Source organism: Streptomyces bambusae (assembly GCF_020532645.1).
Classification (GTDB): Bacteria; Actinomycetota; Actinomycetes; order Streptomycetales; family Streptomycetaceae; genus Streptomyces; species Streptomyces bambusae.
Genome location: NZ_JAJAUZ010000043.1, coordinates 1 through 57,671 on the forward strand (window position 1 = coordinate 1; position 57,671 = coordinate 57,671).

Below are 57,671 nucleotides of genomic sequence, written 5' to 3' on the forward strand. Positions count from 1 at the left end.
GGCCGCCGGCGGCCGGGTCTCGGTCTCCTTCACCCCCACGCTGGCACCGATGCCCCGCGGGATCCTCGCCACCTGTTCCGCGAAGGCCGTCCCCGGCACCACGGCGGAGAGCGTGCGCGCCGCGTACGAGAAGGCGTACGCCGACGAGCCGTTCGTCCACCTGCTGCCCGAGGGCCAGTGGCCCGCCACGGCGGCCGTGTACGGCTCCAACGCGGTGCAGGTGCAGGTCGCGTACGACGCCGCCGCCGGACGGATCATCGCCATCAGCGCGATCGACAACCTCACCAAGGGCACCGCCGGCGGCGCGGTGCAGAGCATGAACATCGCCCTCGGTCTCGACGAGACCCTCGGCCTTTCCACGATCGGAGTCGCACCGTGAGTGTCACGGCCGCACAGGGATTCACCGCCGCGGGCATCGCCGCGGGCATCAAGGCGAACGGCAACCCGGACCTGGCCCTCGTGGTCAACCACGGGCCCAGCCGGGCCGCGGCGGGGGTCTTCACCTCCAACCGGGTGCAGGCCGCGCCCGTCCGGTGGTCCCGGGAGGTCCTGGCCGGCGGCACCGTCGGCGCGGTCGTCCTCAACTCCGGCGGCGCCAACGCCTGCACCGGCCCCCAGGGCTTCCAGGACACGACGGCCACCGCCGAGAAGGCGGCCGCCGTCCTCGGCGACGGGCACACGGCCGACCGGATCGCGGTGGCCTCCACCGGCCTGATCGGCGTACCGCTGCCGATGGACCGGCTGCTGCCCGGCATCGAGCAGGCCGCCGCGGCGCTGTCCGACGACGGCGGCGAGGCGGCCGCCATCGCCATCAAGACCACCGACAGCGTCCACAAGACGGCGGTCACCACCCGCGCGGGCTGGACCGTCGGCGGCATGGCCAAGGGCGCCGGCATGCTCGCTCCCGGCCTCGCCACCATGCTCGTGGTCCTCACCACGGACGCCGACGTCGACATCGTGGACCTCGACCGGGCCCTGCGCGCCGCGACCCGCAAGACCTTCGACCGCGTCGACTCCGACGGCTGCATGTCGACCAACGACACCGTGCTGCTGCTCGCCTCCGGCGCCGCCCGGGTCACCCCGCAGTACGAGGAGTTCGCCGACGCCGTACGGGCCGTCTGCGACGACCTCGCCCGGCAGCTCATCGGCGACGCCGAGGGCTCCAGCAAGGACATCCGCATCGAGGTGATCGGCGCCGCCACCGAGGAGGACGCCGTCGAGGTCGGCCGCTCGATCGCCCGCAACAACCTGCTCAAGTGCGCCATCCACGGCGAGGACCCCAACTGGGGCCGCGTCCTGTCCGCCATCGGCACCACCAAGGCCGCGTTCGAGGCCGACCGCCTCAACGTCGCCATCAACGGCGTCTGGGTCTGCAAGGACGGCTCCGTCGGTGAACCCCGCGAGCTGGTCGGCATGGCCGGCCGCGAGGTCCGCATCACCGCCGACCTCGCCGCCGGCACCGAGTCCGCCGTCATCTGGGCCAACGACCTGACCGCCGAATACGTCCACGAGAACAGCGAGTACGCCTCATGAGCGCTTCTCCGACTGCTCAACAAGCCGATCCCGTCCCTGCCGGCCCCACCGGCACCCGCCTCGGCCCGTCCGGCCGCCTCGCCGCGCTCCCCAAGGCGCACGCCCTCATCGAGGCGCTCCCCTGGATCGCCCGCAACCAGGGCAAGACCGTCGTCATCAAGTTCGGCGGCAACGCCATGGTCGACGACGACCTGAAGGCCGCCTTCGCCCAGGACGTCCTCTTCCTGCGGCACGCCGGCCTCAACCCGGTGGTGGTGCACGGCGGCGGCCCGCAGATCAGCGCCCAGCTGCGCCGCCTGGGCCTGGAGTCCCGCTTCAAGGGCGGCCTGCGGGTCACCTGCGACGAGACCATGGACGTCGTACGGATGGTGCTCGCCGGACAGGTCCAGCGCGAACTCGTCGGACTGCTCAACCAGCACGGCCCGCACGCCGTCGGCATGACCGGCGAGGACGCCCGCCTCATGACCGCCGTCAAGCACTACGCCGAGATCGACGGCGAGCCCGTCGACATCGGCCGCGTCGGCGAGGTCTCCGACGTCGACGCGGGGGTCGTCCAGGCCCTCATCGACGACGGCCGGATCCCCGTCATCTCCTCCATCGCCCGGCCCGAGGACGACAAGGACGCCGCCGGCGGCGGCGTGCTCAACGTCAACGCCGACACCGCCGCCGCGGCCCTCGCCGCCGCCCTCGGCGCCGAAGCGCTGCTGATCCTCACCGACGTCGAAGGCCTGTACGCGAACTGGCCGCACAGCGACGAAGTGATCCCCCGGCTCACCGCCGGCGAACTGGCCGCGCTGCTCCCCGGGCTGGCCTCCGGGATGATCCCCAAGATGGAAGGCTGCCTGCACGCCGTCACCAACGGGGTGCGCAGCGCCCGCGTCATCGACGGCCGGATCAGGCACTCCATCCTCCTCCAGATCTTCACCGACGAAGGCGCCGGCACGGTGGTCGTGCCGGACGACGAGCCGAGCTTTGAAGGAGTCACGGCATGAGCGAGGGCACGGACGTCACGGCAGCCGGCAACACGGCGCTGACCCGCCGCTGGCAGGGCGTCATGGCGGACAACTTCGGCACCCCCCGGCTGCCGCTGGTCCGCGGCGAAGGCACCCGCGTCTGGGACGCCGAGGGCAACGAATACCTCGACTTCCTCGGCGGCATCGCCGTCAACTCCCTCGGCCACGCGCACCCCGCCGTCGTCCGGGCCGTCTCCGGGCAGGTCGCCTCCCTCGGCCACGTCTCCAACCTCTTCATGGCCGAGCCGACCGTGCACCTCGCCGAACGCCTGGTGCAGCTCACCGGCCGCCCCGGCCGCGTCTACTTCTCCAACTCCGGCGCCGAGGCCAACGAAGCCGCCTTCAAGATCGGCCGGCTCACCGGCCGCCCCCACACGGTCTCCGCCGTCGGCGGCTTCCACGGCCGCACCATGGGCGCCCTCGCCCTCACCGGCCAGCCCGCCAAGCAGCGCCCCTTCCACCCGCTGCCGGCCGGCGTCACCCACGTCCCGTACGGGGACACCGACGCGCTGCGCGCCGCCGTCACCGAGGACACCGCGCTGCTCGTGCTGGAACCCGTACAGGGCGAGAACGGCGTGATCGTGCCGCCGCCCGGCTACCTGCGGGCCGCCCGCGAGATCACCGCGGCCACCGGCACCCTGCTCGTCCTCGACGAGATCCAGACGGGCATCGGCCGCACCGGCCACTGGTTCGCCGGCCAGGCCGAGGGCGTCGACGCCGACGTGATCACCCTCGCCAAGGGCCTCGGCGGCGGCCTGCCGATCGGCGCCACCCTGGTGTTCGGCCCGGCCGCCGACCTGCTCACGCCCGGCAGCCACGGCTCCACGTTCAGCGGCAACCCGGTGGTCTGCGCGGCCGCCCTCGCCGTCCTCGACACCATCGAGCAGGCCGGCCTCCTCGACCACGTCACCTGGACCGGGGAGCGGCTGCGCCGCGGCGTCACGGGCCTCGACCACCCGCTGGTCCGCGAGGTCCGCGGCACCGGCCTGCTGCTGGGCATCGCCCTCGCCGCCCCGTTCGCCGCCGAGGTCCAGCAGGCCGCCCAGAACCACGGCCTGCTGGTCAACGCGGTCACGGCCGACACCATCCGCCTCGCCCCGCCGCTGACCGTCTCCGACCGCGAGGTGAGCGCCTTCCTCACCCGCTTCGCGGCCGCCCTGGAAGAGGTCCACACCGCCCAGCTCGTCGCGGCCTGACCCCCGCACGCACGACACCGCCGCCGGGATCCCCGAGGATCCCGGCGGCGGTGTGCATCGTCCCGCCCCGTCCCGCCCCGTTCCGTCCGTCTCCGGACCCGGCGGACGGGATGCGGGTCAGACGGCGGAGGAGCCGGCCGCCACCCGGCCCTCGCCGGCGGCCGTGAGCTGCTCGAAGCGGGCCAGGAGACGGCTCTGCTCCTGCTGGAGGACCTCGATGCGGCGGTGCAGGCGGGCCATCTCGTCCGCGAGGGGCAGCGGGGACACGGGCAGCGGACGGGGGGTCAGCGAGGGGTCGTGGTGGAGGACGGCCTCCATCAGGCCGCGGAGGGCCGGACCCGGTTCCACGCCCAGGTCCCGGACCATGCGGGTGCGGGCCCGCTCGTAGACGCCGAGGGCCTCCGCCTGCCGGCCCGAGCGGTAGAACGCGACCATCAGCAGGTCGTAGAACCGCTCCCGCACCGGGTGGTCGCAGGTCAGCTCCACCAGCTCGCCGATGATCTCGCCGTGCCGCCCGGTGCGCAGGTACGCGTCGTACAGCATCTCCAGGGCCGTCAGCCGGAGTTCCTCCAGCTGGGCCGCCCGGCCGCCGCAGATGTCCCCGAGCACGCTGCCCTCCAGCGCCGCGCCGCGCCACAGCGACAGCCCCCGGCGCAGCAGTTCGCCCGCGTGCTCCGGGTCGCGCGGCAGGACCCGCCGGGCCTCCTCGGCCAGCGCCTGGAAGCGCGCCGCGTCCGTCTCCACGGTCGCCGGCCGCAGGCTGTAGCCGTGCGAGGTCGTCGTGATCCACGGGTGCGGCTTCGCCGGCTCCGGACCCTCCCCGGCGGGCTCCGCGCCCGCCAGCAGCCGGCGCAGCCGGGCCACGTGCACCTGGAGCGCGTTGTCCGCGTTCGCCGGCGGGTGCTCGCCCCACAGCTCGTCGATGAGCCGGGGCACGGACACGTGCTGCCCGGCCTTCACCACCAGCGCGCCCAGCAGCGCCCGCTGCTTCGCCCCGGTGGGCAGGATCCGCAGACCCGTCCGTTCGTCCTGGACCTCCACGAGACCGAGAATGCGGAACTGCATCTCATCCCCTCACAGGCTGGCTCTGCCGTCGGTCGGTTGCGGGAATCGGGGCGGCCGGGCGGCGCGCCGCAGGGTCAGGAGGACCGCGTCGCGGCGAGCGCGTCGAGGGCGGCGGCGACGTCCTGCTCGATCTGCCGCAGCACCGGCGGGGTGTCCTCCACGAAGTAGAAGTGGCCGCCGGCGAAGACCCGCAGGCCCAGGAAGTGCTCGGTCTGCTCCGCCCAGCCCGCCAGCCGGGCCGGCGTGGCCGCGTGGTCCCCGGCGCCCGCGAACGCGGACAGCGGCACCGGCAGCGGGCCGGCGTCCGGATCCGGGCGCCAGTTCTCCACCAGGCCGAGGTCCGCCCGGATCACCGGCTCGAACACCGCCCACAGGTCGGGGTCGTCGAAGACCTCGTCGGGCGTGCCGCCGAGCAGCTTCAGCCGCGTGCGCAGCTGCGCCTCGGGCAGCGAGTGGTACGGGCTGGCCGGCCCCGCCGGCTGCGGCGGGGTGCGGGCGGAGACCCCGAGCCACACCGGCAGCGGCAGGCCCCGGTCCACGATGCGACGGGTGATCTCGTAGGCGACCAGTGCTCCCATGCTGTGCCCGAAGAACGCGTACGGGCAGGTCAGATCGGGCTCGATGGTGCGCAGCAGGTGGTCGGCGAGGCGGCCCGCTTCGGGGATCTGCGGCTGGTCGAGGAGGAGGCCGTGGCCCGGGGCGTCCAGCAGCCGTACGTCCCACGCGGCCGGCAGTTCCTGCGGCCAGCCGCGGTACGGCAGGTGGGAGCCGCCCGCGTGGTGCAGGACGAACAGGCGCAGGGCGGGCCGGGTGCTGTCCATCTCTCTCCCTCGGATCGGGTCGCGCATCCCCGGACCATAGAACGGGCCGCGGCCGCCCGGGACCGTCCCCCAGGCCGGCTCCACCGCGCCTGTGGCGGTTCTCGAGCGGCGCTCGTGCGGGCCGCCGGCCGGGTCCGGCCCCGGGCCGCCCGGCGGGGCCGCGCACCGCCGGGAGCAGGGCGCGGGCGGGCCCGCGGGCATGGCCGAAACCTTGCGTCCGGGACCGGACCGCGGCCCGAGCGCCCTTCGAGCGGTCCTCCACCGCCAGGTGCCCGGACCCCGCCCGCGGCCGCCCCGAGGCACCCCGGAGCGCAGCTGGAGCCCGGCCGTCCGGCCGCCGCATTCCCGATGGACGGCGGGTGTGCGACGGCCGCATTCCCGATGGACACCGCTGGTCGGGCGGCCGGGCCGGCGGCCGCGCCGCATGCCGGATTCCGCCCGTCGTCCGCCGGTTCGAGTGGATCTTGACCGTGTCTCAAAAGGGGCCTGCCTACAGTGGGCGGCGGGTCGGCCACCAGCACAGCGGTCAGCCAAGCCCGTACGACGCCAGGCCCGGCCCAGAAGGCCAGGGTCCCCCGCGGACGCTCACATCCGGAGCGGCCGCGGACGGGCCGGTCGGCTGCCGTTCGTCCGCATCCCAAGGACGCGGGGCAGCCGATCACCCAGGACCCGGGGGTACGGAGGGACCCGGCGGGGTGCAGGTCCGGAAGGGGGCGCACGGGAGCGCGTCCCGCCACCGGACGGCCCCGGCCGACCGTCCCCGCCGCACCGCGGTGCCTGCCCGGCGTCATTCCCATCCCGAGTCACCCCGTAGCTAAGGACGGTGCCCGTGAGCACGAACCCCTTCGACGACCAGGACGGCCGCTTCTACGTGGTGGTCAACGACGAGGACCAGCACTCGCTGTGGCCGGTCTTCGTCGAGGTCCCCGCCGGCTGGCGCGTCGTCTTCGGCGAGGCGGCCCGGGCCGAGTGCCTGGAGTACGTCGAGGCCAACTGGACGGACCTGCGTCCCAAGACCCTGCGCGAGGCCATGGCCGCGCAGTGACCGTACGACAGTGACCGCCGCCCGGGCGCCCGGTCGTCACGACCGGTGCGCGGCCGGGCAGACACTCTGAGTTGGGGGATGAAGATTGTGAGCGGCGCTGTCAGGACCGCGAGCAGGCACAGGGCGCGGCCGTCGGGCACCGGCGGGCCCGCGCAACACGACATGGTCCAGTCATTCGTGGGCGCGCAGGCCACCGTGCAGAAGTCGGGGATGATCCTCCCCGACAACCTGCCCGAGCGGTCCTGGGAGCAGATCGGCTGCAACCTGCGCGAGCTCGTCAACTCCTCGGCGTGGTGGATCGCCGACTGGGTGAAGTACGGGGAGACCACCTACGGGTGGCGCCGCTACAAGGAGGCCATCGAGCGCACCGGCCTCGACTACCAGACCCTGCGCAACTACGCGTGGGTGGCCCGCCGGTTCGAGCACCACCGCAGGCGGGACGCCCTCAGCTTCGCCCACCACGCCGAGGTGGCCCGCCTCTCGCCCCCCGAGCAGGACTACTGGCTGCGCAAGGCCGAGCAGCAGAAGTGGTCGCGCAACGAACTCCGCAGGTCGGTCCGTGCCAGCCTGGCGGTCCAGAGCGACACGGCCGAACCGCCCGCCGGCGGCGAAGAGCCGGGCGTGACCGGCATGGCCGGCTCGGCGGCCGCCGAGAAGCGCCGCCAGAAGGTCACCAAGCTCACGATCGAGCTGTCCGCCGGCCAGCTGGAGCACCTCTCGAAGGCGGCTGCCGCGCACGGCCTGTCCGTCGACGCATGGGTGGCCCAGGTCCTCGAGACCGCCGACCGGCAGTCCGCCGAGCAGCCCGCCGACCGTCCGGCCGCCGACCGGCAGCCCGCCGCCCAGGCCGTGAGCTAGCCCCGGCAGCCTCTGCAGGCCCGGCAGCCCCGCGGCACGGTCCCGGGCCCGGGCCCCTCCGGCGCGCACCGCCCGTACGCCCCGGCCGGCACCGGCATGCCCGGTGCCCGCCGGCGGCCCGTCCGACCGGACACCTCTTACATCGGAGTCAGTTGATGATCCTTCAGGGAAAGCGGGTCGACCTGCCCGCGGCACCCGTCGTCCACCAGCGGTTCGAGGCGCACGCCGCGGCCACCCCCGACGCCGTCGCCGTCTTCTGGGCCGGCCAGGAGGTGACGTACGCGGAGCTGAACGCGAAGGCGAACCGTTTCGCCCAGTTCCTCTTCGCCCGCGGAATCGGCCGGGGCGCGAAGGTCGGCGTCTGCCTCGACTACTCGACCGACATGCTCGTCGCGATCCTCGGCACGCTGAAGGCCGGCGCGGCGTACGTGCCGTTCGACCCGGCGTACCCGTCGGCCCGCCTCCAGCTGCTGCTGGGCCAGGTGCCCGACCTCGCCCTGATCGTGGCCTCCCCGGCCACCGCCGGCATGGTCGAGACGGCGGACGCCGAGATCGTCGACCTCCAGGAGATGGCCGGGCAGCTGGAGAACCTGCCGGCGACCGCCCCCGACGTCACCGTCACCGGCGACGACATCTGCTACGCGGTCTTCACGTCCGGCTCGACCGGCACGCCGAAGCTCACCGCCGTGCGCCACGAGGGCTGGTTCAACCTCATGAACTGGCTGACCCTCGAATACGGCCTGCACAGCGGCTCGAACCACCTCGTGGTCAGCGCGTTCGGCTTCGACCTCTCGCAGCGCAGCCTGATGACGCCGCTGTTCTGCGGCGCCACCCAGAACCTGATGGCCAGCCGCAACTTCGACGCGATGATGGCCTACCGGATGCTGACCGAGCGCGGCATCCGCGTGGTGCACTGCGCCTCCAGCACCCTCTACCTGCTGATCGACTGGGAGAACGCCCGCCGCGGCGACGCGCTCACCCGCCTCGACTACGTCCTCTTCGGCGGCGAGGCCCTCAAGGTCGAGCGGCTCCTCGAGTGGCAGGCCCGCGAGGGCAACACCTGCACCCTGCTGCACCAGTACGGCGTCGCCGAGTGCACCGACGTCGCCACCTCGTACGACCTCGGCGCCTACCGCACCGGCGAGCACCCGGTGCCGCCGGTCGGCACCCCGGCGTACAACACCGACATCCACCTCCTCGACGAGGAGCTGCGCCACGTCGCGGCCGGCGAGCAGGGCGAGATCTGCATCGCGGGCGCCAGCGTCGGCAAGGGCTACCTCAACAACGGCCCCGAGAACGCCAAGTTCACGACCATCGAGGTCGACGGGCAGCCGCTGCGCGTCTACCGCACCGGCGACCGCGGCCACGTCAACGAGGCCGGCGAGCTGGTCGTCCTCGGCCGCATCGACGCCCAGGTGAAGGTGCGCGGCATGCGCATCGACCCCACCGACATCGAGCGCGCGCTGGCCCGCCTCGACGGAGTCCGCGAGGCCGCCGTGGCCATCGCGTACACCGAGGCCGGCGAGGCCGAGCTGATCGCGTTCACCGTCCCGGCCGGGGCCGACCTGGCCGCGGACGCCCTGCGCAGCGGCCTCCTGGAGACCCTGCCGCGGAACATGGTGCCCGCCCACTTCGTGAACGTGCCGCGGCTCCCGCTGAGCCCGCACGGGAAGGTCGACCGCGTCGCGCTGGTCGACGCCCACCGGAAGCAGAACGCCGCCGGCGGCCTCGCCGCCTGACCCGGGCGCATTCCGGAAACCGGCGCATCCCCAAAACCCGGCGAATTCACCGGACAAACGAGAGAGCTGTGATGACGACTGTCGAGAGCGTGCGCGCCATTTGGTGCCGGGAACTCCAGGCCGAGGACATTTCCGTCGACGACGACTTCTTCGCCCTGGGCGGCCAGTCCCTGATCATGGTCAAGATCCAGGGGGCCTTCCTGGACGAGCTGGGCGTCGAGGTCCCGATGGACCAGATGTTCCTCAACTCCACGGTGGCGTCGATCTCGGCGTACATCGACTCCCAGGCCGTCCGGGCCGCCTGACCCGGTCCGGCCCCGGCCGTCCCCGCCGGCGGACGCGTCGCCGTGTCTCGCCGGCGGGACACGGCGCGGCGGAGGGTTTCCGCTGTCGCCGGTCCTGTTCATCCCGCAATTGCGGGTCGCTAGCATCGAATTCATGCCGGTTCGCGGAATGTGATTCCGCGTCGCAGGCCCTCCCCGAAATACCCCTGGCTCATCCGGTTGCGGCTGCGCTGAGGCAAAAACATCAACTGTCAAGAAAGGCGTAGGCGCCATGTACGACGTGATTGTCATCGGTGCCCGTTGTGCGGGTTCGCCGACGGCCATGCTCTTCGCGCGGCAGGGATACCGCGTCCTCCTCCTGGAGAAGGCGCGCTTCCCGCAGGACACCCTGTCCTCGCACTACCTGCACATGCAGGGCGTGTCGCTGCTCAACCGCTGGGGTCTGCTGGACAAGATCCGCAACGCCGGCTGCAAGCCCATCACCAAGCAGGTCTACGAGGGTCCCGGCGTCCGCATCGAGGGCTTCTCGCTGCCGATGGACGGCCTCACCGAGACGTACGCCCCGCGGCGCTACGTCCTGGACCCGCTGCTCGCCGAGGGCGCGGTCGAGGCCGGCGTGGACTTCCAGCAGGGCTGCGCCGTCAACGACCTGCTGTGGGAGGACGACCGCGTGGTCGGCGTCCGCTACACGACCCCCGGCGGCGGCGAGGCGACCGAGCGCGCCCGCCTGGTCGTCGGCGCCGACGGCATGCGCTCGCTGGTCGCCCGCAAGGCCGGCGCCGAGTACACCATCGAGCACGCCCGCCAGACCTGCACGTACTACAGCTACTGGTCCGGCGTCCCGTCGGACTTCGAGCTGTACGAGCGGCCGGGCCGCTGGATCGGCGTGCTGCCGACCAACAACGACCTCACCCTGCTCATGGCCTACTTCCCGCAGGCCGACTTCGGCGCCGTCCGCAAGGCCGTCGAGCCCGCCTACCTCGACGCGTTCCGCACCACCGCGCCCGAGCTGTGGGAGCGCATGCAGGAAGGCGAGCGCGTCGAGCAGCTCTACGGCACCGGCCACCAGGACAACTACTTCCGCAAGGCCTACGGCCCCGGCTGGGCGCTCGTCGGCGACGCGGTCAACCACAAGGACTCCATCACCGCCCGCGGCATCACGGAGGCCTTCGTCCAGGCGCAGAACCTCACCGAGTACATCGGCCAGGACCTGCACGACGACGACAAGCTCAAGTCGGCCCTGCGCCGCTACGAGAACGAGCTGGGCAACGAGGCGCTGCACCACTACCAGGGCGCCCTCAACGTGGCCGAGCTCAAGCCCGAGGGCCGCGTCGACATGCTCAAGAAGCTGGTCGGCCACCAGGAGCACATCGACCGCTACTTCTCGACGCTGTCGGGCGCCTGCTCCATCGACGACTTCTACAACGACGAACTCCTGACCCTGCTCGACCAGAGCTGAGTCCGACCCCCCTGCCGCTCACTGGTTTTGCCGATTTTGGAGAGAAAATGATCCCGTTGTCGTTCGCGCAGCGCCGGCTGTGGTTCGTGGACCGGTTCGAAGGCCCTTCGCCGACCTACAACGGCGCTTTTTCCCTGCGGCTGACCGGTGAGCTGAACACGGGGGCGCTGGAAGCGGCGCTCCGCGACGTCACCGAGCGGCACGAGGTGCTCCGCACGGTGATCGTCGAGGACGAGACCGGCGTCCCGCACCAGGTGGTGCGGGAGCCGGGCGAGCACCCGATCACGCTGCCGCTGCACGAGGTCACCCCCGAGGACCGGGCCGCGGCCGTCGACCGGGCCGCCAAGGACACCTTCGACCTGGCCAACGACGCGCCGATCCGCGCCACGCTGCTGCGCTCCGGCGACCTCGACCACACCCTCGTGCTCGTGGTCCACCACATCGCGCTCGACGGCGAGTCCCTGGGCCCGCTGCTGCGCGACCTCACCGAGGCGTACACCGCGCGCCTCGCCGGCAACGCCCCCGTGTGGGAGCCGCTGCCGGTCCAGTACGCCGACTACACCCTGTGGCAGCAGGACGTGCTCGGCGACGAGTCCGACCCGGACAGCCTCGCCGCCCGCCAGCTGGCGTACTGGCGCGAGGCCCTGGCCGACATGGCGCAGCCGCTGGCGCTGCCCACGGACCGGCCGCGCCCGCAGCGCACCAGCCCCGACGGCGGCCTGGTCAAGTTCCCGATCGAGCCGGAGCTGCTGGCCGCGGTCGAGAAGCTGGCCGCCGAGCGGGACATCACCGTCTCCATGGTCATGCAGTCGGCGCTGGCGGTGCTGCTGCACCACCTCGGCTGCGGCGACGACGTGCCGCTCGGCGCGCCGATCGCGGGCCGCACCGACGAGGAACTGCGCGACCTCGTCGGCTTCTTCGTCAACACCTGGGTGCTGCGCGTCGACCTGTCCGGCAACCCGACCTTCCTGCAGCTGCTGGACCGGGTCCGGGACCGCGCACTGGCCGCGTACGACAACCAGGACATGCCGTTCGAGCGGCTCGTCGAGCTGCTCAACCCGGACCGGTCCATCGCCTACCACCCGTTCTTCCAGGTGATGCTGGCCTGGCAGGAGCCGCTGGGGCACCTGGAGTTCGCGGGCCTGGGCGTCGAGTCCGAGACGCTGGAGACCGGCACCGCCAAGTTCGACCTGTTCTTCAACATGATCCCGGACGCCACCGGCGGCGCCGGCGTCCGCCTGGAGTACGCCACCGACCTGTTCGACCAGGGCACCGTCGAGACCCTGGCCGCCCGGTTCGTGCGCGTCCTGGACCAGCTCGTCGCCGACTCCGGCCGCGCGATCGGCGGCCTCGACGTCCTCGACGACGCCGAGCGCACCCTGCTGCTCGACACCTTCAACGACAGCGCCGCCGAGGCGGCCGAGCTGACCGTCCCCGAGCTGTTCGAGGCCCAGGCGGCCCGCACCCCGGACGCCCCGGCCCTGCTCTGCGACGGCCGCACCCTGACCTACCGCGAGCTGGACGAGCGCGCCGACGCCGTCGCCTGGGAGCTGATCCGCCGCGGCGCCGGCCCCGAGGACCTCGTCGTCCTCGCGCTGCCGCGCACCGAGCAGCTCGTCGCGAGCCTGCTGGGCATCCTCAAGTCCGGCGCCGGCTACGTGCCGATGGACCCGCAGTACCTCGCGGGCCGCGCCGAGACCGTGCTGGCCGAGGCCCGCCCGCGGTTCGTCGTCACCGACACCGCCACGGCCGCCGAGCTCCCGGCGCACGACATGACCGTCGTCGACACCGACCTGCGCGCCGACTGGCAGCCCGCCGCCGGCACCCCGGACGACGCCGCCCGCACCGCCCCGCTCCGCCCGGACAACCTCGCGTACGTCATGTACACCTCGGGCTCCACCGGCAAGCCGAAGGGCGCCGCGATCAGCCACCGCAACGTCGTCAACGGCGTGCAGCAGCTGGTCGGCGTCCTCGACGCCGAGCCCGGCTGGAAGATGCTCGCGGGCACCTCCGTCAACTTCGACGTCTCCGTCTTCGAGCTGCTGACCACCCTGTCCACCGGCGGCACCGCCGAGCTCGTTCCCAACGCGCTGGCGCTCGCCGAGCGCGACGCCTGGGACGGCCAGGTCGTCAGCGGCGTCCCGTCGGTCCTCGGCGAGCTGGTCGCGCACCTCGACAAGGCGCCCGCCGTCCGCACCGTCGTCTTCGCCGGCGACGTCCTCCCCGCCCGCCTGGTCCGCCAGGTCCGCGAGGCGCTGCCGGACGCGCAGATCGTCAACTCGTACGGCCAGAGCGAGAGCTTCTACGCCACCACCTTCTCCCTCGGCGCCGGCCAGGAGTGGACCGACGCAGAGGTCGCGCCCATCGGCACCCCGCTCGGCAACATGCGCGCCTACGTGCTCGGCCCGGGCCTCGCCCCGGTGCCGCAGGGCGTCATCGGCGAGCTGTATGTCGTCGGCACCTGCCTCGGCCGCGGCTACCACGGCCGCCCCGGCCTCACCGCCGAGCGCTACGTCGCCAGCCCGTTCGCCGCCGGCGAGCGCATGTACCGCACCGGCGACCTGGCGCGCTGGAACGCCGACGGCCGCCTGGAGTGCGTCGGCCGCGGCGACGGCCAGGTCAAGGTCCGCGGCTTCCGCATCGAGACCGCCGAGGTCGAGGCGGCCTGCACCGCCCACCCCGGCATCAGCGAGGCCGTCGTCATCGGCCGCGAGGTCGCGGGCTCCGGCAAGAAGCTCATCGCCTACGTCGTCCACACCGGCGAAGGGGCCGTCGGCGACGACGGCGCCGGCGGCATCGGCGACGTCGACGTGCAGGCCGGCGCCTCGGCCGCCGAGCTCCGCAAGTTCGTCGCGGCCCGGCTGCCCGACTACATGGTCCCGTCGGCCTTCGTGGCCGTCAGCAAGCTGCCGCTCGGCCCGACCGGCAAGCTGGACCGCGCCGCGCTGCCCGAGCCCGAGTTCCTCGGCGAGGCCTACCGCGAGCCCCGCACCGAGGCCGAGAAGATCATCACGGCGGCCTACGCGGACGTCCTCGGCGTCGACCGGGTCGGCATCGACGACGACTTCTTCGCCGTCGGCGGCGACAGCCTCCGCTCGATCCAGGTCGTGGCCCGCACCCGCAGCCGCGGTCTAAACGTCACCACCCGCGAGATCTTCGAGTGCCGCACCGCGGCCCGGCTGGCCGAGGTGGCCGCCGACCGCCGCGACCAGGTGCCCGCCCTCGAGGAGCTCGACGGCGGCGGCGTCGGCCCGATGGCCCTCCAGCCGGTCGCCCAGCACGTCTTCGAGCACGGCGGCGGCATCGACCGCTTCGCCATGTCGATCGTGCTGGAACTCCCGCAGGGCATCGACGAGACCGGCCTGGCCGCCACCCTCGACGCCGTCCTCGACCGCCACGACCTGCTCCGCGCCCAGCTGGTGCGCGGCGCCGAGTCCTCCCTCGTCGTGCACCCGCAGGGCACCGTGCGGGCCGCGGAGCTGATCCGCCGGGTGCCCGTCGCCGGCTTCGACGAGGCTGCCCTCGAGACGGCGAAGACCGAACTCGACGCCGCGGCCGGCCGCCTCGACCCCGAGGCCGGCGCCCTCGCCCAGTTCGTCTGGTTCACCACCGGGTCCGGCGAGAGCCGCCTGCTGGTGGTCCTGCACCACCTCGCGATCGACGGCGTCTCCTGGCGCATCCTGATGTCGGACTTCGCCGAGGCCTGGCAGGACGTCCGCGCCGGCCGCACCCCGGAGCTGCCCGAGGTCGGCACCTCCGCCCGCCGCTGGGCCGCCGCCCTGGAGTCCGAGGCGCTGTCCCCGGAGCGCGAGGACGAGCTCGACTACTGGCGCGACGTCCTGGAGTCCCCGAACCTCCCGCTCGGCGAGCGGGCGTTCGACCCGGCCGTGGACGTCATGGCCACCCTCGACACCGTGCGCGTCCAGCTGCCCGCCGACGTCACCGAGGCCGTCCTCACCACGCTCCCGGCCGCGTTCAAGGGCACCGGCACCGACGTGCTGCTCTCCGCCCTCGCCCTCGCGGTCAACCGCTGGCGCGGCGACGAGCGCTCCACCCTGGTCCGCCTGGAGGGCCACGGCCGCGAGGAAGAGGTCGTGCCCGGCGCCGACCTGTCCCGCACCGTGGGCTGGTTCACCAGCATGTACCCGGCCAAGGTCGACGTGCAGGGCGTGGACCTCGCCGACGTCCTCGCGGGCGGCGCCGCCGCCGGCAAGGCCGTCAAGCGGGTCAAGGAGCAGCTGCGCGGCGTCCCCGACAAGGGCCTCGGCTACGGCCTGCTGCGCTGGCTGAACCCGGAGACCTCGGTCCAGCTGGAGGAGTACGCGGCCCCGCAGATCGGCTTCAACTACCTCGGCCGGATCTCCGACTCGGACGTCCCCGAGCACCTGCGCGGCCAGGGCTGGGTGCCCTCCGACTGGTCCTCCGAGCTCATCCCGATGCCCGACCCCGACCTGCCCGCGCTGTCCGCGCTGGAGGTCAACTCGGTCGTCACCGACACCGCCGAAGGCGCCCGCCTGCAGGCCGTGTTCATGTTCCCGACCGGTGTCCTCAGCCGCGAGCGGACCGCCGAACTGGCCGACCTGTGGGTCGAGGTGCTGCACGGCATGGCCGCGTACGCCGCCCGCCCGCAGATCGGCGGGCTCACCCCCTCCGACGCCCCGCTGGTCAACGTCAAGCAGGACGAGATCGACGAGTGGGAGGAGCGCTACGGCCGCCTCGTCGAGGTGTGGCCGCAGGCCCCCGGCCAGTCCGGCATCCAGTTCCAGGCCGCGCTCGCCGACGGCACCTTCGACGTCTACCACATGCAGTTCCTGCTGCACCTGACCGGCCGCGTCGAGCCGGCCCGCATGCGGGCCGCCGGGCAGGCGCTCATCGAGCGCTACCCGAACCTGCGCTCCGCGTTCGTCTCCGGTCTGGAGGGCGACCCCGTCCAGGTCGTCGCCGAGAACGTGCCCATCCCGTGGCAGCACCTCGACCTCACCGGCCTGCCCGAGGCCGAGCAGATCGCCGCCGTCGACAAGGCCCTCGCCGACGACCGCGCCGAGCAGCTCGACCCGTCCCGGCCGCCGCTGATCCGCCTGGCGCTCATCACCTGCGGGCCGCAGCAGTCGAAGCTCATCCTCACCGCCCACCACACCCTCTTCGACGGCTGGTCGTCGCCGCTGGTCATCAAGGACCTGGTGCGCCTGTACGCCGGCGACGAGGAGCTGCCGCAGGTCCGCAGCTACGGCGACTACCTGGGCTGGCTGTCCAGGCAGGACCGGGACGCCTCGGCCGCCCGCTGGAAGGACGAGCTCGCCGAGTTCGAGCAGCCGACCCTGATGGCCGCCGGCCTCACCGCGCAGGGCGAGGCCAAGGCCCTCGGCCGCGTCGAGGTCCCGCTCTCCATCGACAAGGGCCGCGAGCTGGCCCGCCGCGCCGCCGAACTCGGCGTCACCCTCAACACGCTGCTCCAGGGCGCCTGGGCGGTGCTGCTGACCAAGCTGACCGGCCAGAGCGACGTGGTGTTCGGTGCCGCCGTCAACGGCCGCCCCGCGGACCTCGTCGGCTCCGACGAGATGGTCGGCCTGTTCATCAACACCCTGCCGACCCGGGTGCGGGCCCGCGCCACCGACACCGTCGGCGCGGTCATCACCGACCTCCAGGACCGGCAGATCTCCCTGCTGGACCACCACTACTACGGGCTGGCCGACATCCAGCGCGGCGTCGGGCTCCCCTCGCTGTTCGACACCATCGTCGTCTTCGAGAACTACCCGATCGACCGCGAGGGCATCGTCGAGGCCAACGACGCCGCCGGCTTCACCATCGACGCCATCCGGCCGTTCGCCGGCTCGCACTACCCGCTCACCCTCAACTCGTCCGACCCGTACCTGCGGCTCTCCCTCGACTACCAGACCACCCTCTTCGACCGCCCCGCGGCCGAGGAGATCGCGGCCCGGCTGGTCCGGGTGCTCGACCAGGTGCTGATCGACCCGCACACCCCGGTCGGCGCCCTGGAGGTGCTCGGCGAGGAGGAGCGGACCTGGCTGCTGAAGGGCATCAACGCCACGGAGCAGCCGCTGGAGGCCGAGACCCTGCCGGGCGCCTTCGAGGCCCAGGCCGCCCGCGAGCCCGACCGCATCGCGCTCATCGGCGAGGACGAGACCCTCACCTACGGCGAGTTCAACAAGCGCGCCAACCGGCTCGCCCACTGGCTCGTCGAGCAGGGAGCCGGCCCCGAGAAGCTGGTCGCCGTGAAGATCCCGCGCTCCGTGGACCTCATGGTCGCGATCTACGCGGTGGTCAAGGCCGGCGCGGCCTACGTGCCGATCGACACCGAGCTGCCCGAGGACCGGGTCCGCCTCGTCCTCGACAGCGCCAACCCGCTGCTCGTGCTCGACGCCGGCCTCCCCGACGTCTCCGCCTACCCGGAGACGGACCCGCAGCGCGCGCTGACCCCGGACCACGCCGCGTACGCCATCTTCACCTCCGGCTCCACCGGCCGCCCCAAGGGCGTCCAGGTGGCCCACGGGGCAATCATGAACCGGCTGAAGTGGGGCCTGTCCCACTTCTCCGTCGGCACCGAGGACCGCGTCCTGCTCAGCACCACCGCCAGCTTCGACGTGTCGGTCCCCGAGATCTTCGCGCCGCTCCAGGTCGGTGCCGCCGTGGTCATCGCCCGTCCCGACGGCCGCCGCGACCCCGCGTACCTCGCCGACCTGATCCAGCGCGAGAACGTCACCGGCGCCGACTTCGTGCCCTCCCTGCTGGAGGCCTTCGTCAACGAGCCGGGCGCCAAGGAGTGCAGCAGCCTCCGCTGGATCGAGGTCGCCGGCGAGGCCTTCCCGCCCGCCCTCGCCAACCGGGTCTCCGAACTCCTGCCCGAGCTCGGCGTGCACAACCTGTACGGCCCGACCGAGGCCTCCGTCGAGGTCACCGCGTACCGGCACGTGCCGGGCGCGGACCGGGTGCCGATCGGCGCCCCGGTCTGGAACACCCAGGTGTACGTCCTCGACGCGGCGCTCCGCCCGGTCGCCCCCGGCGTCTCCGGCGAGCTGTACCTGGCCGGCACCGGCCTCGCCCGCGGCTACCTCGGCCAGACCGGACTCACCTCGACCCGGTTCGTCGCCTGCCCGTTCGGCGAGCCCGGCAGCCGGATGTACCGCACCGGCGACGTCGTCCGCTGGAACGCCGAAGGCCAGGTCGAGTACATCGGCCGGTCCGACTTCCAGGTCAAGCTCCGCGGCTTCCGCATCGAGCTCGGCGACATCGAGCAGGCCATCGCCGCCCACCCGGACGTCGAGTCCACCGTCGCCCTGGTCCGCGAGGACCGCCCCGGCGACCAGCGCCTCGTCGCCTACGTGGTGCCCGCCGCCGGCAAGGTCCCCGCCCAGCTGGACCCGGCCGCCCTGACGGACCTCGCCCGGGAGAGCCTGCCCGAGTACATGGTCCCGTCGGCGATCGTGCCGCTCGCCGAACTGCCCTCGACCCCGAGCGGCAAGCTCGACCGCAAGGCGCTGCCCGTCCCGGACCTCACCACCGAGGCCGTGGCCGGACGGGGCCCGCGCAACCAGACCGAGGAAGTCCTCTGCCGGCTGTTCGCCGAGCTGCTGGGGCTGCCGGAGATCGGCATCGACGCCGACTTCTTCGACAACGGCGGGCACTCCCTGCTCGCCACCCGGCTGACCGGCCGCATCCGCAACGAGCTCAAGGTCGACGTCAAGGTCACCACCGTCTTCCGCAGCCCGACCGTCGCCCAGCTCGCGGAAAAGCTGGCCGAGACCGGCACGTCGAACCGCCCCAGCCTGCGCCCGATGCTGCGCCCGATGAACGTGTAGTCAGGAGTCACCTCGATGATCCCGTTGTCCTTCGCACAGCGCCGGCTGTGGTTCCTCCACCGACTGGAAGGCCCGTCTGCGACCTACAACATCCCGTTCGTCCTGCGCCTGGAAGGGCCGCTGGACACGGCGGCCCTGGCGGCGGCCGTGACGGATGTCGTCACCCGGCACGAGAGTCTGCGGACCCTCGTCGTCGAGAACGCGGACGGCACTCCGGAGCAGAGAATCCTGCCCCCGGAGGAGGCCCCCCTCCAGTTCCGGGTGGTCGACGTGGCCCCGGACGCGGTGGAGTCCACCGCCAACGAGGCCGCGTGCGAAGGCTTCGACCTGGACACCGAGCTCCCCCTGCGCACCACCGTCCTGCGCGTCTCCGAGCAGGAGCACGTGCTGGTGTTCGTGTTCCACCACATCGCCGCGGACGGGGCGTCCATGGCGCCCTTCATGCGGGACTTCCTGTCGGCGTACGCGGCCCGCACCGAGGGCCGCGCCCCCGGCTGGGAGCCGCTGCCCATCCAGTACAAGGACTACACGCTGTGGCAGCGGGAGGTCCTCGGCGACGAGGACGACCCGCAGAGCGTCGCCGCGGCCCAGCTCGACTACTGGCGCAGGGAACTCGCGGACGTCCCGCAGCCGGTCCAGCTCCCGCTGGACCGGCCGCGGCCGACCTCCGCGAGCCACCAGGGCGGCCACGTCGACTTCACCCTGGACGCCGACCTGCTGGCCGGCGTGCAGAAGCTCGCCGGCGGCCGCGGCGCCACCGCGCCCATGGTCGCCCAGGCCGTCCTCGCCGTCCTCCTGCACCACCTGGGCGCCGGCAACGACCTGACCATCGGCAGCCCCATCGAGGGCCGCGCCGACGAGCAGCTCGACGACCTCATCGGCTTCTTCGCCAACACCTGGGTGCTGCGCGTCGACCTGTCCGGCAACCCGTCCTTCGGCGACCTGCTGGAGCAGGTCCGGGACCGGGCGCTGGCCGCCTACGACAACCAGGACGTGCCCTTCGAGCGGCTCGTCGAACTGCTCAGCCCCGACCGCACCACCGCGTACCAGCCGCTCTTCCAGACCATGCTGGCCTGGCAGTTCGAGTGGTCGCAGATCGAGATCCCGGGCCTCAAGCTCACGCCCGTCCCGGCGGGCACCGGCACCGCCAAGTTCGACCTGTTCTTCAACATCGTCCCGGCCCCCGGCGGCGGCGCCATCGGCCGCCTGGAGTACGCCACCGAGCTGTTCGACCACGGCACCGCCGAGGGCCTCGTCGACCGCTACGTCCGCGTGCTGCGCCAGGTCGTCGCCGACTCCACGACCCGCCTGGGCGCCGTGGACGTCCTCACCGACGCCGAGCACAACTGGCTCACCAAGCTCAACGAGACGACCGCCCCCGTTCCGGCCGGCACCGTCCACGGACAGGTCGCCGCACAGGCCGCCCTGACCCCGGACGCCACCGCCGTCGTCGCCGGGCCGACCGAGCTGACCTACCGCGAGCTCGACGAGCGCGCCGCCCGGCTCGCCGCCGTGCTCCGCGAGCACGGCGTCGGCCCCGACGTGCTCACCGCCGTCGCGCTGCCGCGCACCGCCGACCTGGCGGTCGCCCTGCTGGCCGTGCTCAAGGCCGGCGGCGCGTACCTGCCGATCGACCCCAACTACCCGTCCTCGCGCATCGGCCTCCTGCTGGAGACCGCCGCGCCCGCGCTGGTGCTCACCGACGCCGTGGCCGCCGCCACCGTCGAGGCGAGCCGGGCCCCCGTGCTGCGCCTGGACACGCTGGACCTCACGGGTCCGGCCGCCCCGCTGCCCGAGGCCGCCACCGCGCCCGACCACCTCGCGTACGTGATGTTCACGTCGGGCTCGACTGGCACCCCCAAGGGCGTCGCCATCACCCACGCCGGCGTCGTCAACGGCGTCCGCGACCTGCGCCGCACCGTGCAGGCCGAGGCCGGCTCCCGGATGCTCGCCGCGACCTCCGTCAACTTCGACGTCTCCGTCTTCGAGATCTTCACCGCGCTCACCACCGGCGCGACCGTCGAGATCGTCCGCGACGTCCTCGAACTCGCCGAGCGCGACAACTGGACGGGCACCACCGTGTCCGCCGTTCCCTCGGTGTTCTCCGCCCTGCTCGACCAGGTCGCCGCCGGCGGCCCGCGCCTGGACATCGGCACCGTCGTGTTCGCCGGCGAAGCCCTCTCCGCCGACCTCGTCGGCAAGGTCCGCACCGTGCTGCCCGGCACCCGCGTCGTCAACGCGTACGGCCAGACGGAGAGCTTCTACGCCACCACCCACACCGTCCCCGAGGCCGCCGACGGCACCGGAGCGGTCCCGGTCGGCCAGCCGCTCGCCAACATGCGCGCGTACGTCCTGGGCCCCGAGCTGACCCCCGTCGCCCCCGGCGTCATCGGCGAGCTGTACGTCGCCGGCCTGGTGGCCCGCGGCTACCACGGCAACGGCGCCGTCACCGCAGAGCGGTTCGTCGCCTGCCCGTTCGGCGAGCCCGGCACCCGCATGTACCGCACCGGCGACCTCGCCCAGTGGGACGCCGACGGACAGCTGAAGTACGCCGGCCGCGCCGACGGCCAGGTCAAGGTCAACGGCATCCGCGTCGAGCCCACCGAGATCGAGACCGTCATCGGCCGTCACCCGGCCGTCGGCCAGATCGCCGTCACCGTCCGCCCGGACCACCACGGCACCGCCCGCCTCGTCGGCTACGTGGCACCCGCCGGCCCCGACACCGCCGTCTCCGAGTCCGACCTGCGCAAGTTCGCCGCCCAGGGCCTGCCGGACTACATGGTGCCCGCCGTGTTCGTCGTCCTCGACCGGCTGCCGCTCAACGCGAACGGCAAGCTGGACCGGGCCGCCCTCCCCGAGCCGGAGTTCACCGGCGCCCAGTACCGGGCGCCGCGCACCGAGGCCGAGCGGATCCTCGCCGAGGTGTACGCCGACGTCCTCGGCACCGAGCAGGTCGGCATCGACGACGACTTCTTCACCAGCGGCGGCGACAGCATCCGCTCCATCCAGGTCGTCGCCCGCGCCAAGACCCGCGGCGTCCTCGTCAGCACCCGCGAGATCTTCGAGCAGCGCACCGTCGCCCGCCTCGCCGAACTCGTCGAGGGCCGCGAGGAGGAGGAGCGGATCGTCCTCGCCGAGCTGCCCGGCGGCGGCGTGGGCCCGGCCCCGCTGCCCCCGACCGCGGCACACGTCCTCTCACTGGGCGGAGGCATCGGCCGGTTCTGCATGTCCGCGCTGCTCACCCTGCCCGCGGACATCGACCGCACCGGCCTGGTCGCCACCCTCCAGGCCGTCCTCGACCGGCACGACGTGCTGCGCTCCCGCCTCGACCGGGCCGGCGACAGCCTGCTCATGCAGCCCGCCGGCAGCGTCGACGCCGCGGCCCTCGTCCACGAGGTCCGCTACGACGGCGCCGACGTGCAGGCCGAACTCGACGCGGCTGCCGACCGGCTCGACCCGGACGCCGGCGTCATGGCCCAGTTCGTGTGGCTGACCTCCGACGCGGAGGCCGACCGCCTGCTCGTCGTCCTGCACCACCTGGTCGTCGACGGCGTGTCCTGGCGCATCCTGGTGCCCGACTTCGCCGCCGCCTGGCAGCGCGTCCGCGACGGCCTCGCCCCCGCGGCCGCACCCGAGAGCACCTCGCTGCGCCGCTGGATGCACGCCCTCGCCGACGAGGCCGCCACCCCCGCGCGGGTCGCCGAACTGGACCGGTGGCAGGAGATCCTCGGCGGCGACGAGCCCGTGCTCGGCGCCCGCGACGTGGACCCCGCCACCGACGTCACCGCCACCGTCGACACCCTGCGCATCCAGGTGCCCGCCGACGTCACCGCCGCCCTCCTCGACACGGTGCCCGCCGTGTTCCGCAGCGGCGTCGACGACGGCCTGCTCACCGGCCTCGCACTGGCGCTCGCCCAGTGGCGCCGCAGCCGCGGCACCGCCGGCGACTCCACCCTGGTCCGGCTGGAGGGCCACGGCCGCGAGGACCACCTCGTGCCCGGCGCCGACCTGTCCGGCACCGTCGGCTGGTTCACCGCCATGTACCCGGTCAAGCTCGACCTCGCCGGCATCGACCTCGCCGACGCGTTCGCCGGCGGCGCCGCCGCCGGCCGGGCCGTCAAGGCCGTCAAGGAGCAGCTGCGCGCCGTCCCCGACAACGGCATGGGCTACGGCCTGCTGCGCCGGCTCAACCCGGAGACCGCAGGCGCGCTCGCCGGCCTGCCGGAGCCCCGGATCGGCTTCAACTACCTGGGCCGGGCGTCCGCCGCCGACATCCCCGAGGAGCTCCGCGGCCTCGGCTGGGCCCCGGACACCACCCACCAGGACCTGATCGCCGCAGCCGACGCCGACATGCCCGTGCTGTCCGCGCTGGAGATCAACGCGGTCGCCACCGGCACCCCCGCCGGCGAGGAACTGACCGCCTACTTCGGCTTCCCGACCGGCGTCCTCACCCGCGACGAGGTCACCGAGCTGGCCGCCCTGTGGGTCGAGGCGCTGACCGCCCTGGCGCGGCACGCCGCCACCCCCGAGGCCGGCGGCCTCACCCCGAGCGACGCCCCGCTGGTCCAGGTCGGCCAGCAGGAGATCGACGGCTGGGAGGCGCAGTTCGGCAAGCTGTCCCGGATCTGGCCGACCACCCCGGTCCAGTCCGGCATGCTCTTCCACACCATGCTGGGCGCCGCGTCCTCGTACGACGCGTACCACATGCAGCTGGTCTTCCACCTGGCCGGCGAGGTCGAGCCCGGCCGGATGCAGCGCGCCGCCCAGGCCCTGATCGCCCGGCACGGCATCCTGCGCGCCGCGTTCGTCAACCGGGCCGACGGCGACGTCGTCCAGGTCGTGCCCGAGTCGGTCACGCTGCCCTGGCAGCACCTCGACCTGACCGGCCTCGACGAGGAGACCCGCACCGAGCAGTTCGAGGCGTTCCTCGCCGAGGACCAGGCCGCCCACTTCGACGTGGCGAACCCGCCGCTGATCCGGATGGCCCTGGTCTTCCTGGAGTCCGGCCGCGCCGAACTCGTCATGACCGCCCACCACGTCCTGATCGACGGCTGGTCCATGCCGCTGCTCATGCAGGACCTGCTGCTGCTCTACGCGGCCGACGGCGACCGCTCCGGCCTGGCCGCGACCCGCGACTTCGGCGAGTTCCTCACCTGGCGCGCCCGCCAGGACCAGGAGGAGACCGCCCGCGTCTGGTCGCAGGAGCTGGCCGGCGTCGAGGAGCCGACGCTGCTCGCACCCGGCTCCGAGGGCAAGGGCGAAGGCGTCGCACAGATCGAGCTGGCCCTCCCCGAGGAGCAGGCCCGCACCCTGGGCCGCCGCGCCACCGAACTGGGCGTCACCATCAACACCCTCGTGCAGGGCGCCTGGGCGCTGCTGCTCGGCCAGCTCGCCGGCCGCGGCGACGTGGTGTTCGGCGCCACCGTCTCCGGCCGCCCGCCGGCCGTCACCGACATCGACTCCATCGTCGGCATGTTCATCAACACGCTGCCGGTGCGCGTCGAGTACGGACCCGGCGACACCCTCGCCGAGGTCCTGACCCGCCTGCAGAGCCGGCAGGCCGGCCTGCTGGACCACCACTACTACGGCCTGACGGAGATCCAGCAGTCGGTGGGGCTCAAGTCCCTCTTCGACACGCTGGTCGTCTTCGAGTCGTACCCGGTCGACGAGGAGGGCATCAGCGCCGCCTCCGACGCCGCCGACGGCATCACCTTCACCGGGCTGCGCGCCGCCACCGGCACCAACTACCCGGTGACCCTGATGGCCGCCGCCGCACCGCACCTCCAGCTCATCCTCCAGTACACGCAGGGCGTCTTCGGCGAGGACTCCGTGCAGGCGCTCGGGGACCGCCTCCTGCGGATCCTCGCGCACCTCGCGGCCGACCCGAAGACCCTGGTCGCGCAGGTCGACATCCTCGACCCGGCGGAACGCGACCTGCTGCTCGGCGCGTACAACGCGACCGCCGTCGACGTCCCGGACACCGGCATCCACGGCCTGTTCGAGGCCCAGGCGGCCCGCACCCCGGACGAGAGCGCCGTCGTCGCCGACGGCACCTCCCTCACGTACCGCGAGCTGAACGCCCGGGCCGACCGCCTGGCGCGCGCCCTCGCCGGCCGCGGGGTGGGCGCCGAGTCGGTGGTCGCGGTGTCGCTGCCGCGGTCGGCGGACCTGGTGGTCGCCCTGCTCGCCGTCCTCAAGGCGGGCGGCGCGTACCTGCCGGTCGACCCGAAGTACCCCAGCCACCGCCTCGCGGCGATCCTCGAGGAGGCGCAGCCGCGCCTGGTCCTCACGGACTCCGCGACGGTCGGCGTGCTGCCGGAGCACACCGCCCCGGACCTGTTCCTCGACCGGCTCGACCTGCCCGCGGACGACTCCCCGCTCGGCCTGCCGACCGGCGCGGACCAGCTGGCGTACGTCATCTACACGTCCGGCTCCACCGGCAAGCCCAAGGGCGTCGCCATCACCCACGGGAACGTCGTCAACGGCGTCCTCGAACTGGCGGCCAGGGTCGGCATGGCGCCCGGCAAGCGGCTGCTCGCCGGCACCTCCGTCAACTTCGACGTCTCCGCGTTCGAGATCTTCACGACCCTCGCCCACGGCGGTGTCGTCGAGGTCGTCCGCGACGTCCTGGTGCTGGGGGAGCGTACGGAGGGCTGGCGCGGCAGCGTCATCTCCACCGTGCCCTCCGCGTTCGCCGAACTGGTCGACCAGATCGCCGGCCGCACCTCCGTGGAGACGGTCGTCTTCGCCGGCGAGGCCCTGCCGCCGTCGCTCGTGGAGAAGACGCGGGCCGCCTTCCCGGGCGTCCGGGTCGTCAACGCCTACGGCCAGAGCGAGTCGTTCTACGCGACCACGTTCACCGTGGCCGGCGACGCGCCGAACCCGGCGGGCAGCGCGCCCGTCGGCACCCCCCTCGGCAACATGCGCGCCTACGTGCTCGGCCCCGGCCTCGCGCCGGTGCCGCCCGGCACGGTCGGCGAGCTGTACGTCGGCGGGAACGTCGGCCGCGGCTACCACGGCCGCGCCGAGCTGACCGCCGAGCGGTTCGTCGCCGACCCGTTCGGCCCCGCCGGCACCCGCATGTACCGCACCGGCGACCTGGCCAAGTGGAACTCCGACGGGGCCCTCGAGTACGCGGGCCGCGGCGACTCCCAGGTCAAGGTGCGCGGGTTCCGTGTGGAGCCCGGCGAGGTGGAGGCCGCGGTCACCGCCCACCCGGGCGTCGCCCAGGCCGCCGTCGTCGCCCGCGAGGGCCGCGGCGCCGGCACGTCCAAGCTCCTCGTCGCGTACGTCGTGCCCACGGCCGGCGACATCGCGGGCGGCGAGGCCTCGGCTCTGACCACCAAGGAGCTGAACGGATTCGTCGCGGAACGGCTGCCCGACTTCATGGTGCCGTCCGCGTTCATGGTTCTCGACCGGCTGCCGCTCACCCCGAACGGCAAGCTCAACCGGGCAGAACTGCCCGAGCCGGAGTTCAACGGCGCCGAGTACCGCGCGCCGCGCAACACCCGCGAGGAGACCCTTGCCACGCTGTTCGCCGAAGTGCTCGGCGTGGAACGGGTCGGCATCGACGACGGCTTCTTCGAGCTCGGCGGGCACTCCCTGCTCGCCACCCGCCTGATCAGCCGTGCCCGCGCCGAGATGGGCATCGAGATACCCATCCGAAAGATCTTCGACCTGCCGACGGTGGCGGAACTCGCCGCCTGGTCGCAGGAATCGGCCGCTCCTCGTCGTCCCAGTCTGCGATCCATGGTCAAAAAGGACTGATCGATGATGATCCCGCTGTCATTCGCACAACGACGCTACTGGTTCATGCACCAACTGGAGGGCGGGGAGACGTGGAACATGTCTTCCGCCCTCAGGTTGACCGGCTCACTGGACCGCGACGCCCTCGAGGCCGCGCTCGGTGACCTGGTCGACCGGCACGAGATCCTGCGCACCACGTACGTGACGGATGACGGCGGGGAGCCGCACCAGCGGATCCTCCCCACGGCGGAGGCCCTGACCCAGGTGCGGCTGCCGGTGGTCGAGGCGGCACCCGAAGGGGTGCCCGCCTCGATCGACGCGGTCGTCGCGCACACCTTCGACCTGGCGTCGGAGATCCCGTTCCGGGCGAGCCTCATCCGCTGCTCGGAGCGGGAGCACGTGCTCGTCGTGGTGGTCCACCACATCGCCACCGACGGCAGCTCGGGCGCCCCGCTCGCCCGCGACCTGGCCGCCGCCTACGCCGCCCGCAAGGCCGGCCGGGCGCCCGGCTGGGAGCCCCTCGACGTCCAGTACAAGGACTACACGCTGTGGCAGCGGGAGGTGCTCGGCGACTTCGCGGACCCGCAGAGCATCGGCGCCCAGCAGATCGCGTACTGGCGCGGGGAACTGGCCGGCGTGCCGGAGCCGCTGACGCTGCCGCTGGACCGCCCGCGGTCCGACGAGGTCAGCACCGACGGCGACGCCGTCGGCTTCGTCGTCAAGCCCGAGGTGGCGGCCGGCCTGGAGAAGCTGGCCGCCGAACGCGGCGCGACCATGTCCATGGTCGTCCAGGCCGCGCTGGCGGTGCTGCTGTCCAAGCTCGGCGGCGGCGACGACGTGCCGATCGGCTCGCCGATCGCCGGCCGCACCGACGAGGCGCTCGCCGACCTCATCGGCTGCTTCGTCAACAACCTCGTCCTGCGCGTCGACCTGTCCGGCGCCCCCTCGTTCGCCGACCTGCTCACCCAGGTCCGCAACAAGGCGCTGGCCTCCTACGAGTACCAGGACGTCCCGTTCGACGTGCTCGTCGAGGAACTGAACCCCGAGCGCTCCAACGCGTACCGGCCGCTGTTCCAGGTCATGTGCGGCTGGCAGAACTTCGCGAAGCCCACCTTCGACTTCCCCGGCCTCGACGTCGAGTTCGTGCAGGCCCTCACCTCGAAGGCCATGGTCGACCTGTTCTTCAGCATGACCCTCGACGAGTCGGGCACGCTGTACGGCGACATCCAGTACGCCACCAGGCTGTTCGACCGCGACACCGTCGAGGCGATGGGCGACCGGTTCGCCCGGGTGCTGGAGCAGGTGGCCGCCGCCCCGCACCGGTCCGTCGGCGACATCGACGTCCTCGACGACGCCGAGCGCCGGCAGCTGCTGACCGAGGTCAACGACACCGCCGAGCCCACCCTGGAGGGCGGGCTGCTCCCGGCGGTGGCGAGATGGGTGCGGGAGAGACCCGCGGACGTCGCCGTCCTCGCCGAAACCGAATACCTCACATACCGGGAGCTGGACGCCCGCTCCAACCGGCTGGCCCACTGGCTGATCGGCCGGGGCGTGCGACCCGAGTCCCCGGTCGCGGTGGCCCTGCCCCGCACCGTGAACCTCATCGTGGCGCTGTTCGCCGTCCTCAAGGCGGGCGGCGCCTACGTGCCGGTGGACCCCGACCACCCGCGCTCCCGCACCGACTTCGTCCTTGAGCAGGCGGACCCGGTCCTCGTCCTCGAAGCCGACACGCTCGCCGCCGCCGACTGGGAGTCGTATCCGGACACCGACCCGGGCGTGGCCGTCCCCGACGCCACCACCCAGTACGTCATCTACACCTCGGGCTCCACCGGCACCCCCAAGGGCGTCGCCGTCCCCCGCGGAGCCCTCGCCAACTTCATCGCCTCCGTCCGCAAGCGGTTCCCGCTGGCGCCGGGGGAGCGGATGCTGTTCGCCACGACGGTGTCCTTCGACATGGCCAACACCGAGCTGTACCTGCCGTTCGTGTGCGGCGCCACCATGGTCCTCGCGGCCAAGGAGACCGTCACCGAGCCCGCCGCCATCGTGGACTTCATCCGCCGGCACGACGTCTCCGTCGTCCAGGCCACCCCGGCCTTCTGGCAGATGCTCCTCACCCACGAGCCGGACGCCGCCCGCGGGCTGCGCATCATCACCGGCGCCGAAGCCGTCCCGGCCCGCCTCGCGGAAACCCTCGCCGCGCAGGCCGCCGAAGCCGGCAACTGGTACGGCCCCACCGAGACCACCACCTGGTCCACCATGGCGCCCATCACCGCCGGGCAGGGCGTGACGGTCGGCAGGCCCATCGGCAACACCCGCGTGTACGTCCTCGACGCCCGGCTGCGCCCCGTGCCCCGCGGCGTCCAGGGCGAGCTGTACATCGCCGGCGACGGCCTGGCCCGCGGCTACCAGGGCCGCCCCGACCTCACCGCCGAGCGGTTCGTGCCCTGCCCGTTCGGCCCGGCCGGCGAGCGCATGTACCGCACCGGCGACCTGGTCCGCTGGAACCGCGACGGCGCCCTGGAGTACCTGGCCCGCAGCGACTTCCAGGTCAAGGTCCGCGGCTTCCGCATCGAGCTCGGCGAGGTCGAGTACGCCCTCACCGGCCACCCCGGCGTCGCCCAGGCGGCCGTCGTGATCCGCGAGGACCAGGAGGGCGACAAGCGCATCGTCGGCTACGTCGTCCCCAGGGACGCCGACGCCGACCCCGAGGAACTGCTCGACTCGGTCGACGTCCACCTGCGCGCCCTCCTGCCCGAGTACATGGTGCCGTCCGCCGTGATCCCCCTCGACCGGATCCCGCTCACCCCCAACGGCAAGCTCGACCGCAAGGCCCTGCCCGACGCACAGGCGGCCGTGATCCCCGCCGGCCGCGGCCCGCGCAACGCCCACGAAGAGCAGCTGTGCGCCCTGTTCGCGCAGCTCCTGGGCCGCGACGAGGTCGGCATCGACGAGGGCTTCTTCGCCCTCGGCGGGCACTCGCTGCTGGCCACCCGCCTCAGCGTCGCCATCCGCAAGGCGTTCGGCGTGGACATCCCGCTGCGCACCATCATCAAGTTCCCGACGGTCGCCGAGATCGCCGCGCTGCTGTCCGGCGCCGCCCACGGCGGCGAGCACGCCGACCCGTTCGACGTGGTCCTCCCGCTGAACGCCGACCCCGGCACCGGCCGCGAGCCGGTGTGGTTCTTCCACGGCGGCGGGGGCCTGGGCTGGGCGTACTACAGCTTCGTGCCGTTCGTCACCGACCGGCCGGCGTACGCCCTCCAGTCCCGCGGCTCCAACGGCGTCGACCCCCTGGCCGGCTCCGTGCAGGAGATGATCGAGGACTACGTCGCCCAGATGCTGAAGGTCCAGTCCGAGGGCCCGTTCCACCTCATCGGCTGGTCCTACGGCGGCACCGTGGTCCAGGCCGTCGCGCACGAACTCGACCGGCTGGGACACGAGATCGCGTTCGTCGCGATCCTCGACTCGCAGCCCGGCGGCCACGGCTTCACGGCCATCCACCAGGGCAAGCAGCTGTCGGACTACCGCGCCGAACTGGAGGACTACTTCGGCCAGTACATCGGCACCGACAACAAGGAGCACTTCCTCGACTGCATGTCCCGGGTCCTCGCCAACAACATGGCCCGGATGATGGAGTTCGAGTCCCCCGTGTACCGCGGTGACGTGCTGTTCTTCAACGCCACCGAGCAGGAGGACCACTACATGGACCTCTGGCGGCCCCTCGTTCAAGGCTCGCTCGAGGTTCACGATGTCCGCGCCGTGCACCATGAGATGCACATGCCCGGACCCGTGGCCGAAGTCTTCGAGGTCCTCAACCGCAGGCTGGCGTGACGACCCTGCGTCGGTCCGCCCCTGCCGGTTGAACGACCGCCCCGAACCACCGGCGAGGTAACGGGGGACGGCGGCCGCGCGCCCGCCGTCCCCCGTCTGCGCCCGATGCACCCAAAGGACTTGCATATGATCCCGCTGTCATTCGCCCAACGTCGTATGTGGCTGCTGCACCAGCTGGAGGGCGGGGCGGCGACCTACAACATCTCGGCCGCGTTCCGGCTGACCGGGTCCCTGGACCAGGGCGCGCTCGTCGCGGCCGTCCGCGACCTGGTCGACCGCCACCAGATCCTGCGCACGACGTACGCGACGGACGATGACGGCGAACCCTTCTCCCGCGTCCTCTCCCTGGAGGAGGCCGACCCGCGGGTGCTGACCGCGGACGTGGCCCCCGAGGACATGCGCGGCGCCATCGACGAGGCCGTCTCGCACGGCTTCGACCTGGAGGGCGAACTGCCCTTCCGGGCCCACCTGCTGCGGGCCGCCGCCGACGAGCACGTGCTGGTCATGGTCGTCCACCACATCGCCTCCGACGGCAGCTCCAGCGCCCCGATGATGCGCGACCTGATCTCCTCCTACGCCGCCCGCAAGGAGGGCCTGGCCCCGCAGTGGGAGCCGCTGCCGGTCCAGTACAAGGAGTACGCGCTGTGGCAGCGCGAGGTCCTCGGCGAGGTCACCGACCCGGGCAGCCTCGCCGCCCAGCAGGTCGAGTACTGGCGCAAGGAGCTCGACGGCGTCCCGCAGCCCCTCAGCCTGCCGACCGACCGGCCCCGCCCCGCGGAGGCCGACTCGCACGGCGAGACCATCGGCCTGTCCGTGGGCGCGGACACCGCCGCCGGCCTCCAGAAGATCGCCGACGAGCGCGGCGCCTCCATGTCGATGGTCCTCCAGGCCGCGCTGGCCGTGCTGCTGCGCAAGCTCGGCGGCGGCGACGACCTCACCATCGGCTCCCCGATCGCCGGCCGCACCGACGAGGCGCTCGCCGACCTGATCGGCTTCTTCGTCAACACCCAGGTGCTGCGCGCCGACCTCGCCGGCAACCCCACCTTCACGGAGCTGCTGTCGCAGGTCCGCGACAAGGCGCTGACCGCCTACGAGTACCAGGACGTCCCGTTCGACCTGCTCGTCGAGGCCATCAACCCGGAGCGCTCCGCCTCCTACCAGCCGCTGTTCCAGGTCATGTTCGCCTGGCAGAGCTACCAGAAGCCGGACCTCGGCATCCCCGGCCTCGACGTGAAGTTCGAGCAGGCCATCCCGTCCACCGCCATGGTCGACCTGTTCTTCAGCCTCACCATGGACGAGACCGGCGCCCTCCAGGGCGACCTGCAGTACGCCACCCAGCTCTTCGACCGCGACTCCGCCGAGGTCATCGCCGCCCGGCTGACCCGCGTGCTGGAGCAGCTGGCCGCCGACCCGACCCGCCGCATCGGCGACATCGACGTGCTCGGCGCCGACGAGCGCCACCGCCTGCTCACCGAGGTCAACGACGCCGGCGGCGAGATCTCCGCCGCCACCCTCCCCGAGGTGTTCGAGCGCCGCGCCGCCGAGCACCCCGACCGGATCGCCGTCAGCTACGAGGACACCTCGCTCACCTACGCCGAGGCCAACGCCCGCGCCAACCGGCTCGCCCGCCACCTGGTCGCCCAGGGCGTCGGTCCCGAGTCCCTCGTCGGCGTCTGCCTGGAGCGCTCGGCCGAACTGGTCGTCGCCCTGCTCGCCGTGCTCAAGGCCGGCGGCGCCTACCTGCCGATCGACCCGGACTCGCCGGCCGACCGCATCGCGTACATCGTCCAGGACTCCAAGCCGGTCCTGATGGTCACCACCAGCGACAACGCCGCCGCGCAGGAGCTGGCCCAGGACCTCCCGCAGGTCTACCTCGACCAGACCGACGGCCTTGACGGGCACAGCGCCGACGACCTCACCGACGCCGACCGCCGCACCGCGCTGACCTCCGCGCACCCGGCGTACGTCATCTACACCTCGGGCTCCACCGGCCGCCCCAAGGGCGTCCTGATCCCGCACCGCAACGTCATCGGGCTGTTCACCGCCACCGCGGACTTCTCCTTCGGCGCCGACGACGTGTGGACCCTCTTCCACTCGTACGCCTTCGACTTCTCCGTGTGGGAGCTGTGGGGCCCGCTGCTGCACGGCGGCCGCCTCGTCGTCGTCCCGTACGACGTCTCCCGCTCCCCGGCCGACTTCCTGAAGCTGCTGGCCCGCGAGCAGGTCACCGTCCTCAACCAGACGCCGTCCGCGTTCTACCAGCTCGTCCAGGCCGACGCCGACGAGCCCGGCCAGGACCTCGCGCTGCGGTACGTGGTCTTCGGCGGCGAGGCCCTCGACCTGAACCGGCTCGCCGACTGGTACGCCCGGCACGCCTCCGACGCGCCGGTGCTGGTCAACATGTACGGCATCACCGAGACCACGGTGCACGTCACCCGCATCGACCTCGACGAGCACGCCGCCGACCGGTTCCGCGCCAGCGTCATCGGCCCGGCCGTCCCCGGCCTGCACGCCTACGTCCTCGACACCAACCTGATGCCCGCGGCCACCGGCGTCACCGGCGAGCTGTACGTCGGCGGCTACGGCCTGGCCCGCGGCTACCACGGCCGCTCCGACCTGACCGCCTCCCGGTTCGTCGCCAACCCGTTCGGCGGGCCCGGCGAGCGCATGTACCGCAGCGGCGACCTGGTCCGCTGGTCGAAGAACGGGCAGCTGGAGTACGTCGGCCGCGCCGACTCCCAGGTCAAGGTCCGCGGCTTCCGCATCGAGCTCGGCGAGATCGAGCAGTCCCTCGCGGGCCACCCCGAGGTGGCACAGGCCGTCGTCCTGGTCCGCGAGAACGGCGCCGACGACAAGCGCATCGTGGCCTACGTGGTGCCCGAGGACGGCACCGCCGCCGAAGGCTTCGCCGACCGCCTCACCGAGTACCTGCACGGCCGCCTGCCCTCGTACATGGTGCCGTCCGCGCTGATCGCCCTCGACGACATCCCGCTGACCTCGAACGGCAAGCTCGACAAGCGCGCCCTGCCCGACGAGGACACCGGCGCCGCCGTCAGCCGCGAGCCCCGCAACGCCTACGAGCGGCGCCTGTGCGCCCTGTACGCCGAGCTGCTGGGCCGCGAGCAGGTCGGCATCGACGACGGCTTCTTCGCCCTCGGCGGCCACTCGCTGCTCGCCACCCGCCTCAGCGTCCGCATCCGCAACGAGTTCGACATCGACATCCCGATCCGCACCGTCATCAAGTACCCGACGGTCGCCGAACTCGCCGCGCTGATGCTCGCCGGCGGCGTCCCCGCCGACGACGCCGACACCTTCGCCGTCGTCCTCCCGCTCAACGAGGACCCGGGCACCGGCAAGGAGCCGGTGTGGTTCTTCCACGGCGGCGGCGGCCTCGGCTGGGCGTACTACAGCTTCGTCAACCACCTCTCGGACCGCCCGGCGTACGCCCTCCAGTCCCGCGGCTCCGACGGCGAGGACGTGCTCGCCGGCTCCGTCGAGGAGATGGTCGACGACTACGTCGCCCGGATGCTGGAGATCCAGTCCGAGGGCCCGTTCTACCTGATCGGCTGGTCGTACGGCGGTACCGTCGTGCACGCCGTCGCCGACGCCCTCGACCGGCTCGGCCACGAGGTCTCCCTGGTGGCCATCCTGGACGCCCAGCCCGGCGGCCACGGCTTCACCGAGGTGCACGCCGGCAAGGACTCCGCCGACTACCGGGCGGAACTGGAGGACGACTTCGGCCAGTACATCCGCATGGGCAACCGGCAGGGCTTCCTCGACACCATGGCCCGGGTCATGGCCAACAACACGGCCCGGATGATGGATTACACCTCCCCGGCCTACCGCGGCGACGTCCTGTACTTCCACGCCTCGCTGGAGGACAAGTCGTACGCCCACCTGTGGCGGCCGTACGTCCAGGGCGCCCTGGAGGTGCACGAGATGGCGGCCACCCACCACGAGATGCACATGCCGGCGCCCGTGGCCCAGTTCTTCGAGGTCGTCGGACCGCGGCTGCCGTAGCGCAGCGCGGCCGCAGGGCCACCACCGCAGGGCCGCGCCGCGGCCCTGCCCACCATCAACAGACTGTCCAAGAGATTGGGGTTGGTCGGGGTGTCAGAGCCCGACGTGTCCGCCGTGCCGGGGGACCAGACCACGCTGCTGTGCGTGCCGTTCGCGGGCGCGGGCCCGTCGTTCTTCCACCCGTGGCGGGACCTGTCCGCCGGCCGCTGGCGCGTGACGTCGGTCGAGCTGCCGGGCCGGGAACGCCGCATCCTGGAGGAGCCGTACCGCAACGTCGTCGAGGCCGCCAAGGGCTCGATCGACGACATCGTCGCGGACCTCGGCGACAACGCGAAGGTCGTGCTGTTCGGGCACAGCCTCGGCGCCGTCCTCGCGTACGAGCTGGTGCACCTGCTGACGGCGCGCGGCATCGACGTGCAGCGTCTGGTCGTCAGCGGCTCACCGGGTCCCTGGACCCAGCGCGAGCGCCGGGCCTCCGGCCTGGAGGACGACGAGTTCCTCGCCCGCGTCGAGGAGTTCGCCGGCTTCCGCCACGAGGCGCTGGACCACCCGGAGATGCGCGAGCTGATCCTCCCGGTGCTCCAGGCCGACTGCGAGATGCACGAGAACTACGTGCCGAGCATCGACGACCCGGTCACCGTGCCGATCACCTCGCTGCGCGGCGAGGTCGACGGCCTGGTCACCGCCGAGGAGGGCCGCCAGTGGCAGGCGGCCACCACCGGCACCTTCGACTACGTGGAGTTCCCCGGCGACCACATGTACCTGGTCGACGCCGGCCGTGAGGTGCTCGACGTGATCGAGGCGCAGTCCGCCGGCGACCGCTGACCCGGCAGGCGGGCCCGCGCCCGTCCGCGCGGGACCGTTCGAGCGCCCTTGACCCGCGGCGATGCGGAATCACCCCGCATCGCCGCGGTGTCAGGGCGGTGACAGGCCGGTGACAGGCCCGGAGAGGAAAGTGGAGGCATGAGAAGTTCAGCGATCGCAGTTTCTGGGCTGCGCAAGGCATATGGCGACAAGGTCGTCCTGGACGGTGTCGACTTCGACGTCGCCGCCGGGTCGATCTTCTCCCTGCTCGGCCCCAACGGGGCCGGCAAGACGACCACCGTCAACATCCTGACCACGCTGATGAAGCACGACGCGGGCTCGGTGCGCATCGCCGGCCACGACGTGGCGAGCGAGACCAAGAAGGTCCGCTCCGCGATCGGCGTCACCGGTCAGTACGCCGCCGTGGACGAGCTGCTGACGGGGCGTGAGAACCTCCGGCTGATGACCGACCTGAAGCGCGTGCCCAACGGCGACAAGCTGGTCGACCAGCTGCTGGAGCGCTTCGACCTGGTCGCCTCCGCGGACAAGATGTCGGCGACCTACTCCGGCGGCATGCGCCGCAAGCTCGACCTGGCGATGACCCTGGTCGGCAACCCGGAGATCATCTTCCTCGACGAGCCGACCACGGGCCTCGACCCGCGCAGCCGGCGCACCATGTGGCAGATCGTCCGCGAGCTGGTGGCCGAGGGCACCACCATCTTCCTCACCACCCAGTACCTGGAGGAGGCCGACCAGCTCGCCGACCGGATCGCGGTCCTCAACGGCGGCCGCCTGGTCGCCCAGGGCACCCCGGAGGAGCTGAAGCGCCAGATCCCCGGAACCCACGTACGGTTCCGGTTCGCCGACCAGTTCGAGCTGGACGCGGCCGCGCGGATCCTCGTCGAGGCCACCCGCGACGACGAGGAGCTCATCCTGCGGGTGCCGAGCGACGGCGAGACCCGCTCGCTGCGCGCCCTGCTGGACCGCCTCGACGCGAGCGGGCTCGACGCCCAGGAGTTCTCGGTGCAGCGCCCCGACCTGGACGACGTCTTCCTCGCCCTGACCGAGAACACCAGCACCGAGCACCTGAGCAAGGAGGCGATCGCACAGTGAGCGCTGTCTCGACGCCGTTGGCCGATTCCACGATCATGCTGCGCCGCAACCTGAAGCACACCACGCGCAACCCCGTGGCGATCTTCAACGCGGTGCTGTTCCCGATCATCATCATGCTCATGTTCGTCGGAGTGTTCGGCGGCGCGTTCAGCGTCGGCGCCGACTACGTCGACTACGCCACCCCCGGCCTGCTCGTCATGGCCATCAGCTACGGCCTGGGCGCCACCGCCACCGCCGTCAACTCCGACATGACCACGGGCGTCATCAACCGCTTCAAGGTCATGGACGTCTCCCGCGGCTCCATGCTGACCGGGCACGTCATCGTCACCACCGTGCGCTGCCTGGTGTCCTGCGCCGCCATCATCGGCGTCGCCTTCGCCATGGGCTTCAGCCCGAAGGCGAGCGCCCTGGACTGGCTCGGCGTGTTCGGCGTCATCGTGCTGCTGAGCCTCGGGGCCGGCTGGCTCACCGTCGCCCTGGGCCTGGCCGCGAAGACCGCCGAGTCGGCGGGCCTGGCCACCGTGCCGCTGATCATGCTGCCGTTCCTCAGCAGCGCGTTCGTCCCGGCGGACACCATGGGCGCCGGCGTGCGCCAGTTCGCCGAGTACCAGCCCTTCACCCCGATCATCGAGACGCTGCGCGGCCTGCTGCTCGGCGAGGTGGCCGGCGGCGACCTGGCCGCCGCCGTCGCCTGGTGCGTCGGCTTCGTGATCGTCGGCTACGTGTGGTCGGTGTCCACGTTCAACAAGCGGGCGTGACCCGCCGGCCCGGCCCCCGGCCGGTGCCCCCCGCGCAAGCCGCCTCGGCGCAAGACCCCCGTCGCCGAGGCGGCTTCGCCGTGTCCGGGGCCGGCGAGCCCGGGAGACGCGGCGGTACGCGCGGGCATGCGACGGCGGCCGCCGGGACCCTCTCAGGGTCCCGGCGGCCGCCCTCGTCGTACCGGTGGCTCAGCCCTGGCGGGCCGGGCCGAACCAGGTGGTGAGCGCCGCCCGCAGCGCCGCCGCGTCCGGCTCCTCGCCGGGGTGCGCCGCCCAGGCCACGTGCCCGTCGGGACGGACCAGGACCGCCGCCGGAGCCGGCACCTCGTCGATCGACGGGACCGGCCAGGCCTCCTCCTCGGCGACCGCCTCGACGTAGTCGACCCGGTCCGCCCAGCCCTTGGCCACCGCCGCCACGACGGGGTTGCCCTCCAGACCGACCAGGACCGGCCGGCCCTCGTGCAGCAGCTCGTACACGCAGGTCTCGCCGTCGGCCGTCTTCAGGTCCGCGTCCGGGACCCGGCGCCCCACCAGCGGGTGGTCGCCGTCGAGGGCGTAGCGGACGTCCAGCGCGGTCAGCATGCCCCGCAGGTGCCGGTTGACGTCGTCGAACACCATCAGCTCGCCGAAGATCTCGCGCAGCGCGTCGTGCTGCGCCCCCGGACGGGCCAGCGCCGACTGCGCCCGGGTGTTCTGCAGCACCCGCGCGCCGACCGGGTGCCGCTCGGCGTGGTAGGTGTCCAGCAGGCTCTCCGGAGCGTCTCCGCGCACCACCGAGGCCAGCTTCCAGCCCAGGTTGACGGCGTCCTGCACGCCCATGTTCAGACCCTGGCCGCCGGCCGGGAAGTGGATGTGCGCCGCGTCGCCCGCGAGCAGCACCCGGCCCTCCCGGTACCGGTCGGCCTGCCGGGCGGCGTCGTTGAACCGGGACACCCAGCGCGGGCTGTTGATGCCGAAGTCGGTGCCGGCCACCCGGACCAGGGACTCCCGCAGCTGCTCGAACGTCACCGGCTCGTCGCGGCCCACCACCCGGTCGTACTCGGAGGTGATGACCCGGAACCAGCCCGGCTCGAACGCGATCGCCGAGTAGTCGCCGGCCGGGGTGCGCCGCACCCAGACGTAGTCCTCGCGCAGCTCCGGCAGTTCGACGTCGCCGATCAGCGCCGTCATGGTGGCCGGCGTCCCGGGGAAGCCGATGCCGGCCAGCTTGCGGACCGCGGACCGGCCGCCGTCGCAGCCCACCAGCCAGCGCGCCCGCAGACTCGTCGTCCCGGCGTCTTCCGAGCCGGTCTCGACCGTCACTCCGTCGGCGTCCTGCCGGATTCCGATCACCTCGGAAGAGCGGCGGATCCGCACCCCGAGTTCCCCGGCCCATTCCTCCAGCAGCTGCTCGATCGTCGACTGCAGGATCATCAGCGGATAGGGATGCCTCGACTCCGAGTCGTCGAAGTCCAGATACATGCCGGAGAAATGACCGACCGGCTGGAGTTCGCCGGCGTCGAGAAAACGGTCGAGAATGCCGCGCTGGTCCAGGACCTCCAGGGTGCGGGAGTGGATCCCGCCGGCCCTGGATTCGCCCGTGCGGTCCGGAAGCCGCTCGACGACCATCACGTCGACGCCCGCCAGCCGCAGCTCACAGGCGAGCATCAAGCCCGTCGGCCCGGCCCCCGCGACGATCACGTCCGCGTCCATGCCGGTGTGTTCCACGTCGATCCCCCTCACTCCACTGAGCCTCTAACGTCGTTAAATCCCCCCCACGTTCACTGAACGCGGATCGGCCGGTCAAGGAACGCCGGTTCCGGTACGGGGCGCGCCGGCGGTGGACTCCCGTCCCGCCGGCGGGACGGGAAGCATGTTCCCGGACGTGAATTCACGCGACACTCGACACGGCCATTCAGAGAATTCGTCCCGCCGGCGGGACGACATACGGGTCTCCCGGTCGGCAGAGGAAGGAAAGAACGGCAATGGAATCGTCGCCGCAGGTGCTCCACCCGCGAGGTGGACAGGACGCGAACGCCCCGAAGTCGCTGGCGCAGGAAATCGCCGAGCTGTGGGGTGAATTCCTCGCCGACGGAAAGGTCGGCGTGGAGGACGACTTCTTCGTGCTCGGCGGCAACTCGCTGACCGGCATCAAGATCATCGAGCGGGTGTCGCAGGACTTCGGCGTCCAGCTGTCCGTCCGCGACTTCTACCTGGCGCAGACCCCCACCCGTGTCGCCGAGCTGATCGAGCAGGGGAGGGCGGCGGCGTGAGGCTGACGCCCGGCCCCCCGCGCGACGTCGACCTCGCCACCGTCGACCTGTTCGACCTGGACCTCTACACGGACGGCGACCCGCACCCGATCTGGGACGTCATGCGCGCCCAGGCCCCGCTGCACCACCAGGTGCTGCCGGACGGCCGCGAGTTCTGGTCGGTCACCCGGTACGAGGACGTCCGCCGGGTGCTCAGCGACCACCGCGAGTTCACCTCCGAACGCGGCACGGTCCCCACCCACCTCGGCACGGACGACCCCGCCGCCGGCGTGCTGATGACCTCCACCGACCCGCCGCGGCACACCGAGGTCCGCCGCCCGCTCGGCTCCAAGCTGACCGCGCGCGCCGTGCAGTCCTGGGAGGAGAAGATCCGCGGCACCGTCGTGCGGTTCCTCCAGCCCGCGGTCGACGGCCAGGTCTTCGACCTGGCCGAGAAGGCGCTGCTGCTGCCGGCCCTGGTCACCGGACCGCTGCTCGGCATCCCCGAGAAGGACTGGGAAGAGCTGGTCCAGCTGACCGCCATGGTCACGGCCCCCTCGGACCCGCACTTCCAGATCGGCAGCGAGGCGGCCACCCTGGCCATCTCCCACCACGAGCTGCTCAACTACGTCCGCGACTGGGTGAAGAACCACCGGGTGGCCGGCGAGGAGGACGAGAGCCTCCTGCACCACCTGATGTCCGTCCGCCCGGGCGGCGAGCCGCTGTCCGACGAGGAGATCGCCCTCGACGGCTACAGCATCCTGCTGGGCGCCAACGTCACCACCCCGCACACCGTGTCGGGCACCGTCGAGGCGCTCATCGAGCGCCCCGTCCAGTGGGACAAGGCGGCCTCCGACCTGTCGCTGGTCCCCAACCTCGTCGAGGAGGGCCTGCGCTGGACCTCCGCCGCGTGCAACTTCATGCGGTACGCGGCCAAGGACGTCGAGATCGGCGGGGGCACCATCCCGGCCGGCGGCGCCGTCGTGGCGTGGATCGGCTCGGGCAACCGGGACGAGTCCATGTTCCCGGACCCGCACACCTTCGACATCACGCGGGCCGGCGCCAAGCGGCACGGGGCCTTCGGGTTCGGCACCCACTTCTGCATCGGGGCCCCGCTGGCCCGGATGACGCTGCGCATCTTCTTCGAGGAGCTGCTCACCCGCTTCGAGTCGCTGGAGTTCGCCGGCGAGGCGCAGCACCTGCGCTCGTACTTCATCGCCGGCATGACCCACCTGCCGATCACCGGCAAGAAACGGCAGACGCCATGACCACCGCCACCGTCACCGCCCCGTCGCCGTGGTTCGTCCGGCCGCCGTCGTTCGGGCACCCCGCCCGGCTGCTCTGCTTCCCGTTCTCCGGGTCCGGGGCGTCGGCGTTCAGCGCCTGGCCGGCCGCCATCGGCGACGCCGAGGTGCTGCCCGTGCAGTTCCCCGGCCGTGAGAACCGGCTGGGGCACCCGCACTACGGCACGTACGAGAACCTCGCCGACAGCCTGGCCGAGGCCCTCGAACCCGCGCTGGACCGGCCGTACGCGCTCTTCGCACACTGTGCGGGTGCGATGCCCGCGTACGAGACGGTCCTGCGGCTCGCCGAGCGCGGCCTGCGCGGACCCGACTGCCTCTACGTGTCGGGCCAGCCGGCCCCGCACGACGCCTCGCGCGACCGGATGCTGCAGATGACGGAGCCGGAGCTGCGGGCCGAACTGGAGACGTTCCTGCGCAGCCGCGGCATAGAACCCCGGCCCGACATGGTCGACTTCGGGATGCTCGTGCTGCTGCGCGACCACGCCGCCGCGGGCGCCTACCGGCGCGAGACGCCGGTCAAGGTGGACTGCCCGATCGTCGTCCTGCACTGGCGGGACGACACCGACGTGACCCTCGAGGAGCTCGAGGGGTGGCGCCGCTACTCGGACTCGGTCGAGTTCCGGGTCGTCGACGGCGGCCACTACGACTTCATGGACGCGCCGGACGAACTGATGAGGTCGCTGGCCTCCTGGCGGTGAACCACCGCCCGCCGGCGGTGTCCGCGCCGCCCGCACCTGCCATATGCCGAGGGAACCGGAAGGAATTCGTATGAGTGGCGCAGCCGCCGATATTGCCGTCATCGGGATGTCGTGCCGGTTCCCCGGCGTGGACGGCCTGGACGACTTCTGGCGCCTGCTGGTCGACGGGGAGTCGACCGTCGGGACGTTCCCGAAGGACCGGGCACCCGGGTCCCGGTACACCGCGCACCCGGACGCGGACACCCTCGCCGCCGGCTCGTACTTCGACGCCGTCGACACCTTCGACGCCGAGTTCTTCGGCACCGGACCGGCCGAGGCCGCCGCCATGGACCCCGTCCAGCGGCTCGGCCTGGAGCTGGCCTGGGAGGCCGTCGAGGACGCCCGCATCCCCGCGGGCGCGCTCGCCGGCCGCCTCGTCGACGTGGTCGTCGGCTCCGGCCCCTCCGGCTACGACCTGCTGCGCAAGCTGTCCGGCAGCGACCGCGACGACCACTACGCGGCCCTCGGCTCCAGCGGCGCCCTGATCGCCAACCGCATCTCGGCGCTGTTCGACGCCCGCGGCATGAGCTTCTGCGCCGACTCCGGCCAGTCCTCCTCGCTCGTCTCCCTCGCGCTGACCTGCGACCGGATCAGCAGCGGCGCCGTCGACATGGCCATCGCCGGCGGCATCCACCTGATCGTCGACCCCGAGGGCGGCAGCGGCCTGGCGAACCTCGGCGCCCTGTCGCCCGAGGGCGTCAGCTACACCTTCGACGAGCGGGCCAACGGGTTCGCCCGCGGCGAGGGTGGCGCGTTCGTCGTCCTCAAGCGGCTCGACCAGGCCCTCGCCGACGGCGACCACGTGTACGCCGTGGTGCGCGGCTGGGGCGTCGGCAGCGGCGGCTCCACCACCCGGATGCCCGACCCGAGCCCCGCCGGGCAGGCCGCCGCCGTGCTGGCCGCCCTGGCCCGCGGAAACGTTTCGTTCGACAGCGTCGACTACGTCGAGGCGCACGGCACCGGCACCCGCATGGGCGACCCCGCCGAGATCGCCGGCCTGCGCGAGGTGTTCCGCGAGACCGGCCGCAGCCGCCCCCTCGCGATCGGCTCCGCGAAGACCAACGTCGGCCACCTGGAGCCGGCCGCCGGCCTGGTCGGCTTCGTCAAGACGGCCCTGTGCATCGACCGCGGCCGCCTCGTCCCGAGCCTCAACTTCCGGGCCCCGAACCCGCACATCCCGAACTTCCACGAGGACTTCGAGGTCGTCCGCGCCGCCCGCCCCTGGGAGGGCACCGCCGGCGGACCGCGCCGCGCCGGCGTCTCCGCCTTCGGCATGGGCGGCACCAACGCCCACGTCATCCTCGAACAGGCCCCCGCCGCGGCCGCCGAAACCCCCGGCGACGCCACGGCCGCCGCGCCCGCCGTCGTGCCGTGGGTGCTCTCCGGCCGCTCCCCGGCCGCCCTGCGCGAGCAGGCCGTCCGCCTGCGCGACCTGCTGGCCGCCGAATCCCCCGCGCACGCCGCGTCCGCCGCCGACATCGGCCACTCGCTGGCCGCGACCCGGCAGCTCTTCGACCACCGCGCGGTGGTGCTGGGCGGCAGCCGCGAGGAATCCCTCGCCGGCCTCGCCCTGGTCGCCTCCGGAGGCGACTCCGCGCAGGCCGTCCGCGGCACCGCCGGCGCCCCCACCGGCCCCGTCGTCTTCGTCTTCCCCGGCCAGGGCTCGCAGTGGCTCGGCATGGGACGGCAGCTGTACGCCGAGTCCGAGGTGTTCGCCCGCGCCGTCGACGAGTGCGCCGAGGCCCTGGCGCCGTACACCGACTGGTCGCTCGTGGACGTGCTGACCGGTGCGGAGGACGCCGCCTCGCTGGAGCGGGTGGACGTCGTCCAGCCCGCCCTGTTCTCGATGATGGTCTCCCTCGCCCAGGTCTGGCGCTCGCTCGGCGTCGTCCCCGACGCGGTCATCGGCCACTCGCAGGGCGAGATCGCCGCCGCCTGCGTCTCCGGCGCCCTCTCGCTCGCCGACGCCGCCCGGATCGTCGCCCTGCGTAGCCGGGCCCTCATCGGCATGGCGGACCTCGGCGGCGGCATGAGCGCCGTCGCCGCCCCCGCCGACCAGGTCGAGGAGCGCCTCGCGCAGTGGGCGGGCCGGCTCTCGGTGGCCGTCGTCAACGGCCCGGCGTCCGTGGTGATCGCCGGCGACGACGCGGCCCTCGACGAGTTCGCCGCCGCGGCCGGCGCCGAGGGCATCCGGGTCCGCCGGGTCAAGGTGGACTACGCCTCGCACTCCCACCACGTGGAGCGGATCCGCGAGCGGCTGCTCGCCGACACCGAGGCCGTCCGGCCCCGCGAGGCGGCGGTGAAGTTCTACTCCACCGTCACCGGCGGCCTGCTCGACACCCGCGCCCTGGACGCCTCGTACTGGTACGACAACCTGCGCTCGATGGTCCGCTTCGGCGAGGTCGTCGAGGGGCTCATGAACGACCACGGCGGCGTGTTCGTCGAGGTCAGCCCGCACCCCGTGCTCCAGGTCGCGATGGAGGAGGCCGCCGACCGGCTGGCCGCCCCGCCCGTCGTGGTGGGCACCCTCAACCGGCGCGACGGCAGCGCGGGCAAGGTCCTCGCGTCCCTGGCCGAACTGCACGTGCGCGGCGTCCCGGTGAACTGGAAGCCGGTGTTCGCCGCCGCCCGGCCGCGCCGCATCGCCCTGCCGACGTACCCGTTCCAGCGGCAGCGGTACTGGCTGACGGCCTCCGGGGACACCCCCGTACCGGCCGCCGAGAGCGCCGCCGCCGACGCGGGCCGCCCGGACACCGCCCCGGCCTCCGAGGCCGAGGCCCTGGTCCTGGTGTGCGCCGAGACCGCCGCCCTGATGAACGAGAAGGACGCGAACCTCACCGGCGGCGACCTCGAACTGCGGGCGGCCGAGACCTTCAAGGTCCTCGGGTTCGACTCGTCGATGGCCGTGGCCCTGCGCAACCGGCTCGCCACCGCCGCCGGCGTACGGCTGCCGGCGACCGTCGCGTTCACCTACCCCACTCCGCAGGCGCTCGCCCGCCACGTCTTCGCCCTGCTCGCACCGCAGCAGGAGGAGGAGACCGCGCCGGAGCCGGCGGTGGACGCACACCCCGAAAACCTGGAAAGCCGCACCGATGACGATCTCTACGCGCTCATCGACCGCGGCTACATGTAGGCCGTCCCTTCCGGATCCTGCCTGACCGGCGGGATCCGAGAGACGGCCCAGCCACACCTGTTCTTCGAAGCAACTGTTGGGGGAGGCCCTGGTGGAGGATGTCGACAAGCTCCGGTCCTATCTGCGACGCGCCGTCGGCGACGCGCAGGACCTGCGCGAGCGGGTGCGGGAGCTGGAGGAGTCCGCTCGCGAGCCGATCGCGGTCGTGGGTGTGGGGTGTCGCTTCCCCGGCGGGGTGACCTCCCCCGAAGGACTGTGGAGTCTCGTCTCCGGAGGCGTGGACGCGATCACCGAGTTCCCGCAGGACCGCGGCTGGGACCTCGAGTCCCTGTACTCCGCGGACCCCGAGACGCCCGGGACGACGAACACGCGCTCCGGCGGGTTCCTGCACGACCTCGCCGAGTTCGACGCCCCGTTCTTCGGCATCAGCCCGCGCGAGGCGCTGGCGATGGACCCGCAGCAGCGGCTGATGCTGGAGACCTCGTGGGAGGCGCTGGAGCGGGCGGGCATCGACCCGGCCGCCCTGCGCGGCACCGACACCGGCGTGTTCACCGGCGTCTACACCGTCGACTACGGCCCCCGCATGGGCGGCGGCGCCGCCGCCGAGGTCGAGGGCTTCTCCCTCACCGGCACCCTCCCCAGCGTAGCCTCCGGCCGCGTCTCGTACGTCCTCGGCCTGGACGGCCCGGCGATCTCCACCGACACCGCCTGCTCGTCCTCGCTGGTCACCGTCCACCAGGCGGTCCGCTCGCTGCGCTCCGGCGAGTGCACCCTGGCGCTGGCCGGCGGCGTGTCCGCGATGCCGACGCCCGGCCTGCTCGTCGAGATGGGCCGCCAGCGCGGCCTGTCCGACGACGCCCGCTGCAAGGCGTTCGCCGAGGCCGCCGACGGCACCGGCTTCTCCGAAGGCGCCGGCGTCATCGTCCTGGAACGCCTCTCCGACGCCCTCCGCAACGGCCGCAGGATCTGGGCCGTCATCCGCGGCTCCGCCACCAACCAGGACGGCGCCTCCAACGGCCTGTCCGCCCCGAACGAGCTCGCCCAGCGCCGCGTCATCCGGGCCGCCCTCGCCGACGCCGGCCTGCGCACCCCCGACGTCGACGCCGTCGAGGCGCACGGCACCGGCACCCGCCTCGGCGACCCCCTCGAAGCCGAGGCGCTGCTCGCCACCTACGGCCAGGACCGGGGCACCGGCGGCCCGCTGTGGCTCGGCTCGCTGAAGTCGAACGTGGGCCACATGCAGGCCGCGGCCGGCATCGGCGGCATGATCAAGATGATCATGGCGCTGCGGCACGGCGTCCTGCCGAAGACCCTGCACGTCGACGCGCCCTCCTCGCACGTCGACTGGAGCACCGGCGCCGTCGAACTCCTCACCGAAGCCCGGGAGTGGACCACCCCCGAGGACCGCCCGCGCCGGGCCGGCGTCTCCGCCTTCGGCATCAGCGGCACCAACGCCCACGTCATCCTCGAACAGGCCCCCGAGCCCTCCGAGCCCGCCCCCGCGCCGGCCGCGCAGGACACCCCCGCGGCCCTGCCGTGGATCCTGTCCGCGAAGTCCGCCGAGGCACTGCGCGCCCAGACCGCCCGGCTGCGCGACGCGGTCGCCGCCGGACCGGACCTCACCCCCGCCGCTGTCGGCCGCGCCCTGGTCACCTCCCGCGCCCTGTTCGAGCACCGCCAGGTGGTCGTCGGCGGCAACCGCGAGGAACTCCTCGCCGCCCTCGACGCCGCCGTCTCCGGCGACACCGGCAGCGGCGCCCGCGTCGTCACCGGCACCGCCAGGCCCGTCGGCAAGACCGTGTTCGTCTTCCCCGGCCAGGGCTCCCAGTGGACCGGCATGGGCCGCGAACTGTGGGACACCCACCCGGTGTTCGCCCGCCGCATGCAGGAGTGCGCCGACGCCCTCGCCCCGCACGTCGACTGGGACCTGCGCGAGGTCCTCGCCGACTCCGACGCCCTGGAGCGGGTCGACGTCGTCCAGCCCGTGCTGTGGGCCACCATGGTCTCCCTCGCCGAGCTCTGGCGCTCGTACGGCGTCGAGCCCGCGGCCGTCGTCGGCCACTCGCAGGGCGAGATCGCCGCCGCCTGCGTGGCCGGCGCCCTCACCATCGAGGACGCCGCCAAGGTCGTCGCCCTGCGCTCCCAGGCCATCCTGGCGCTGTCCGGACTCGGCGGCATGGTCTCCGTCGCGCTGCCCGCCGACGCCGTCCGCGCCCGCCTCACCGACGGCCTGTCCATCGCCGCCGTCAACGGCCCCTCCTCCGTCGTCGTCTCCGGCGACGTCGCCGAACTCGACGCCCTCCTCGCCGGCTGCGAGGCCGACGAGGTCCGCGCCCGCCGCGTCCCCGTCGACTACGCCTCGCACTCCGCCCACGTCGAGGCCATCGAAGGCGAACTGCGCCGCGTCCTCGCCGGCCTCACGCCGCGCACCTCCGAGGTGCCGTTCTTCTCCACCGTCACCGCCGACTGGCTCGACACCACCGTCATGGACGGCGCCTACTGGTACACCAACCTGCGCCAGACGGTCCGCTTCGAGGAGGCCACCCGCGCCCTCGCCGCGCAGGGCTTCCGCTTCTTCGTCGAGGCGTCCGCCCACCCGGTGCTGACCCTCGGCATCGAGCAGACCCTCGACAGCGCCGGCACCGAGGCCACCGCCGTCGGCACCCTGCGCCGCCACGACGGCAGCCTCGCCCGCTTCCAGCAGTCGGCCGCCGAGGCCTTCACGGCCGGCGCCGCCGTCGACTGGGCCGCCCTGTTCCCCGCCGGGACCCCGGCCGCCGACCTGCCGACGTACGCCTTCCAGCGGCAGCGCTACTGGCTGGACGCCCCGCACGAGACCACCACCGCCGGCTCCTCCGACCACCCGCTGCTCGACGCCGTCGTCGACCTGCCGCAGGACGGCGGACTCGGCGGCGTGGCCGGCAGCGGACGGCTGTCCACCGAGCGGCAGCCCTGGCTCGCCGAGCACGTCGTGCACGGCGCCGTCCTCGTACCCGCCACCGCCCTGCTGGAGCTGGCCCTGTGGGCCGCACACAAGGCCGGCGGCGAGGTCGTCGAGGAACTCACCCTGGAGAACCCGCTGGTGCTCTCCCGCACCGGCGACCGCGAGATCCGCGTCGCCGTCGACGCCAAGAGCGTCGTCAGCATCCACTCCCGCGCCGCCGGCGACACCGAGTGGACCCGCAACGCCGTCGGCGTCGTCGGCACCGCCGCCACCGCCGCGCCCGCCGCCGAACGCCTCACCGCCTGGCCGCCGGCCGGCGCCACTCCCGTCCCCGCGGACGACGCGTACGCCCGCCTGGCCGGCCTCGGCCTCACCCACGGCCCGCTGTTCCGCGGCCTGCGGCAGGCCTGGCGGCAGGGCGACGTCCTGTTCGCCGAAGCCGAACTGCCCGCCGCCGACGGCTCCGCCGGCAGCTACCGCATCCACCCGGCGCTGCTGCACGCCGCCCTGCTCCCGGCCGGCCTCGGCGACCCGGCCGAAAGCCTGCTGCCGTACCGCTTCACCGGCGTCAGGGTCACGGCCGCCGAACCGGCCGCCCTGCGGGTGCGCCTCGCGCCCGCCGGCGACGACACGCTGTCGCTGACCCTCGCCGACCAGAACGGCGCGCCCGTCGGCTCCGTCGCCTCGCTGACCCTGCGGCCCGCCGACGCCGACCGGCTCACCGCCCTCGGCTTCGACCACCGCGACGCCCTGTTCCGCTTCGACTGGCAGCCGCTCGCGGCCACCGCCGAAGCCGGCCGCTACGCCGTCCTCGGCAGCCCCGGGACGACCGCCGCCACCCTCGGCCAGGGCGCCGACGTCCACGCCGGCCTCAAGGAACTCGCCGCCGCCGGCACCGACGTCCCGCCGGTCGTCGTCACCGGCCTCGACGGCCTCGACGGCCTCGACGGCCTCGACGGTCTCGTCATCGAAGCCGGCGCCGACACGCCCACCCGCGTCGAGCAGGCCCTGCACCGGGTGCTGCACCTGACGCAGGACTGGCTCGCCGAGGACCGGTTCGACGGCTCCCGCCTGGTCTTCGCGACCCGCGGCGCCATCGGCGACGCCGGCCCCGCCGACCCCGCGGCCGCCGCCGTCTGGGGCTTCGTCCGCACCGCGCAGACCGAGAACCCGGGCCGCTTCGCACTCGTCGACACCGACGGCACCCCCGCCTCCTGGGCCGCCCTCCCGGCGGCCGCCGCCACCGGCGAAGCCCAGCTCCGGATCCGCGCCGGCCAGAGCGCCGTCCCGGGCCTGACCCGCGCCGACGCCGGCGACGGCATCCCCGCCCTCGGCGACGGCACCGTCCTGATCACCGGCGGCACCAGCGGCCTCGGCGCCATGCTGGCCCGCCACCTCGTCACCCGGCACGGCGTCCGCCGCCTGCTGCTGACCAGCCGCCGCGGCCTCGCCGCCCCGGCTGCCGCCGGCCTGCAGGAGGAACTGACCGCCGCCGGCGCCCACGTCGACATCACCGCCTGCGACGTCGCCGACCGCGCCGCCGTCGCCGCCCTGCTGGACGCCGTACCGGCCGGCCACCCGCTCACCGCGGTCGTCCACTGCGCCGGCGCACTCGCCGACGGCGTCGTGGAAGCCCTCACCGAGGAGCAGATCGGCACCGTCCTCGCCGCCAAGGCGAACGGCGCCTGGCACCTCCACGAGCTGACCCGCGGCCTGGACCTGTCCGCCTTCGTGCTGTTCTCGTCCATCGCGAGCGTGGTCGGCACCGCCGGCCAGGCCAACTACGCCGCAGCCAACGGCTTCCTCAACGGCCTCGCCGAGGCCCGGCACGCCGAAGGCCTCCCGGCCACCGCACTGTGCTGGGGCTTCTGGGCCGAACGCAGCGAGATGGTCGCCGACATCGGCGACACCGACGTGGTCCGGCTGCGCCGCCAGGGCGTCATACCGCTCGCCTCGGCGGAGGGCCTCGCCCTCTTCGACCTGGCCGTCTCGCTCGACGACCCGGTCCTCGTCCCGGCCCGCCTCGACGCCACCGCACCCGGCGCCACCTCGCCGCTGCTGCGCACCCTGACCGCCCCCGCCGCCGGCACCGGCGGCCCCGCCGCCGACGACGGCCTCGCGCAGAAGCTGCGCACGGTCACCCCGGAGGAGGCCGAAGCCCTGCTCCTGGACGCCATCCGGGCCCAGACCGCCGCCGTCCTCGGCCACCCCGACACCACGAAGATCGGCCCCGCGGCCACCTTCAAGAAGCTCGGGATCGACTCGCTCACCGCGCTGGAACTGCGCAACAAGCTGTCGGCCGTCACCGGCCTCAAGCTGCCCGCCACGCTCGTCTTCGACCACCCGAACCCGAGCGCCCTCGCCCAGTTCCTCACCGCGGGCATCACCCCCGAATCCGCCGCCCCCGAGTCCCCGGCAGCCCACCTGGCCAAGGAGATCGAAGGACTCGGCGCCCGGCTGGAGGACGCGTTCCGACAGCTCGCGGACGAGGAACAGAACACCATTTCCACCCTGCTCGGCGAGCTGCAAGGCCGAGTCCGTTCCATGGCGAGCGCCGGGTCTCCGGTCGGCATCGTCGACCAGATCAGTTCGGCATCGGCAGCAGACCTGCTCTCGCTGCTGGACAAAGAGCTCGGCTAGGGGAGACCGACCGATGACCACCAACGACAACAACGCCGACGTCCTCGAGTACCTGAGGCGCACGTCGATCGAGCTGCTCGACACCCGCAAGCGCCTCAAGGAGGTGACGGACGCCGCCTCCGAGCCCATCGCCGTGGTCGGCGTCGCCTGCCGCTTCCCCGGCGGCGCGGCCACCCCCGAAGCCCTCTGGGACCTCGTCGAGGCGGGCGCGGACGTCGTCTCGGACTTCCCCGACGACCGCCACTGGGACCTCGACGACCTGTACGACCCCTCCGGCGAGCGCCCCGGCAGCTGCTACACCCGCACCGGCGGCTTCCTCTACGACGCCGGCGACTTCGACGCCGAGTTCTTCGAGATCAACCCGCGCGAGGCCGTCGCCTCCGACCCGCAGCACCGGCTGCTCCTGGAAACCTCCTGGGAGTCCCTGGAGCGCGCCGGCATCGACCCGCACACCCTGCGCGGCAGCAACACCGGCGTCTTCGCCGGCGTCGCCTACTTCGGGTACGGCAACCACCGGCAGACGCCCGAGAACATCTCCGGCTACGCCCAGATCGGCTCGCTGCTCAGCGTGGCGTCCGGCCGCGTCTCGTACGCCCTGGGCCTGGAGGGCCCGGCCGTGTCCACCGACACCGCCTGCTCCTCCTCCCTCGTGACGGTCCACCAGGCCGTCCAGTCGCTGCGCCAGGGCGAGTGCGGCCTCGCGCTCGCCGGCGGCGTCACCGTCATGGCGATGCCGCAGGTCTACCGCGAGTTCGCCCGCCAGCGCGGCCTCGCCACCGACGGCCGCTGCAAGGCGTTCGCCGACGCCGCCGACGGCACCGGCTTCTCCGAGGGCGTCGGCATGCTCGTCCTGGAGCGGCTCTCCGACGCCGTCCGCAACGGCCGCAAGGTCTGGGCCGTCATCCGCGGCTCCGCCATCAACCAGGACGGCGCCTCCAACGGCCTGACCGCCCCCAGCGGCCCCGCCCAGCAGCGCGTCATCCGCGCCGCCCTCGCCAACGCCAAGGTCCAGGCCGGCGACGTCGACATGGTCGAGGCGCACGGCACCGGCACCACCCTCGGCGACCCCATCGAGGCGCAGGCCCTGCTGGCCACCTACGGCAAGGAGCGCGAGCCGGGCAGCCCGCTGTGGCTGGGCTCCCTCAAGTCGAACATCGGCCACAGCCAGGCCGCCGCCGGCGTCGGCGGCGTCATCAAGACCATCATGGCGATGCAGCACGGCGTGATGCCGAAGACCCTGCACGTCGACCAGCCGTCCACGCACGTCGACTGGACGGCCGGCGAGGTCGAACTCCTCACCGAAGCCCGGAAGTGGACCACCCCCGACGGCCGCCCGCGCCGCGCCGGCGTGTCCGCGTTCGGCGCCAGCGGCACCAACGCCCACGTCATCCTCGAGCAGGCCCCCGAGCCCGCCGAGCCCGCCGACGCCCCCGAGCCGGCGCCCGCCGGCGCCCGCGGCCTCGTGTCCTGGGTGCTGTCCGGCCGCTCCGAGAGCGCCCTGCGCGCCCAGGCCGCCCGGCTGCACGCGTTCGCCGCCGCCGCGCCGGACGCCCCCGCCGCCATCGCCGCCGCCCTCACCGGCAGCCGCGCCTCCTTCGAGCAGCGCGCCGTCGTCCTCGGCCGCAGCCACGACGACCTGCTCGCCGCACTCAAGACCCTCGCCGACGGCGCCGAGTCGCCGGCCGTGGTCCGCGGCACCGAGAGCAGCCCCGGCGGCACCGTCTTCATGTTCCCCGGCCAGGGCGCCAAGTGGACCGGCGTCGCCCGCGACCTCTACGACACCTTCCCGGTGTTCGCCGAGGCCCTCGACGAGGTCTGCGGCCACTTCGACGCGCACCTGCCGTTCGCGCTGAAGCCGCTGCTGCTCGCCGACGCCCCCGAGGGCAGCGACCGCACGGACGTCATGCAGCCCGCGCTGTTCGCCCTCCAGGTCGCCCTCTACCGCACCCTGACCCGCTACGCCCCGCAGCCGGACCGCCTCATCGGCCACTCCGTCGGCGAGATCGCCGCCGCCCACGTCTCCGGCGCCTTCGGCCTCGACACCGCCACCCGCATCGTCGCCGCCCGCGGCCGCGCCATGCAGGCCGTCACCGAGCGCGGCGCCATGCTGGCCGTCCGCGCCTCCGAGACCGAGGTCACCGCCCTGCTCGGCGGCTACACCCGGGTCGGCATCGCCGCCGTCAACGGCCCCGAGTCCGTCGTCGTCTCCGGCCTGCGCGACGAGGTCCACGACCTGCGCGACCGGCTCGTCGCCGACGGCCGCTCCGCCAAGCTGCTCCCGGTCGACCACGCCTTCCACTCCCCGCTGATGGACCCGATCCTCGCGGAGTTCGAGGCCGCGCTGCCCGCCTTCCCGGCCGGCGGCGAGCTGACCATCCCGATCGTCTCCACCCTGCTGGGCCACGAGGCCACTCTCGCGGACCTCACCTCCGCCGCGCACTGGATCAGCCACGTCCGCGCACCCGTCCGCTTCTACGAGGCCGTCGACCGCGCCCGTACCGCCGGCTCGCAGGTGTTCCTGGAAGTCGGCCCCGGCCCCACCCTGGCCGGCCTGGTCAAGGACGCGTTCGCCGGCGAGGGCATCCACGACGCCGTCGTCGTCGCCTCCGCGCGCCGCGACCGCGGCATCGCCGAGGGCCTGGCCGGCGCGCTCGCCGAGCTCCACGTCCGCGGCGGCTCCGTCGACTGGGCCGCCCTCCACGGCACCCAGCCGGCCGTGGACCTCCCGACGTACGCCTTCCAGCGCCAGCGCTACTGGATGGACTTCTTCGCGGGCACCGGCGCCGGCGACGTGTCCGCCGCCGGCCTCGACGCCCCCGGCCACCCGCTGCTCGGCGCCGCCGTCGACCACCCCGGCACCGGCGAGACCGTCCTGACCGGCCTGTGGTCGCTGCGCACCCACGAGTGGATCGCCGACCACACCGTCTTCGACTCCGTCGTCGTCCCCGCCACCGCCTACATGGACCTGGCGCTGTGGGCCGGCGAGCAGGCCGGCACCGGCACCGTCGAGGAACTGTCCCTCGAAGTCCCGCTGATCCTCCCCGACACCGGCGACGTACAGGTGCGCGTCGTCGTCGGCGCCGAGGACGAGACCGGCCGCCGCTCCCTCGACGTGTACTCGCGCCCCGCCGCCGACACCGGGGACGCCCCGGCCGGCTGGACCCGGCACGCCATGGGCAACCTGGCGCCCACCGCCCCGCAGTCCGCCGACTGGGCCGCCGACACCCGCGCCCTGGCCGCCTGGCCGCCGGCCGGCGCCCGGCAGATCCCCTTCGACGGCCTCTACGACTCCCTCGCCGACGGCGGCTTCGACTACGGACCGCTCTTCCGCGGCCTGCGCGAGGTCTGGCAGCAGGGCGACGACCTGTTCGCCCTCGCCACCCTGCCCGACGGCGCCGACGGCGGCTTCGCCCTGCACCCGGCGCTCATCGACACCGTGCTGCACGCGGTCGTCGCCGGCGGCGTCATCACCGTCACCGGCGACCAGGGCTGGATGCCGTTCTCCTGGTCCGGCGTCACCCTCGCCGCGCCCTGCGGCCCCACCGTCCGGGTCCGGCTCACCCCCGCCGGCGAAGGCGTCGTCTCCCTCGCCATCGCCGACGAGCAGGGCCGCAAGCTCGCCCACGTCGACGCGCTCACCTTCCGCCCGGCCAGCGCCGAGCAGGTGCGCGCCGCCCGCGGCGCCCAGGACCGCCCGCTGTACGTGCTCGACTGGCGCCCGGCCCCGCAGGCCGAGCCCGCCGCCACCGCCGACTGGGCCCTGATCGGCGCGGCCGAAGGCCAGGCCGGCACGATCGCCGAGACCGCCGGCGGCGCCCCGGTGCACGCCTCCCTCGACGCGGCCCTCGCCGCCGGCGAGGCCCCCGCGCACCTGGTGCTCGTCCTCGACGACACCACCGAAGGCACCGCCCACGGCACCGACGCCGCAGCCGACCCGCTGACCGCCGTCGCCGGCGCCGCCAAGCACGTCCTCGCGCAGGTCCAGCAGTTCCTCGCCGAGGACCGGCTCGCCGCGTCCACCCTCGTCGTCCTCACCCGCCGGGCCCAGCCCGCCGGCGCCGGCGACACCGTCGAGAGCCTGCCCGGCGCCTCCGTCTGGGGCCTGGTCCGCTCCGCGCAGACCGAGCACCCCGGCCGGTTCCGCCTCCTCGACACCGACGGCGACACGGCCTCCCGCGCCGCCCTGCCCGAGGCCCTCGCCCTCGCCGAGGACCAGCTGGCGCTGCGCGGCGGCGCCGCCCTCGTCCCGCGGCTGGCCCCGGCCGCGCCCTCGGACCAGCAGCTCGACCTGCCCGCCGACGGCGCCCACCGGCTCGCCATCCCGCAGGCTGGCACCCTGCAGAACCTCACCTGGGTGCCGTGCCCCGAGGTCGAGGCGCCGCTGCAGCCCGGCCAGGTCCGCATCGCCGTCGAGGCCGCCGGCCTCAACTTCCGCGACGTCACCATCGCCCTCGGCCTGATCGACCGCACGGCCTTCGACGACGGCCTCGGCAGTGAAGGCGCCGGCCTCGTCCTGGAGGTCGCCGACGACGTCACCTCCGTCGCCCCCGGCGACCGCGTCACCGGTATCTTCCCCGGCTCCTTCGCCCGCACGGCCATCGCCGACCACCGCCTGGTGACGACGTTCCCCGAGGACTGGAGCTACGCCGAAGCGGCGTCCATGCCGAGCACCTTCCTCACCGCGTACTACGCCCTCTTCCACGTCCACAAGCTGCAGAAGGGCCAGCGGATCCTCATCCACGCGGCCGCCGGCGGCGTCGGCACCGCCGCCGTCCAGCTGGCCCGGCAGGCGGGCGCCGAGATCTACGCCACCGCCAGCCCCGCCAAGTGGCCGGCCCTGCGCGCCATGGGCCTCGCCGAGGACCACCTGGCTTCCTCCCGCGACCTGGACTTCGTCGAGAAGTTCCTCGCCACCACCGGCGGCACCGGCGTGGACGTCGTCCTCAACTCCCTCGCGCACACCTTCGTCGACGCCTCGCTGAAGCTGCTCCCCGGGGGCGGCAAGTTCATCGAGATGGGCAAGACCGACATCCGCGACCCGCAGCAGATCGCCGACGGCCACCCCGGCGTCGACTACGAGGCCTTCGACCTCTACGGCTCGGCCGGCCCCGAGGCCCTCCAGGCCATGTTCCGCGAGGTCATGGCCCTGTTCGCCGACGGCGGCGTCCGGCTCACCCCGGTCTCCGTGCGCAGCATCCGCGACGCCCGCAGCACCTTCCGCGAGATGAGCCAGGGCCGCCACGTCGGCAAGCTCGTCTTCGACCTCGGCAGCGGCTTCGGCGGCGGCACCGTGCTCGTCACCGGCGGCACCGGCGGCGTCGGCTCCCTCGTCGCCCGCCACCTCGTCGCCGAGCACGGCGTCCGCAGCCTGGTCCTCGCCAGCCGCAGCGGCACCGCCGCCGCCGGCGTCCCCGAACTGGTCGCCGACCTCGAAGCGGCCGGCGCAGCCGTCCGCGTCGCCGCCCTCGACATCGCCGACCGCGACGCCGTCGCGGCCCTGCTCGCCGACATGCCGGCCGGCCACCCGCTGACCGCCGTCGTGCACGCGGCCGGCGTCCTCGCCGACGGCACCGTCGAGTCGATGACCCCCGAGAGCATCGACCACGTGCTGCGCGCCAAGGCCGGCGGTGCCCTCGTCCTGCACGAGCTGACCCGCGACCTGCCGCTGTCCGCGTTCGTCCAGTTCTCCGCCCTCGCCGGCACCGTCGGCACCGGCGGCCAGGCCAACTACGCCGCCGCCAACGGCTTCCTCGACGGCCTCGCCGTCCGGCGCCGGGCGGCCGGCCTGCCCGGCAGCTCGCTGTGCTGGGGCTGGTGGGCGCAGAGCAGCGGCATGACCGGCGAACTCGACCAGGCCGACTTCAACCGCCTGCGCCGGATGGGCATCGAGGCGATGCCCACCGACGAGGCCCTCGGCCTGTTCGACACGGCCGTCACCTCCGACCGGGCGGTCCTCGTCCCGGCCCGCGTCGACGTCGCCGGGCTGCGCAGCCGGCCCGCCGACGAACTGCCCCTGCTGATGCGCGGTCTCGCCGAAGGCGGCCGCCCCCGCCGCAGCCGGGCCGCCGGCGCCCAGGACGGCGGCGGCATCGCCATCGCCGCCCGGCTGGCCGCCCTGCCCGCCGACGAGGCCGAGGCCGCCGCCCTGGAGTGGATCCGCGACCAGGTCGCGATCGTCCTCGGCCACCCGTCCGGCGCGGCCGTCGACCCCGAACTCGCCTTCACCACCCTCGGATTCGACTCGCTCACCTCGGTCGAACTCTGCAACCGGCTGGCCGCCGCGACCGGACTGCGGCTGCCGTCCACGCTCGTCTTCAGCTACCCCACCCCCCACGAGCTGGGCCTCCACCTGCTCGGCCTGCTGCGCCCCGAGCAGGACGCGAGTGCGGACGGCGACGCTGAGATCCGCGAAGTGCTGCGGAACATCTCGATCGACAGCCTGCGCAGCGCCGGCCTCCTGGACCTGGTGCTCGCGTGCGCCGCCCCGTCCGCCCCCGAGGCCGACGGCCCCGCCGCGGACGCGGACACCGCCGCGGACGGACTGTCGGACATGGACCTCGACGCGCTGCTCGACCTGGCTCTGGATGAGAAGAGGTAACTGACATGACGAACTCCGCGGATCAGACGGCGGAGGGCGCGGACCGGGTCCAGCGGGCGCTGCGCACCCTGCTGGAGGAGCGCGACCGGCTGCGCCAGGAGAACGACTCCCTGAAGGCCGGCCGCGGCGAGCCCATCGCCATCGTCTCCATGGCCTGCCGCTACCCCGGCGGCGTCGCCTCGCCCGAGGACCTGTGGGACGTCGTCAGCACCGGCCGGGACGTCGTCGGCGACTTCCCCGCGGACCGCGGCTGGCGCGACGTGTACGACCCGGACCCGGAGGCCGTCGGCAGCGCCTACGTCCGCCAGGGCGGCTTCCTGGAGGGCGTCGCGGACTTCGACGCCGAGTTCTTCGGCATCAGCCCCCGCGAGGCCCTCGCCACCGACCCGCAGCAGCGCCTGCTGCTGCAGACCTCGTGGGAGGCGTTCGAGCGGGCCGGCATCGTCCCCGCCGACGTCCGCGGCGACGAGGTCGGCGTCTTCTCCGGCGTCAGCAACACCGAGTACGGCTGGCGTTTCCTGGAGGCCGGCCAGAGCGAGCTGGAGGGCTACCTGCTGTACGGCAGCTCCCTCAGCGTCGCCTCCGGCCGCGTCGCCTACGAGCTGGGCCTCACCGGCCCGGCCGTCTCCGTCGACACCGCCTGCTCCTCCTCGCTGGTCGCCCTCCACATGGCCGTCCAGTCGCTGCGCTCCGGCGAGTGCTCCCTGGCCCTGGCCGGCGGCGCGCTGGTGATGTCCTCGCCCGCCGCCTTCGTCGAGTTCGCCCGCCAGGGCGCCCTGTCCGCCGACGGCCGCTGCAAGGCCTTCGCCGACGGCGCCAACGGCACCGGCTGGGCCGAGGGCGTCGGCGTCCTCCTGCTGGAGCGGCTGTCCGACGCCCGCCGCAACGGCCACCCCGTCCTCGCCGTCGTCCGAGGCTCCGCCGTCAACCAGGACGGCGCCTCCAACGGCCTGACCGCCCCCAACGGCCGCGCCCAGGAGAA

25 protein-coding genes and 1 pseudogene (1 of these 26 running past the window's edge) are annotated in these 57,671 nt (G+C 73.4%); 23 read left to right on the forward strand and 3 right to left on the reverse strand.

Annotated features, from left to right (window positions below):
- From LG634_RS26000 to LG634_RS26015, 4 genes are all read left to right on the forward strand, one after another.
- Positions 1-379 (forward strand): Asd/ArgC dimerization domain-containing protein (locus tag LG634_RS26000; RefSeq protein WP_264203602.1); only part of this gene is annotated, 379 nt, incomplete at its 5' end.
- The gene (argJ, locus tag LG634_RS26005; protein WP_226736891.1) at positions 376-1,533 is read left to right on the forward strand and encodes a bifunctional glutamate N-acetyltransferase/amino-acid acetyltransferase ArgJ; all 1,158 of its coding nucleotides are present in this window, start codon (positions 376-378) and stop codon (positions 1,531-1,533) included. The genes LG634_RS26000 and argJ, both read left to right, overlap by 4 nt.
- A complete protein-coding gene (argB, locus tag LG634_RS26010) occupies positions 1,530-2,525 on the forward strand; it encodes an acetylglutamate kinase (protein ID WP_226736893.1) in 996 nt (331 codons plus the stop codon). The genes argJ and argB overlap by 4 nt, the downstream gene beginning before the upstream one ends.
- Positions 2,522-3,742, forward strand: coding sequence for an acetylornithine transaminase (locus tag LG634_RS26015; RefSeq protein ID WP_226736896.1), 1,221 nt, complete (start codon positions 2,522-2,524; stop codon positions 3,740-3,742). The genes argB and LG634_RS26015 overlap by 4 nt, the downstream gene beginning before the upstream one ends.
- A 117-nt stretch (positions 3,743-3,859) precedes the next feature.
- Here the strand turns inward: LG634_RS26015 and LG634_RS26020 are convergent, their stop codons facing one another.
- Both LG634_RS26020 and LG634_RS26025 read right to left on the reverse strand, forming a co-directional pair.
- Complete coding sequence (locus LG634_RS26020) at positions 3,860-4,807, reverse strand: AfsR/SARP family transcriptional regulator (RefSeq protein WP_226736898.1); 948 nt, start codon at positions 4,805-4,807, stop codon at positions 3,860-3,862.
- A 74-nt stretch (positions 4,808-4,881) separates the two neighbouring features.
- Positions 4,882-5,628 carry a thioesterase II family protein gene (locus LG634_RS26025; RefSeq protein WP_226736900.1) on the reverse strand — a complete coding sequence of 249 codons (747 nt, stop codon included), beginning with the start codon at positions 5,626-5,628 and terminating at the stop codon, positions 4,882-4,884.
- An 829-nt stretch (positions 5,629-6,457) separates the two neighbouring features.
- Between LG634_RS26025 and LG634_RS26035 the strand changes: the two genes are divergently transcribed.
- The 12 genes from LG634_RS26035 to LG634_RS26100 all read left to right on the forward strand — a co-directional run bounded on the left by LG634_RS26035 (position 6,458) and on the right by LG634_RS26100 (position 37,102).
- Positions 6,458-6,673 (forward strand): MbtH family protein, encoded by a 216-nt coding sequence (locus tag LG634_RS26035; RefSeq protein WP_226736902.1) that lies wholly within the window; start codon positions 6,458-6,460, stop codon positions 6,671-6,673.
- 162 nt (positions 6,674-6,835) lie between these two features.
- On the forward strand, positions 6,836-7,531 hold the full coding sequence (locus tag LG634_RS26040; RefSeq protein WP_226736903.1) for an LmbU family transcriptional regulator: 696 nt from the start codon (positions 6,836-6,838) through the stop codon (positions 7,529-7,531).
- 155 nt (positions 7,532-7,686) lie between these two features.
- The gene (locus LG634_RS26045; RefSeq protein ID WP_226736905.1) at positions 7,687-9,270 is read left to right on the forward strand and encodes an amino acid adenylation domain-containing protein; all 1,584 of its coding nucleotides are present in this window, start codon (positions 7,687-7,689) and stop codon (positions 9,268-9,270) included.
- A 71-nt stretch (positions 9,271-9,341) separates the two neighbouring features.
- Positions 9,342-9,575: a phosphopantetheine-binding protein gene (locus tag LG634_RS26050; RefSeq protein WP_226736907.1), complete on the forward strand. Its 234-nt coding sequence runs from the start codon at positions 9,342-9,344 to the stop codon at positions 9,573-9,575.
- A 250-nt stretch (positions 9,576-9,825) separates the two neighbouring features.
- Positions 9,826-11,013, forward strand: coding sequence for an NAD(P)/FAD-dependent oxidoreductase (locus LG634_RS26055; protein WP_226736908.1), 1,188 nt, complete (start codon positions 9,826-9,828; stop codon positions 11,011-11,013).
- A 47-nt stretch (positions 11,014-11,060) separates the two neighbouring features.
- On the forward strand, positions 11,061-18,830 hold the full coding sequence (locus LG634_RS26060) for a non-ribosomal peptide synthetase (protein WP_264203603.1): 7,770 nt from the start codon (positions 11,061-11,063) through the stop codon (positions 18,828-18,830).
- 15 nt (positions 18,831-18,845) lie between these two features.
- The gene (locus tag LG634_RS37980) at positions 18,846-26,597 is read left to right on the forward strand and encodes a non-ribosomal peptide synthetase (protein WP_264203604.1); all 7,752 of its coding nucleotides are present in this window, start codon (positions 18,846-18,848) and stop codon (positions 26,595-26,597) included.
- 6 nt (positions 26,598-26,603) lie between these two features.
- Positions 26,604-30,407 carry a non-ribosomal peptide synthetase gene (locus LG634_RS26080; protein WP_226736946.1) on the forward strand — a complete coding sequence of 1,268 codons (3,804 nt, stop codon included), beginning with the start codon at positions 26,604-26,606 and terminating at the stop codon, positions 30,405-30,407.
- Positions 30,408-30,533: 126 nt separating this feature from the next.
- A complete protein-coding gene (locus tag LG634_RS26085) occupies positions 30,534-34,427 on the forward strand; it encodes a non-ribosomal peptide synthetase (protein ID WP_226736910.1) in 3,894 nt (1,297 codons plus the stop codon).
- Between the two features lie 90 nt (positions 34,428-34,517).
- A complete protein-coding gene (locus tag LG634_RS26090; RefSeq protein ID WP_226736912.1) occupies positions 34,518-35,252 on the forward strand; it encodes a thioesterase II family protein in 735 nt (244 codons plus the stop codon).
- Positions 35,253-35,390: 138 nt separating this feature from the next.
- Positions 35,391-36,344, forward strand: a complete 954-nt coding sequence (locus LG634_RS26095; protein WP_226736914.1) for an ATP-binding cassette domain-containing protein — start codon at positions 35,391-35,393, stop codon at positions 36,342-36,344.
- Entirely contained in the window at positions 36,341-37,102 is a 762-nt protein-coding gene (locus LG634_RS26100; RefSeq protein WP_226736916.1) for an ABC transporter permease, read from the forward strand. The genes LG634_RS26095 and LG634_RS26100 overlap by 4 nt, the downstream gene beginning before the upstream one ends.
- Positions 37,103-37,291: 189 nt before the next feature.
- On the opposite strand, the gene LG634_RS26105 is transcribed toward LG634_RS26100, so the two are convergent.
- Positions 37,292-38,809, reverse strand: a complete 1,518-nt coding sequence (locus LG634_RS26105; RefSeq protein ID WP_226736918.1) for an FAD-dependent monooxygenase — start codon at positions 38,807-38,809, stop codon at positions 37,292-37,294.
- A gap of 257 nt (positions 38,810-39,066) precedes the next feature.
- On the opposite strand from LG634_RS26105, the gene LG634_RS26110 reads away from it, so the two are divergent.
- The 7 genes and pseudogenes from LG634_RS26110 to LG634_RS26140 all read left to right on the forward strand — a co-directional run.
- On the forward strand, positions 39,067-39,354 hold the full coding sequence (locus tag LG634_RS26110; protein WP_226736920.1) for a phosphopantetheine-binding protein: 288 nt from the start codon (positions 39,067-39,069) through the stop codon (positions 39,352-39,354).
- On the forward strand, positions 39,351-40,601 hold the full coding sequence (locus tag LG634_RS26115; RefSeq protein WP_226736922.1) for a cytochrome P450: 1,251 nt from the start codon (positions 39,351-39,353) through the stop codon (positions 40,599-40,601). Before LG634_RS26110 ends, LG634_RS26115 begins: the two co-directional genes overlap by 4 nt.
- Positions 40,598-41,335, forward strand: a complete 738-nt coding sequence (locus LG634_RS26120) for a thioesterase II family protein (RefSeq protein ID WP_226736924.1) — start codon at positions 40,598-40,600, stop codon at positions 41,333-41,335. Before LG634_RS26115 ends, LG634_RS26120 begins: the two co-directional genes overlap by 4 nt.
- Positions 41,336-41,405: 70 nt before the next feature.
- Positions 41,406-44,507, forward strand: a complete 3,102-nt coding sequence (locus LG634_RS26125; protein WP_226736926.1) for a type I polyketide synthase — start codon at positions 41,406-41,408, stop codon at positions 44,505-44,507.
- A gap of 121 nt (positions 44,508-44,628) precedes the next feature.
- A pseudogene (locus LG634_RS26130) lies at positions 44,629-50,091 on the forward strand (type I polyketide synthase); the annotation flags it as partial.
- Positions 50,092-50,104: 13 nt separating this feature from the next.
- On the forward strand, positions 50,105-56,689 hold the full coding sequence (locus LG634_RS26135; protein ID WP_226736930.1) for a type I polyketide synthase: 6,585 nt from the start codon (positions 50,105-50,107) through the stop codon (positions 56,687-56,689).
- A 5-nt stretch (positions 56,690-56,694) separates the two neighbouring features.
- Positions 56,695-57,671 carry the start of a type I polyketide synthase gene (locus LG634_RS26140; RefSeq protein ID WP_226736932.1) on the forward strand. Its footprint extends 2,146 nt past the window's final position, so 977 of the gene's 3,123 nt are visible here — the first part of the coding sequence; its start codon is at positions 56,695-56,697; its stop codon lies off the right edge, out of view.

What these genes read in the sequence shown, in the direction of transcription:
- argB (WP_226736893.1), top strand. Translation starts at nt 1,530, where the DNA reads ATGAGCGCTTCTCCGACTGCTCAACAAGCCGATCCCGTCCCTGCCGGC.
- LG634_RS26015 (WP_226736896.1), top strand. Translation starts at nt 2,522, where the DNA reads ATGAGCGAGGGCACGGACGTCACGGCAGCCGGCAACACGGCGCTGACC.
- LG634_RS26020 (WP_226736898.1), bottom strand. Translation starts at nt 4,807, where the DNA reads ATGCAGTTCCGCATTCTCGGTCTCGTGGAGGTCCAGGACGAACGGACG.
- LG634_RS26025 (WP_226736900.1), bottom strand. Translation starts at nt 5,628, where the DNA reads ATGGACAGCACCCGGCCCGCCCTGCGCCTGTTCGTCCTGCACCACGCG.
- LG634_RS26040 (WP_226736903.1), top strand. Translation starts at nt 6,836, where the DNA reads ATGGTCCAGTCATTCGTGGGCGCGCAGGCCACCGTGCAGAAGTCGGGG.
- LG634_RS26045 (WP_226736905.1), top strand. Translation starts at nt 7,687, where the DNA reads ATGATCCTTCAGGGAAAGCGGGTCGACCTGCCCGCGGCACCCGTCGTC.
- LG634_RS26050 (WP_226736907.1), top strand. Translation starts at nt 9,342, where the DNA reads ATGACGACTGTCGAGAGCGTGCGCGCCATTTGGTGCCGGGAACTCCAG.
- LG634_RS26055 (WP_226736908.1), top strand. Translation starts at nt 9,826, where the DNA reads ATGTACGACGTGATTGTCATCGGTGCCCGTTGTGCGGGTTCGCCGACG.
- LG634_RS26060 (WP_264203603.1), top strand. Translation starts at nt 11,061, where the DNA reads ATGATCCCGTTGTCGTTCGCGCAGCGCCGGCTGTGGTTCGTGGACCGG.
- LG634_RS37980 (WP_264203604.1), top strand. Translation starts at nt 18,846, where the DNA reads ATGATCCCGTTGTCCTTCGCACAGCGCCGGCTGTGGTTCCTCCACCGA.
- LG634_RS26080 (WP_226736946.1), top strand. Translation starts at nt 26,604, where the DNA reads ATGATCCCGCTGTCATTCGCACAACGACGCTACTGGTTCATGCACCAA.
- LG634_RS26085 (WP_226736910.1), top strand. Translation starts at nt 30,534, where the DNA reads ATGATCCCGCTGTCATTCGCCCAACGTCGTATGTGGCTGCTGCACCAG.
- LG634_RS26095 (WP_226736914.1), top strand. Translation starts at nt 35,391, where the DNA reads ATGAGAAGTTCAGCGATCGCAGTTTCTGGGCTGCGCAAGGCATATGGC.
- LG634_RS26110 (WP_226736920.1), top strand. Translation starts at nt 39,067, where the DNA reads ATGGAATCGTCGCCGCAGGTGCTCCACCCGCGAGGTGGACAGGACGCG.
- LG634_RS26120 (WP_226736924.1), top strand. Translation starts at nt 40,598, where the DNA reads ATGACCACCGCCACCGTCACCGCCCCGTCGCCGTGGTTCGTCCGGCCG.
- LG634_RS26125 (WP_226736926.1), top strand. Translation starts at nt 41,406, where the DNA reads ATGAGTGGCGCAGCCGCCGATATTGCCGTCATCGGGATGTCGTGCCGG.
- LG634_RS26135 (WP_226736930.1), top strand. Translation starts at nt 50,105, where the DNA reads ATGACCACCAACGACAACAACGCCGACGTCCTCGAGTACCTGAGGCGC.